The organism is Streptomyces sp. NPDC046859, from assembly GCF_040645135.1.
Taxonomy (GTDB): Bacteria; Actinomycetota; Actinomycetes; order Streptomycetales; family Streptomycetaceae; genus Streptomyces.
Genome location: NZ_JBEYXR010000013.1, coordinates 1 through 56,570, shown reverse-complemented (window position 1 = coordinate 56,570; position 56,570 = coordinate 1). Strand labels below are relative to the sequence as shown.

49 protein-coding genes, 1 tRNA gene, 3 pseudogenes and 1 riboswitch (1 of these 54 running past the window's edge) are annotated in these 56,570 nt (G+C 71.8%); of the genes and pseudogenes, 32 read left to right on the top strand and 21 right to left on the bottom strand.

Features of this window, described 5'->3' with window-relative positions; all coding sequences use genetic code 11:
• Window positions 1-542, bottom strand: partial view of a trypsin-like peptidase domain-containing protein gene (locus tag ABZ899_RS20360; protein WP_361347880.1) — the beginning only. 922 nt of this gene lie to the left of the window's left edge; 542 of the gene's 1,464 nt are visible here — the first part of the coding sequence; the start codon lies at window positions 540-542; its stop codon lies beyond the left edge, outside the window.
• 269 nt (window positions 543-811) lie between these two features.
• On the opposite strand from ABZ899_RS20360, the gene ABZ899_RS20355 reads away from it, so the two are divergent.
• The 3 genes and pseudogenes from ABZ899_RS20355 (at window position 812) to ABZ899_RS20345 (ending at window position 3,537) form a co-directional block, all read left to right on the top strand.
• The gene (locus tag ABZ899_RS20355) at window positions 812-1,639 is read left to right on the top strand and encodes a glycerophosphodiester phosphodiesterase (RefSeq protein WP_361347877.1); all 828 of its coding nucleotides are present in this window, start codon (window positions 812-814) and stop codon (window positions 1,637-1,639) included.
• Between the two features lie 153 nt (window positions 1,640-1,792).
• Window positions 1,793-2,432: pseudogene (locus ABZ899_RS20350) on the top strand (ATP-binding protein).
• Window positions 2,433-2,571: 139 nt separating this feature from the next.
• Window positions 2,572-3,537, top strand: a complete 966-nt coding sequence (locus ABZ899_RS20345; RefSeq protein WP_361347874.1) for a DUF5926 family protein — start codon at window positions 2,572-2,574, stop codon at window positions 3,535-3,537.
• A gap of 242 nt (window positions 3,538-3,779) precedes the next feature.
• Here ABZ899_RS20345 and ABZ899_RS20340 read toward each other — a convergent pair whose 3' ends face one another.
• Together ABZ899_RS20340 and ABZ899_RS20335 are read right to left on the bottom strand one after the other, a co-directional pair.
• Complete coding sequence (locus tag ABZ899_RS20340) at window positions 3,780-4,430, bottom strand: hypothetical protein (RefSeq protein WP_361347872.1); 651 nt, start codon at window positions 4,428-4,430, stop codon at window positions 3,780-3,782.
• Between the two features lie 54 nt (window positions 4,431-4,484).
• Window positions 4,485-5,144 carry a bifunctional DNA primase/polymerase gene (locus tag ABZ899_RS20335; protein WP_361347870.1) on the bottom strand — a complete coding sequence of 220 codons (660 nt, stop codon included), beginning with the start codon at window positions 5,142-5,144 and terminating at the stop codon, window positions 4,485-4,487.
• Between the two features lie 502 nt (window positions 5,145-5,646).
• Between ABZ899_RS20335 and ABZ899_RS20330 the strand changes: the two genes are divergently transcribed.
• The 4 genes from ABZ899_RS20330 to ABZ899_RS20315 all read left to right on the top strand — a co-directional run bounded on the left by ABZ899_RS20330 (window position 5,647) and on the right by ABZ899_RS20315 (window position 11,473).
• The gene (locus tag ABZ899_RS20330; protein ID WP_361348231.1) at window positions 5,647-7,158 is read left to right on the top strand and encodes a PP2C family protein-serine/threonine phosphatase; all 1,512 of its coding nucleotides are present in this window, start codon (window positions 5,647-5,649) and stop codon (window positions 7,156-7,158) included.
• A gap of 146 nt (window positions 7,159-7,304) precedes the next feature.
• Entirely contained in the window at window positions 7,305-8,762 is a 1,458-nt protein-coding gene (locus ABZ899_RS20325) for an aminopeptidase P family protein (RefSeq protein WP_361347867.1), read from the top strand.
• Between the two features lie 77 nt (window positions 8,763-8,839).
• Window positions 8,840-10,183, top strand: a complete 1,344-nt coding sequence (locus tag ABZ899_RS20320) for a PLP-dependent aminotransferase family protein (protein WP_361347865.1) — start codon at window positions 8,840-8,842, stop codon at window positions 10,181-10,183.
• Between the two features lie 54 nt (window positions 10,184-10,237).
• A complete protein-coding gene (locus tag ABZ899_RS20315) occupies window positions 10,238-11,473 on the top strand; it encodes an MFS transporter (protein WP_361347862.1) in 1,236 nt (411 codons plus the stop codon).
• 9 nt (window positions 11,474-11,482) lie between these two features.
• Here the strand turns inward: ABZ899_RS20315 and ABZ899_RS20310 are convergent, their stop codons facing one another.
• Window positions 11,483-11,932 (bottom strand): ATP-binding protein, encoded by a 450-nt coding sequence (locus ABZ899_RS20310; protein WP_361347859.1) that lies wholly within the window; start codon window positions 11,930-11,932, stop codon window positions 11,483-11,485.
• Window positions 11,933-12,154: 222 nt separating this feature from the next.
• Here ABZ899_RS20310 and ABZ899_RS20305 point away from each other — a divergent pair, with 222 nt between their 5' ends.
• The 9 genes from ABZ899_RS20305 (at window position 12,155) to ABZ899_RS20265 (ending at window position 22,180) form a co-directional block, all read left to right on the top strand.
• Window positions 12,155-13,000 carry a hypothetical protein gene (locus ABZ899_RS20305; RefSeq protein WP_361347856.1) on the top strand — a complete coding sequence of 282 codons (846 nt, stop codon included), beginning with the start codon at window positions 12,155-12,157 and terminating at the stop codon, window positions 12,998-13,000.
• Window positions 13,001-13,212: 212 nt separating this feature from the next.
• Entirely contained in the window at window positions 13,213-13,947 is a 735-nt protein-coding gene (locus tag ABZ899_RS20300; RefSeq protein ID WP_361347853.1) for a YcnI family protein, read from the top strand.
• 89 nt (window positions 13,948-14,036) lie between these two features.
• Window positions 14,037-14,690, top strand: coding sequence for an SCO family protein (locus ABZ899_RS20295; RefSeq protein WP_361347850.1), 654 nt, complete (start codon window positions 14,037-14,039; stop codon window positions 14,688-14,690).
• Between the two features lie 38 nt (window positions 14,691-14,728).
• Window positions 14,729-15,133, top strand: a complete 405-nt coding sequence (locus ABZ899_RS20290; RefSeq protein ID WP_361348228.1) for a copper chaperone PCu(A)C — start codon at window positions 14,729-14,731, stop codon at window positions 15,131-15,133.
• A 13-nt stretch (window positions 15,134-15,146) separates the two neighbouring features.
• On the top strand, window positions 15,147-17,111 hold the full coding sequence (locus ABZ899_RS20285) for a copper resistance protein CopC (protein ID WP_361347847.1): 1,965 nt from the start codon (window positions 15,147-15,149) through the stop codon (window positions 17,109-17,111).
• An 8-nt stretch (window positions 17,112-17,119) separates the two neighbouring features.
• The gene (gene efeB / locus ABZ899_RS20280) at window positions 17,120-18,421 is read left to right on the top strand and encodes an iron uptake transporter deferrochelatase/peroxidase subunit (protein ID WP_361347844.1); all 1,302 of its coding nucleotides are present in this window, start codon (window positions 17,120-17,122) and stop codon (window positions 18,419-18,421) included.
• 128 nt (window positions 18,422-18,549) lie between these two features.
• The gene (gene pheA, locus ABZ899_RS20275) at window positions 18,550-19,482 is read left to right on the top strand and encodes a prephenate dehydratase (RefSeq protein ID WP_361347841.1); all 933 of its coding nucleotides are present in this window, start codon (window positions 18,550-18,552) and stop codon (window positions 19,480-19,482) included.
• Between the two features lie 563 nt (window positions 19,483-20,045).
• On the top strand, window positions 20,046-21,323 hold the full coding sequence (gene serS, locus ABZ899_RS20270) for a serine--tRNA ligase (RefSeq protein WP_361347838.1): 1,278 nt from the start codon (window positions 20,046-20,048) through the stop codon (window positions 21,321-21,323).
• Between the two features lie 65 nt (window positions 21,324-21,388).
• Window positions 21,389-22,180 carry an HAD family hydrolase gene (locus tag ABZ899_RS20265; RefSeq protein WP_361348226.1) on the top strand — a complete coding sequence of 264 codons (792 nt, stop codon included), beginning with the start codon at window positions 21,389-21,391 and terminating at the stop codon, window positions 22,178-22,180.
• Between the two features lie 48 nt (window positions 22,181-22,228).
• On the opposite strand, the gene ABZ899_RS20260 is transcribed toward ABZ899_RS20265, so the two are convergent.
• The 5 genes from ABZ899_RS20260 to ABZ899_RS20240 form a co-directional block, all read right to left on the bottom strand.
• A tRNA-Ser gene (locus ABZ899_RS20260) sits at window positions 22,229-22,313 on the bottom strand.
• A 263-nt stretch (window positions 22,314-22,576) separates the two neighbouring features.
• On the bottom strand, window positions 22,577-23,296 hold the full coding sequence (locus tag ABZ899_RS20255) for an ABC transporter permease (protein WP_361347835.1): 720 nt from the start codon (window positions 23,294-23,296) through the stop codon (window positions 22,577-22,579).
• Between the two features lie 9 nt (window positions 23,297-23,305).
• Window positions 23,306-24,217 carry an ABC transporter ATP-binding protein gene (locus ABZ899_RS20250; RefSeq protein WP_361347832.1) on the bottom strand — a complete coding sequence of 304 codons (912 nt, stop codon included), beginning with the start codon at window positions 24,215-24,217 and terminating at the stop codon, window positions 23,306-23,308.
• On the bottom strand, window positions 24,214-25,146 hold the full coding sequence (locus ABZ899_RS20245; protein WP_361347829.1) for an ABC transporter permease: 933 nt from the start codon (window positions 25,144-25,146) through the stop codon (window positions 24,214-24,216). Before ABZ899_RS20245 ends, ABZ899_RS20250 begins: the two co-directional genes overlap by 4 nt.
• Window positions 25,136-26,113, bottom strand: coding sequence for an ABC transporter ATP-binding protein (locus ABZ899_RS20240; protein ID WP_361348224.1), 978 nt, complete (start codon window positions 26,111-26,113; stop codon window positions 25,136-25,138). The genes ABZ899_RS20245 and ABZ899_RS20240 overlap by 11 nt, the downstream gene beginning before the upstream one ends.
• A gap of 269 nt (window positions 26,114-26,382) precedes the next feature.
• On the opposite strand from ABZ899_RS20240, the gene ABZ899_RS20235 reads away from it, so the two are divergent.
• The 5 genes and pseudogenes from ABZ899_RS20235 to ABZ899_RS20215 all read left to right on the top strand — a co-directional run bounded on the left by ABZ899_RS20235 (window position 26,383) and on the right by ABZ899_RS20215 (window position 31,173).
• A complete protein-coding gene (locus tag ABZ899_RS20235; protein WP_361347826.1) occupies window positions 26,383-28,191 on the top strand; it encodes an SDR family oxidoreductase in 1,809 nt (602 codons plus the stop codon).
• Window positions 28,192-28,350: 159 nt separating this feature from the next.
• Window positions 28,351-28,899 (top strand): RNA 2'-phosphotransferase, encoded by a 549-nt coding sequence (locus ABZ899_RS20230; RefSeq protein ID WP_361347823.1) that lies wholly within the window; start codon window positions 28,351-28,353, stop codon window positions 28,897-28,899.
• Between the two features lie 47 nt (window positions 28,900-28,946).
• Window positions 28,947-29,174 (top strand): annotated as a pseudogene (locus tag ABZ899_RS20225) (hypothetical protein); the annotation flags it as partial.
• 41 nt (window positions 29,175-29,215) lie between these two features.
• Entirely contained in the window at window positions 29,216-30,118 is a 903-nt protein-coding gene (locus ABZ899_RS20220) for an LLM class flavin-dependent oxidoreductase (protein ID WP_361347820.1), read from the top strand.
• Window positions 30,119-30,246: 128 nt separating this feature from the next.
• Window positions 30,247-31,173 carry an HAD-IIB family hydrolase gene (locus tag ABZ899_RS20215; protein ID WP_361347817.1) on the top strand — a complete coding sequence of 309 codons (927 nt, stop codon included), beginning with the start codon at window positions 30,247-30,249 and terminating at the stop codon, window positions 31,171-31,173.
• Window positions 31,174-31,177: 4 nt separating this feature from the next.
• Here the strand turns inward: ABZ899_RS20215 and ABZ899_RS20210 are convergent, their stop codons facing one another.
• The 5 genes from ABZ899_RS20210 to hisC all read right to left on the bottom strand — a co-directional run bounded on the left by ABZ899_RS20210 (window position 31,178) and on the right by hisC (window position 39,629).
• Window positions 31,178-32,251, bottom strand: coding sequence for a M23 family metallopeptidase (locus ABZ899_RS20210; RefSeq protein WP_361347814.1), 1,074 nt, complete (start codon window positions 32,249-32,251; stop codon window positions 31,178-31,180).
• A 102-nt stretch (window positions 32,252-32,353) separates the two neighbouring features.
• Complete coding sequence (gene cydD / locus ABZ899_RS20205) at window positions 32,354-35,854, bottom strand: thiol reductant ABC exporter subunit CydD (protein WP_361347811.1); 3,501 nt, start codon at window positions 35,852-35,854, stop codon at window positions 32,354-32,356.
• Between the two features lie 12 nt (window positions 35,855-35,866).
• A complete protein-coding gene (gene cydB, locus ABZ899_RS20200) occupies window positions 35,867-36,871 on the bottom strand; it encodes a cytochrome d ubiquinol oxidase subunit II (RefSeq protein ID WP_361347809.1) in 1,005 nt (334 codons plus the stop codon).
• A gap of 20 nt (window positions 36,872-36,891) precedes the next feature.
• On the bottom strand, window positions 36,892-38,400 hold the full coding sequence (locus ABZ899_RS20195) for a cytochrome ubiquinol oxidase subunit I (RefSeq protein ID WP_361347806.1): 1,509 nt from the start codon (window positions 38,398-38,400) through the stop codon (window positions 36,892-36,894).
• A gap of 149 nt (window positions 38,401-38,549) precedes the next feature.
• Entirely contained in the window at window positions 38,550-39,629 is a 1,080-nt protein-coding gene (gene hisC, locus ABZ899_RS20190; RefSeq protein WP_361347803.1) for a histidinol-phosphate transaminase, read from the bottom strand.
• Between the two features lie 428 nt (window positions 39,630-40,057).
• Here hisC and ABZ899_RS20185 point away from each other — a divergent pair, with 428 nt between their 5' ends.
• The 3 genes from ABZ899_RS20185 to ABZ899_RS20175 all read left to right on the top strand — a co-directional run bounded on the left by ABZ899_RS20185 (window position 40,058) and on the right by ABZ899_RS20175 (window position 43,566).
• Window positions 40,058-41,167 carry a LacI family DNA-binding transcriptional regulator gene (locus tag ABZ899_RS20185; RefSeq protein WP_361347800.1) on the top strand — a complete coding sequence of 370 codons (1,110 nt, stop codon included), beginning with the start codon at window positions 40,058-40,060 and terminating at the stop codon, window positions 41,165-41,167.
• Window positions 41,168-41,413: 246 nt separating this feature from the next.
• Complete coding sequence (locus tag ABZ899_RS20180; protein WP_361347798.1) at window positions 41,414-42,505, top strand: metallophosphoesterase; 1,092 nt, start codon at window positions 41,414-41,416, stop codon at window positions 42,503-42,505.
• A gap of 191 nt (window positions 42,506-42,696) precedes the next feature.
• Complete coding sequence (locus ABZ899_RS20175) at window positions 42,697-43,566, top strand: hypothetical protein (protein WP_361347795.1); 870 nt, start codon at window positions 42,697-42,699, stop codon at window positions 43,564-43,566.
• Between the two features lie 135 nt (window positions 43,567-43,701).
• On the opposite strand, the gene thiC is transcribed toward ABZ899_RS20175, so the two are convergent.
• On the bottom strand, window positions 43,702-45,504 hold the full coding sequence (gene thiC, locus ABZ899_RS20170; RefSeq protein WP_361347792.1) for a phosphomethylpyrimidine synthase ThiC: 1,803 nt from the start codon (window positions 45,502-45,504) through the stop codon (window positions 43,702-43,704).
• Window positions 45,497-45,686: riboswitch (TPP riboswitch) on the bottom strand. Its footprint overlaps the gene before it by 8 nt.
• 71 nt (window positions 45,687-45,757) lie before the next feature.
• Between thiC and ABZ899_RS20165 the strand changes: the two genes are divergently transcribed.
• Complete coding sequence (locus tag ABZ899_RS20165) at window positions 45,758-47,260, top strand: YibE/F family protein (RefSeq protein WP_361347789.1); 1,503 nt, start codon at window positions 45,758-45,760, stop codon at window positions 47,258-47,260.
• Between the two features lie 74 nt (window positions 47,261-47,334).
• Here the strand turns inward: ABZ899_RS20165 and ABZ899_RS20160 are convergent, their stop codons facing one another.
• The 4 genes from ABZ899_RS20160 to ABZ899_RS20145 form a co-directional block, all read right to left on the bottom strand.
• The gene (locus ABZ899_RS20160; RefSeq protein ID WP_361347787.1) at window positions 47,335-47,772 is read right to left on the bottom strand and encodes an SsgA family sporulation/cell division regulator; all 438 of its coding nucleotides are present in this window, start codon (window positions 47,770-47,772) and stop codon (window positions 47,335-47,337) included.
• Between the two features lie 96 nt (window positions 47,773-47,868).
• Window positions 47,869-48,603 carry a helix-turn-helix domain-containing protein gene (locus ABZ899_RS20155; protein ID WP_361348221.1) on the bottom strand — a complete coding sequence of 245 codons (735 nt, stop codon included), beginning with the start codon at window positions 48,601-48,603 and terminating at the stop codon, window positions 47,869-47,871.
• A 338-nt stretch (window positions 48,604-48,941) separates the two neighbouring features.
• Entirely contained in the window at window positions 48,942-49,154 is a 213-nt protein-coding gene (locus ABZ899_RS20150; protein ID WP_030857134.1) for a DUF5326 family protein, read from the bottom strand.
• A 159-nt stretch (window positions 49,155-49,313) separates the two neighbouring features.
• Complete coding sequence (locus tag ABZ899_RS20145) at window positions 49,314-49,631, bottom strand: cupin domain-containing protein (RefSeq protein WP_361348218.1); 318 nt, start codon at window positions 49,629-49,631, stop codon at window positions 49,314-49,316.
• 60 nt (window positions 49,632-49,691) lie between these two features.
• Here ABZ899_RS20145 and ABZ899_RS20140 point away from each other — a divergent pair, with 60 nt between their 5' ends.
• From ABZ899_RS20140 to ABZ899_RS20115, 6 genes are all read left to right on the top strand, one after another.
• A complete protein-coding gene (locus ABZ899_RS20140; protein ID WP_361347783.1) occupies window positions 49,692-50,069 on the top strand; it encodes a phage holin family protein in 378 nt (125 codons plus the stop codon).
• 7 nt (window positions 50,070-50,076) lie between these two features.
• Window positions 50,077-50,568 (top strand): low molecular weight protein-tyrosine-phosphatase, encoded by a 492-nt coding sequence (locus tag ABZ899_RS20135; RefSeq protein WP_361347780.1) that lies wholly within the window; start codon window positions 50,077-50,079, stop codon window positions 50,566-50,568.
• Window positions 50,565-51,719 carry a cystathionine gamma-lyase gene (locus ABZ899_RS20130; RefSeq protein WP_361347777.1) on the top strand — a complete coding sequence of 385 codons (1,155 nt, stop codon included), beginning with the start codon at window positions 50,565-50,567 and terminating at the stop codon, window positions 51,717-51,719. The genes ABZ899_RS20135 and ABZ899_RS20130 overlap by 4 nt, the downstream gene beginning before the upstream one ends.
• Before the next feature lie 218 nt (window positions 51,720-51,937).
• Window positions 51,938-52,843 carry a LysR family transcriptional regulator gene (locus ABZ899_RS20125; RefSeq protein ID WP_361347775.1) on the top strand — a complete coding sequence of 302 codons (906 nt, stop codon included), beginning with the start codon at window positions 51,938-51,940 and terminating at the stop codon, window positions 52,841-52,843.
• Window positions 52,844-52,931: 88 nt separating this feature from the next.
• On the top strand, window positions 52,932-53,414 hold the full coding sequence (locus tag ABZ899_RS20120; RefSeq protein ID WP_361347772.1) for an NUDIX hydrolase: 483 nt from the start codon (window positions 52,932-52,934) through the stop codon (window positions 53,412-53,414).
• 159 nt (window positions 53,415-53,573) lie between these two features.
• Window positions 53,574-54,440, top strand: coding sequence for a GNAT family N-acetyltransferase (locus ABZ899_RS20115; protein ID WP_361347770.1), 867 nt, complete (start codon window positions 53,574-53,576; stop codon window positions 54,438-54,440).
• Between the two features lie 84 nt (window positions 54,441-54,524).
• On the opposite strand, the gene ABZ899_RS20110 is transcribed toward ABZ899_RS20115, so the two are convergent.
• Both ABZ899_RS20110 and ABZ899_RS20105 read right to left on the bottom strand, forming a co-directional pair.
• The gene (locus ABZ899_RS20110) at window positions 54,525-54,947 is read right to left on the bottom strand and encodes a heme-binding protein (RefSeq protein ID WP_361347767.1); all 423 of its coding nucleotides are present in this window, start codon (window positions 54,945-54,947) and stop codon (window positions 54,525-54,527) included.
• 83 nt (window positions 54,948-55,030) lie between these two features.
• The gene (locus ABZ899_RS20105; protein WP_361347765.1) at window positions 55,031-56,245 is read right to left on the bottom strand and encodes an MFS transporter; all 1,215 of its coding nucleotides are present in this window, start codon (window positions 56,243-56,245) and stop codon (window positions 55,031-55,033) included.
• 140 nt (window positions 56,246-56,385) lie between these two features.
• On the opposite strand from ABZ899_RS20105, the pseudogene ABZ899_RS20100 reads away from it, so the two are divergent.
• Window positions 56,386-56,570: pseudogene (locus ABZ899_RS20100) on the top strand (MarR family transcriptional regulator); the annotation flags it as partial.

Sequence of the window (56,570 nt, the reverse complement as noted above, 5' to 3'; positions counted from 1 at the left end):
AGCGCCTTGGCGGCCACGCCCGCGACCGTGCCCGGGTCGCGCTTGACCGAGCCGCCGTCGGGGGCGGAGACGGTCGTGGAGGAGGTGTTGTCGTCGTTCTTGGCCAGGGTGTAGCCGAGGCCACCGCCCAGGCCGCCCGCGACCAGCGCGGCGATGAGGACGGCGGCGAGCATGCCGCCCTTCCCGCGGCCCGGCTTCGGCGCGGGCTGCTGGTACGTGGCACCCCAGCCACCGGCGCCCATGCCGCCGGCTCCTATGCCGCCGCCCGCGCCGTCGCCGTACGGGGACGTGCCCGAGGGCGGCGGGGGTGGCCAGGAGGCGTCCGGGGCGGCGGGCGAGGCGGGGGTGTGGAAGCCGTCGCCACCGCCGTGTGCCTGGGGGCCGGCGGCGTACGGGCTGCCGGCCGCAACCGGCGGGAGCGGCGCCGTCGCGCCCTCGGGAGCGGGGTGCTCCGGGGAGGCCGGAGCAGCGGGAGCATCCACCGGTACGGGGGGTGCGGACGGGGCCGGGGGTACCGCGGCGCCCTCGTTCTCGGTGCTCACAGCTTCTCTCCTCGATCCACGGCAGGTGTCTTCGGTCGCACGCGGGCACGCCCGTCACGCTTGATCCTCGGCGGTCGGTGCGCTCGGCTGTGCATACCTATTTGTATGCGGTCAGCTTTTCCCAACGGCCGTCAGAGCACCATAAGCGGTGCCTGTGGGTCCACGGCCACTCTTTATATAGGTCATTTCTCACTAGACGGGCACAATCCCATCCTTGACGCGACCACCGCGGTCGCACGTGTACCCCCGCGCGGTGGCACCATGACGCGGTGACCCACGCACGGCAGCAGCAGATCCAGGTCGTCGCCCACCGCGGAGCCTCCGAGGACGCCCCCGAGCACACCCTGGCCGCGTACCGGAAGGCGATCGAGGACGGCGCCGACGCCCTCGAGTGCGACGTCCGCCTCACCGCCGACGGCCATCTCGTCTGCGTCCACGACCGCCGCGTCAACCGCACGTCGAACGGCCGCGGTGCGGTGTCCGCCCTGGAGCTCGCCGACCTGGCCGCCCTGGACTTCGGCTCCCGCCGGAACCGCGACTCGTGGAAGAACCGCGCGGAGGAGCCGGACTGGGAGGTCCGGCCCGAGGACCCGGAGGACACCTCCGTCCTCACCCTGGAACGGCTGCTGGAGCTCGTCGCCGACGCGGGACGCCGGGTGGAGCTGGCGATCGAGACCAAGCACCCCACCCGCTGGGCGGGCCAGGTCGAGGAGCGCCTGCTGCACCTGCTGAAACGGTTCGGACTGGACGCGCCCGGCACCCCGGCCGAGTCCCCGGTACGGGTCATGAGCTTCTCGGCACGCTCGCTGCACCGGGTGCGCGCCGCGTCGCCGACCCTGCCGACCGCCTACCTGATGCAGTTCGTCTCGCCCCGGCTGCGGGACGGGCGGCTGCCCGCGGGCGTGCACATCGCCGGGCCCTCGATCCGGATCGTGCGCAGCCACCCCGCGTACGTGCGGCGCCTGAAGGCGGTCGGCCACCAGGTGCACGTGTGGACCGTGAACGACCCCCAGGACGTCGATCTCTGCGTCCAGCTGGGCGTCGACGGCATCATCACCAACCGCCCGCGCGCGGTGCTGGACCAGCTCGGACGCTGAGCCTCCCGCAGGCGCTACGGCGCAATCCCGGTACGACCTCTTGACCCGGTGGGCCCGGCGGCCTCATCCTCCACTCTCAGCCACACCGCCGGATTCCAGCCATCCCGTGACAGGGAGTGCTCCGGCGCGTTCGCTGCGTGTTCGGTCGGGCGAATGCGTCACCGGACCTTGTTTGGCCGGTTTCCGGTCCAGGCCAAGAGGGCATCCACTCCGTGGCGTGGGGGCGAAGGAGGTCTCGGGGGTGGCGTTGGTGGTGGCACAGGAGGTGCCCACGTCGTCGAGCATGGCCGTTCCCCATGGTCCTGCGGGCGTGGGGAAGGCGAGGCACCGGATGCGGGCGCAGCTGCGCAGCGGCGGGGTCCCGGAATCGGTCATCGACGACGCCGTACTGATTCTGTCCGAGCTCTTGAGCAACGCGTGCAAACACGGCCGGCCGCTCGGCGACTCCCTGGCGGGGGACGGCGACGTCCGCGCGGCCTGGCGGGTGGACAGCGGCGGCAGGCTCACCGTGGAGGTGACGGACGGCGGCGGGCCCACCCGCCCCGCTCCGGCGACGCCCTCGGTCACCGCGCACGGCGGCCGCGGGCTGAACATCATCGGGGCCCTGTCCGACGACTGGGGCGTACGCGACGACGTCCACGGCGAGGTCACGGTCTGGGTGGTCGTCCACGACGACGTCCGAGCCGCGCACGCCGGGCACCGGCGCGACGACTTCGCTACGCGCGTCACCGCCCCGGCGGTCAGCGCCATCCCCGGCCTGGGCTTCACGGACGCCTTCGACGACCTGGACTGACGGGCCGTCGGCCCACGGGCCGCGGACCACCCCTCCTCCCGGCACGCGCGCGTCCTCCGTCCCCAGGCTCCCGTCGACCATGGCGGAAACGGCTAGGCTCGCGCCCGTACCAGACAGCCGTAACCGGGAGACACCCACGATGGCCAAGAAGCGACCCCAGACCAAGGCCAAGCGCCCGCAGATCGCCGACGGAGAGGTCCCGGTCGTCGGCGCACGCGAGCCCTGCCCCTGCGGGAGCGGCCGCCGTTACAAGGCCTGTCACGGCCGGGCCGCCGCGCAGGCGGTGACCGAGCTGGTGCAGCGCCCGTTCGAGGGGCTGCCGGGCGAGTGCGACTGGGTCGCCCTGCGCGAGCTGGTGCCCGCCGCCACGGCCGAGCTGCCCCTGAAGGGCGGCCTCCCCGAGGGCGTCCCGTCCGTCACCCTGGCCACCGTGCTCCCGATGGCCTGGCCGGCGCTGCGCCGCGACGACGGCTCGGTCCTCCTCGGCCTGCAGAACGACACGGCCTCCGGCGACATCAGCCGCGACCTCGCCGACACCCTCCAGCAGGCCCTCGCCGCCCAGCCGGGCACCCCGGTCCAGGGCCGCCGCGCCCCAGCCGACGGCCCGCGGCTGCAGGACCTGCTCGACCCCGAAGGCGCGTTCGAGCCAGTTGTGCACTCGGGCTTCGAGTTCTGGGTCCCCGACGCGGAGAACGCCACCGCCGAGGTGACCGCCTCCCTGGAGCGCGCCAACGCCGCGGCCATCCCGACCGTGAAGCTGACCGGCGTGGACTCCGCCTACTGGTGCGAGACCCCGGAGAAGAACCACCTGCGCTGGGTCATGCCGTACCCCGAGGAGCAGCTTCTGGACGCGCTCGCGCGGCTGCACGCGGCGGGCGCGTCGAGCCTCGGCGAAGGCACCCGCCTGGTGGGCTCCTTCCGTGCTCACGGCCTGACCGTGCCCGTCTGGGACCTGCCGAGCGGTGTCGGCGCGGAGGACGTGGAGAAGCCGGCGGCCGAGTTCGCCGAGCGGCTGGCCGGCGCCCTGGCCACCGACGCTCCGCTGACGCCGGACGAGCGACGCGCGCGCGGCGGGCTCACCAACCGGCAGGTCACCCTCAGCTGACCAGGAGGGCGGGCCCGTCCCCGGCTGAACGGCGGTTCAGCGGGACGCGCCCGCCCGCGAGGGATGAATCCGATCACAACTCCCGTGCGGAGCAAGGGAGTCCGTGACTGGAAAGCCCGGATCGAATTTGCGAACCGCCGACTTCTTGTTACCGTTCCAGTAGCCCGGTTGCTGGTGCATCCCCCGTCGCCAGCAACCGGGTCTTTCCATGTGCGCGGCCCTTTACGGAACGCCGCCGGGTGTCAACCGCCCGTGGTCGACCCCGCCGACGCGGGCGCGGAGTTGCTGGCGGAACGCAGCAACAGCGCCCGGCGTCCGGCCCGTTCCGCGAACTCGGTGACCGCCGTGTAGCCGTCGGCTCCCGCGCGGGTGCGCTGCCGGGGCGTCTCGCAGGTCCCCGGCTCGTCCCCGGCGCCCACCGCACAGCGCATCCGGATCGTGCGCCCCTCGGGCCCCATCAGACTGAGCACGGAGTCCAGGACACCCCCGGTGGCGTTGCGGTAGTAGGTGCGCGCCCAGGTCTCCTCGCCCTGCGTGAGGACACAGGTCTGCGCCTCGACGCCCTCGGGCGAGGTGAGTTCGGGTCCGCAGCGCACGGCCGTGGCGACGCCCAGGCCGAGCAGCCCGGACGGCTCGACCGACGGCGCCTTCGCGTCGGCGCGGGGGAACGGGTGTGCGGCACCCTCGCGCGAGGAGCGCGCCGGGGCGTCCTTGGCGGGCACGTCGGCCGTGGACCGGCCGGCCTCGACGACCTGGCCGGCGGCTGCCCAGGCCAGTGGCAGGGCGATCGCGGCCGCCGCGACGGACGCGAGGGCGATCAGACGGACTCTTCGCTGGCGGGGCCCGCGGCGATGCGACGACGGTGCCCTGTTTCCCCTGGAATGACGCGGCATAGGCGGAATCTAACGATCAGTCGCCCGTGCGCGGTCCGCGCGCGCCGGACAGCCCTACAACTCGGGCGCGCTCACACCCGTACGAGTGAGGGCCTCCACGACCGCGTCGACCACGGCCTCCACGTCGGGCACCCACGGCGAGGCGGAGCCGGGCAGGGGGGCGCGCTGCCAGGTGATCGGCCCCTGCCCCGTCTCGGAGGGCGGCAGGGCGAGATAGCCGCCCTCGCCGTGGAAGCGCAGCGAGCCGGGGACGAAGTCCTTGGCGTACAGCAGCTCGCCGAGCTGTTCCATCGAGTACGGCTTCACCAGGATCGACCAGCGGGCCGGCGAGGCGACGACCGGGCCGAGCCGCATGCCCATCCGGTCGAGCGCGGCCAGGGCGTGGGCGGCCGGCAGGGCGGGCAGGCTGACCGCGCAGGGCGCGCTCCCGCCGGTGGCGAGGATGATCGGCGCCGTCGGCCGGTTGGCCCACCACCAGCGCACCATGCGCTCGTCGGTGGTGGCCGCGAGGAGGCCGGGGTCGAAGGGATGGGCTCCGGGGACCGTGCACTCGGGGTCGGGACAGCCGCAGCGGGCACGCCCCTGCGGAGGTGCCGTCACGCCCGGGAGCACGGGCCATCGCCATTGCGTCGCGAAGGTCAGGGCCGCGCTGATCAGCTCAGACTTCCCGTCGCCGCGCAGGAGCCTGCGTCGCCTTCCGAGGATCTCGCGCATGAGCGCTCGTTCCTTTCCGTTGCACCGCTGGCAACACCGAGGACCACATCACACCATGTGTCGATCACTTCACTGTGCGTACCTGTTGGCGCATCACATCCCTGCTCCGGGCAAGGGACACCCCTATGGGCCGAACGTGGACTGCATCCGTGGCGGCCGCGCCCATACTGCGTCTACCAGAAGCATGGGCATGGCGTGGGGTGGCGAAGTCTGGCGTTTTGCGTCGCGCGTATTTCTCTTCGCCTCCGCCACGGGAGGATGGGGCACGATCGTCGGTGGCTAGGACGCTCGGCTCCGTCACCAGGTTCCGGGTGGTCGTCAACCACCCCTGGTCTTCACCGATTACGTACCCATCACGACCGCTGTGACGCTCCGTGGAGTGAAACCAGTCGACCGCAATACCCCGTTCACTGAGGCAGTTTCAAGCCAACTTCGCCTTGGCGCAAGAGGTGTACGCGGAATGCGCACGCTTCCCATGGACACCAGGAATCCCCGCAGGACAATGCTGGACATCCCCTCACGAGTGCGTGTACATGTGGAGACACTGCCGGCGGCGCAGAATGACATGGGGGTTTGCGATGCTTTTGAGCAGTACGCACCGGTCGGAAAGCCGGACGCCATGAACGCCCCTCACCCTCCGAAAGTGGCCGGAATCGATTCAACGGTTCCCTCACCCGCACACACTGTCCCGCCCACACCCGCAGCCCCGGAGGCCACGGCGGTCGCCTCACCGCACGCGCCGGGCACACTGCTCCAGGACCGTCTCGCCGGCTGGGTGTCGGACCTGACCACCCTGCACGAACTCACCGAGCGCCTGGTCAGCACCGGCACGCTCGACGAAGCCCTCCAGGAACTGCTGCGCGCCGGAGCCGCCCTCGTGGGCGCCCGGCGCGGTCTCGTCGTCCTGGAACCGGGTGACGGACAGGGGCCCGACACCACCATCGGCCTGGGTCTCGCCCGCGCCGACCTCGGGCACATCGAGACCGTGCCGCGCAGCGCGACGGCGTACGGGCGGATCCTCGACGGGCTGCCCGGCGGCGACGGCGAGATCACCGAGCCCGACCTGCTCTCCGGGGACGGACTGGACCCGCGCCACCGCGAGGTCGCGGCCCGCCTCGGCTACGCCGCCAGCTACGCCCTGCCGCTGTCGACCGAGGGCGCCGCGCGCCTCGGCGCCGCCGTCTGGCTGTACGACGAGCCCGCCGAACCGGGCGAGCGCCAGCGCCACCTCGTCGGCCTCTACACCCGGTCCGCGGCCGCGCACCTGGCCCGGCTCGTCGAGCTCGAACGCACCCGCGCGGCCATGCGGACCATGACCGAGGAACTGCTGCCCGCCCGGCTGCCCCGGACGGCCGGCGTGCAGCTCGCCGTGCGGCACGGCACCGGGCCGCGTGGCGGCGGTGACTGGTACGACGCGCTGCCGCTGCCGGACGCCGCGCTGGGTCTCGCGGTCGGCTCGGTGACCGGGTCGGGCCCGAGCGCCGTCGCCGCGATGGGCCGGCTCCGGGCCAGCCTGCGGGCGTACGCCGTCATGGAGGGCGAGGACCCGGTGGCGGTCCTGTCCGACCTGGAGCTCCTGCTGCGGCTCACCGAGCCGGCCCGGTCCGCGACCGCGCTGTTCGCCTACTGCGAGCCCGCCCTGCGCAAGATCACGCTGGCCGGCGCGGGCCACAGCCCGCCGCTGCTCATCGGGGAGCGGCGCACGGAGTTCGTGGAGACGTCCGTGTCCGCGCCGCTCGGGATGCTGGCCTGCTGGGAGGCGCCCAGCGTGGAGCTGACCGTGGAGGCCGGGGAGACGGTGCTGCTCTACACCGACGGGCTGCTGCACCGTACCGGCGACCCCACCGACCGCGCCTTCGCCCGGCTGCACTCGGCGGCCGCCAGGGTGCCCAGGGCGATGCGGCAGGACCCGGAGGCGGTCGCCGACCACGTGCTGCAGACCGTGCTGCCCGAGGGGCTGGACCACACCGACAGCGACGAGGACGTCGTCCTGCTGGCCGCTCGCTTCGCGTGACGTCCCGCGGGCCCTCGGTGACCGCCCCATAACAGGCGCGTGGCCTGCGCCATAGCAGCGGCGGACGGCTCGTCCCGCACTCTCCGGACCGGGCGGCCGCGACCGTACGATGGACGGGGTCGAATGCCGTATCGAGGAGGATGACCGTGGCCGACGAGCTCACCCCGGAGACCCCGGAAGAGACGGAAGAGCCGATCAAGCAGCGCAAGAACGGCCTGTACCCGGGCGTGTCCGACGAGCTCGCCGAGAACATGAAGTCCGGCTGGGCCGACACCGAGCTGCACGACCTCGAGCCGATCCCGCAGGCCGCCGAGACCGCCGCCCGCCGCGCGGCGTTGTCCGAGCGGTTCCCCGGCGAGCGCCTGGTGATCCCGGCGGGCAACCTGAAGACGCGCTCCAACGACACGGAGTACCCCTTCCGGGCCTCCGTCGAGTACGCGTACCTCACCGGCAACCAGACCGAGGACGGCGTGCTCGTCCTCGAGCCCGTCACCGACGGCCACGAGGCCACGATCTACCTCCTGCCGCGCTCCGACCGCGAGAACGGCGAGTTCTGGCTCTCCGGCCAGGGCGAGCTGTGGGTCGGCCGGCGGCACTCCCTCACCGAGGCGGAGAAGCTGTACGGCATCCCCGCCTCCGACGTGCGCGAGCTGCCCGAGAAGCTGCGCGAGGCCACCGGCCCGGTCCGGCTCGTGCGCGGGTACGACGCCGGCATCGAGGCCGCGCTGACCGACAAGGTCACCGCCGAGCGGGACGCGGAGCTGCGGGTCTTCCTGTCCGAGGCGCGGCTGGTCAAGGACGACTTCGAGATCGGCGAGCTGCAGAAGGCCGTCGACTCCACCGTGCGCGGCTTCGAGGACGTCGTGAGGGTCCTCGACAAGGCCGAGGCGACCTCCGAGCGCTACATCGAGGGAACGTTCTTCCTCCGCGCGCGCGTCGAGGGCAACGACGTCGGCTACGGCTCCATCTGCGCCGCCGGCCCGCACGCCTGCACACTGCACTGGGTGCGCAACGACGGACCCGTGCGCTCCGGCGACCTGCTGCTGCTGGACGCGGGTGTCGAGACGCACACGTACTACACCGCCGACGTCACGCGGACGCTGCCCGTCGACGGCACGTACACCGAGATCCAGAAGAAGATCTACGACGCCGTGTACGACGCCCAGGAAGCCGGTATCGCGGCCGTGAAGCCGGGCGCGAAGTACCGCGACTTCCACGACGCCGCACAGCGGGTTCTGACCGAGCGGCTGGTCGAGTGGGGGCTCGTCGAGGGCCCGGTCGAGCGGGTGCTCGAGCTCGGGCTGCAGCGCCGCTGGACGCTGCACGGCACCGGGCACATGCTCGGCATGGACGTGCACGACTGCGCCGCCGCGCGCGTGGAGTCGTACGTCGACGGCACGCTGGAGCCCGGCATGGTGCTGACCGTCGAGCCGGGCCTGTACTTCCAGGCCGACGACCTGACCGTGCCGGAGGAGTACCGCGGGATCGGCGTGCGGATCGAGGACGACATCCTCGTCACCGCCGACGGCAACCGGAACCTGAGCGCCGGGCTGCCGCGGCGGTCGGACGAGGTCGAGAGCTGGATGGCCGCGCTCAAGGGCTGAGGTCCGGAGGCGGACGGACACAGGACGGCCGGGTGCCCCGCGGGGTGCCCGGCCGTCGTCGCCGCTGGGGGTGGGGGTTGGACCTGCATCTCGCGTTCGCCGCGGGCGAGGGGCGCCGGGCGGGGCTGGAGCGTGCCCTGCGCGGCGCCGTGCGGGACGGGCGGCTCGCGCCCGGGGAGCGGCTGCCCGCCACCCGGCAGCTCGCCTGGGAGCTCGGTGTCTCGCGGAACACCGTGAAGGCCGCCTACGACCAGCTCGTCGCCGAGGGATATCTGACCGCCCGCCAGGGCTCGGGCACGCGGGTCGCCGCGCTGCCACCCGTCGAGGCGGGGCCTGCCGGGGCCCGCGCGCCGGCGCCCGCGCCGCGGTTCGACCTGCGGCCCGGCAGCCCGGACGTCGGGGCGTTCCCGGCGGCGGCCTGGCTGCGTGCGCTGCGCTCGGCGGTCACGAGGGCGCCCTCCCTCGCCTACGACTACGGCGACCCGCGCGGGCGGATCGAGCTGCGGACCGCGCTGTCGGGCTACCTCGGCCGGGCCCGCGGTGTGGTCGCTCCCCCGGAGCGCATCGTGATCACCTCCGGGTACGTGCAGGGGCTGGCGCTGCTCACCCGGGTGCTCGACGGCGGCCCGGTCGCCCTGGAGGACCCCGGGCTGCCGTTCCACCGGGAGGTCGTGCGGCGGCACGGGGGTGCCGTGGTGCCGCTGGAGGTCGACGGGCGCGGGGCGAGCGTCCCCGGGGAGTGCGCCGCCGTCGTCGTGACGCCCGCGCACCAGTACCCGACCGGGGTGACGCTCCACCCGGAGCGGCGGCGGGCGCTCACCGAGTGGGCCCGTACGCGGGGCGCCCTGATCGTGGAGGACGACTACGACGGGGAGTTCCGCTACGACCGGCAGCCGGTCGGCGCCCTCCAGGGCATGGCGCCGGGCCAGGTGGCGTATCTGGGGACCGCCTCGAAGACGCTCGGGCCCGCGTTACGGCTCGGCTGGATGGTGCTGCCGCCGCACCTCGTGGACGCGGTGGCCGATGCCAAGCTGCACAGCGACCACCACACCGAGTCCCTGGGGCAGTTGGCGCTCGCCGAGCTGATCGACAGCCACGCCTACGACCGGCACGTACGGTCCTGCCGACTGCGTTACCGGCGGCGCCGCGACCAGCTCCTGGACCGGCTGGGGGCGCGCACCCGGGTGCGGGGGATCGCGGCCGGGCTGCACGCCCTCGTGGAGGTCGACGACGAGGAGCGCGTGCTGGCGCGGGCCCGGGCGCACGGACTCGCGGTGGGACGGCTGGGCGACCACTGGCACACACCGGACGCGGACAGGCCGCAGGGGCTGGTCGTCGGGTACGGCACGCCCCGCGAGGGGGCCTACCGGGAAGCGCTGGAGGTGCTGGCGCGGGTTCTGGACGAGGGATTGGGCCCCTGAGAAGCCCCTGGAATGGGCCTCCTGCCGGGCCCACTCCCTCTCTACGGTCGTGTCATGACCACCCGTCTTCTCCCGCCCGCCGGTCCCCGGCGCGTCCTCGCCCTGGCCCAGTTGAGCAACTCGGTCGGCGACGGCGCCTACTACACGACGTCCGCGCTGTACTTCACCCAGATCGTGGGGCTCGGCCCCGCACGCGTGGGCCTCGGGCTGACCGTCGGCTGGGCGGTCGGCTCGCTGGCCGGGGTGCCGCTCGGCCGGCTCGCCGACCGGCGCGGACCGCGCGGGACGGCGGTGCTGCTGGCCCTGGCGACGGGGCTGGCCGTGGCGTCCTTCACGATCGTGCGCGGGTTCCTGCCGTTCGTCCTGGTCGCCTGCGCGTACGCCGCCGCGCAGTCCGGCCTCGCGGCGGCCCGCCAGGCGCTGCTCGCGGGGCTGGTGTCCACCGGGGAGCGCACGGGGCTGCTGGCCCATCTGCAGTCGACGCTCAACGCCGGTCTGGCCGTGGGGGCCGGGCTCGGCGGGCTCGCGCTGCACGCCGGGACGCGGACGGCGTACCTGGCGGTGTTCACGCTGGACGGGCTGAGCTTCCTGCTGTGCGCGGGGCTGCTGCTGCGCCTGCCCGCCGTCCGGGCCGGGTCCGGCCGGCGTCCCGGAGGGCTCGGGGTGCTGCGCGACCGGCCGTACGCGGTGCTCGCGCTGCTCAACACCGTGCTGCTGCTGCGGCTTCCGCTGCTCAGTCTCGTCCTGCCGCTGTGGATCACGCGGCGGACCGACGCCCCCGCCTGGATGGTCTCGGCCCTGTTCGTGCTCAACACCGGTGCCGTGATGGCGCTCCAGGTGCGGGTGGCGCGCGGGGTGACGGGACCGGCCACGGCGACGCGGGCGATCCGGCGGGCCGGCTGGGTGATGCTCGCCGCGTGCGGGGCGTTCGCCCTGAGCGCGGGGGCCCCGCTGTGGATCGGCGCCGGCGTACTGGTGCTGGGGGCGGTGCTCCAGGTGATCGCCGAGATGGGGCAGTCGGCGGGGTCCTGGCAACTGTCGTTCGACCTGGCCCCGCAGGGGCGCACCGGGGAGTACCAGGGCCTGTTCGGGACCGGTGTCACCGTCGCCCGGACCCTCGGCCCGCTCCTGCTGACGTCGCTGCTCGTGGACTGGGGGACCCCGGGCTGGCTGACGCTGGGCGCGGTGATGCTGGCCGCGTCGTACGCGATGGGTCCGGCGACGCGGCACGCCCTCGGCCGGCGCGAGCCCGGGCGGGCGGGGGAGCCGGCGGTCGTGCCGGTGGCGTGACGGGGTGGCTCAGGCGGGCATCAGGGCCGGGTCCTTCTTCCACTTGAGGATCTTCTCGAAGCTGACCACGGCCCCGCCGCGGCCCGGCAGGCTGCCGAACTGAACGTGGTCCGCGAGCTGTTCGATGAGACACAGCCCCCGGCCGTGCTCGGCGTCCGAGGCGACCGGGCGGGCGGCCCGGCGCGGCGGGGTGAAGCCCGGGCCGGAGTCGGCGACCTCGATGTGGCACCGCTCGCCGTCGAGGTAGGCCGTGACGCGGTACGCCTGGGGCGAGCCGTCCGGGGCGGGGGCGCCGCCGTGCTCGACGGCGTTGGCGCAGGCCTCGCTGAGGGCGACGGAGAGGTCGTAGGAGATGTCGGGGTCCACCCCCGCGGTCTCCATGGTGCCCATGAGCAGGCGCCGGGCGAGTGGCACGCTCGCGGCGTCGCGCCGCAGATGGAGTGACCACCAGATGCTCATGCTCCAGCCTCCTGGCTGCGGCTCGACATACCGATACGTATTGCCGCGTGTGACCGCCCGTAAGCACATCCGTGACGTGATGCCGCCCATATGGTCGATGCGCCTATGCATGAATCGGTGTATGTGGTGGCGGGCCACACCAGAACGTGAGCTTCCGGCCGTATGTCATCTTGCGGACCTGCCGTATGGCGGCCGTAGGGCCAATGGGATGATGAGCCCGCCATGTCTGCCCCCCACCCGCGCACAGCGCGCGCCGGAAGCGATCTCCGGGTACTGCGGGCCGCGGTCTTCGCCGCGGTCTGCGTCGTGCTGGCCGGGGTCGGGCACGCGCTCGGCTCGTGCGCCGCGATCCCGCTGTGGACGCTGGGCGCCGGGTTCCTGGGGGTCGTCCTCGTCACGGTGCCGCTCACCGGCCGGGTGCGCTCGCTGCCCGGCACGGCCGCGCTGCTCGCCGCCGGACAGACCGTCCTGCACACGCTGTTCGGGCTCGGACAGCACGGGGCGGTGACGGCCGGGGCGTCCTCCGCGGCCTCCGGTTCCGGACCGGTGCCCGACGCGGCGCTCGTCGAGCAGGCGGCGCGGCTCGTGTGCGGCACCGCCGCCGCTGCGATCAGTCCCGTCCAGGCCGAGCGGATCCTCACCGACGCCCGGATCGGCCCGGGGGCCGGGGCGCGGGCCGCACACGTCCACGCGGACTCCGTGGCGTCGGCCGTGGACGCGACGTCCTTCTCGCTGCTGCCGTCCCTGCCGATGCTGCTCGGCCACCTGCTCGCGGCGCTCGTCGCGGGATGGCTGCTGCGGCGCGGGGACCTGGCGGTGCTGCGGATCGCCGAGATGTCCGCGCTGTCGGCGCACGCGGTTGCCGAAGGCGCACTCGTACGTTCCCTGCGCGGGGCGCTCGCGCTGGTGCGCGCCCTGCGGGCCGGGCTGCCGGGAGCGCCCGTGGCGGGCCCGCGCCCTCCGCGGGCCGAGGGACACGCTCTGCCCACCCCGCGCACCGTCGTCCTCCAGCACACCGTGATCAGGCGCGGCCCGCCGGCCGCCGCCGCGCTCTGCCTCGCCGCCTGACACGACGCGACCACTACTCCACCCACGGGTGCGAAGAGGCCGCCGTCGTGCGGCACGCGCGCGTGCGCCCGTCTCCCGGCCGTGGGGCGGTCCGGCACGCCGGTCCCGGTGACCGGTTTCGCGCCGATCCCCCGTGATCGGGCACCTCCGCGCACGCGTACTCCTCTTCACCCCCGGAAATCCCGTATCTCACTCACAGTGGAGTGCTCCGAATGAAGGCCTCTCGTCTCGCCGCCGCCGGCACCCTCGCCGGCACCGCCGTGCTCGCCCTGTCCGCGCCCGCGTTCGCCCATGTCAGCGTGCAGCCGGAGGGCGAGGCCGCCAAGGGCGGTTACGCGGTCGTCGACTTCAAGGTGCCCAACGAGCGCGACAACGCCTCGACCACCAAGCTCGAGGTCACCTTCCCGACCGACCACCCGCTGGCGTCCGTGATGCCGCAGCCCGTCCCCGGCTGGAAGGCCGAGGTCACCAAGTCCACCCTGGACAAGCCGCTGGAGCTGCACGGCCGGAAGATCACCGAGGCCGTCAGCAAGGTCACCTGGACCGCGGACGGCAAGGGCGTCGAGCCCGGCTTCTTCCAGAAGTTCCCCCTGTCCGTCGGCACCCTCCCCGAGGACACCGACCAGCTCGTCTTCAAGGCGGTGCAGACGTACTCCGACAAGGAGGTCGTCCGCTGGATCGAGGTGCCGCAGGAGGGCCAGGAGGAGCCCGAGAACCCGGCGCCCGTGCTCCAGCTGTCCGCCGCCGAGGAGGGCGGCCACCACGGCTCGGCCTCCGCCGGCAAGAGCTCCCACGACGCCGAGGCCGCCTCCGCCAAGACGTCCGCCGCCGAGCCCGCCGACAGCAGCGACACCACCGCCCGCGTCCTGGGCGTGGTCGGCATCGTCGTCGGCGCGCTGGGCGTGGCCTACGGCGTGCTCGCCGGCCGGCGGCGCACCACCGCCTGACCCACCCCGAACCCATACCTCGGGTCGTCCCCGGGTCCCCGTCCGCACACGCCGGCCGGGGCCCGGGGGCGTCCCCCGGGAGACTGCACATGCGTAAGAAGACCTTCGCGGCGGCGGCCCTGCTCGCCGCCGCCACCCTGACCCTGACCGCCTGCGGCGGCGGTGACGACGGCGCCTCGCCGGTGACCGTGGTCTCCGAGGAGGCCGGCTCCGACAAGGCCGCCATCGTCCTCGACAAGCCGTTCGAGAAGCCGGACCTGGTCCTCACCGACACCCACGGCGAGAAGTACGACCTGCGCAAGGAGACGGCGGGCAGGCCGACGCTGATCTACTTCGGCTACACCAACTGCCCCGACGTCTGCCCGACCACCATGAGCAACATCGCCGTGGCCAAGAAGCAGCTGCCCAAGGCCCAGCAGGACGAACTGCGCGTCGTCTTCGTCACGACCGACCCCGAGCGGGACACCGCCGCCGCGCTCGGCACCTGGCTCAAGGGCATCGACCCGCAGGTCGTCGGCCTGACCGGCGACTTCGACACCATCCAGGCCGGCGCCCGCACCCTGGGCATCTCCATCGAGGCGCCGCACAAGGACAAGAACGGCAAGGTCGTCTCCACCCACGGCACCCAGGTCGTCGCGTTCTCCCCGAAGACCGACGCCGGGTACGTCCTCTACACCGAGGACGCCTCGGTGGACGACTACACCAAGGACCTCCCCGTGCTCATCAAGGGGGCCCGGCCGTGAGCCGTCGCGGCGCACCCGTCGCGATCCTGGCCGGGGCGATGCTCCTCGCGGGCTGCGGCTCCGGGGACTCGGCGGCCGACCTGTCCGTCAGCGGCTCCTACATGCCGCAGCCGGTGTCCGGCTCGATGGCGGCCGGCTTCCTGACGGTGACCAACTCGGGCGGTACGGAGGACAAGCTGACCTCCGTGACCAGCGACATCGGCGAGGTGACCGCCCACGTGACGGTCGACTCCGCGATGCAGGAGGCCGAGGACCTCACGGTCCCCGCGCACGGGACCCTCGTGTTCCGCAGCGGCGGCAACCACCTGATGTTCGAAAAGCTGAAGCGGAAGCCCCAGCAGGGCGAGAAGGTGACCGTGAAGCTCCACTTCGCGGACTCGGGCACCGTCACGGTCGGAATTCCGGTGAAGTCCGCGACGTACAACCCGAAGACCGGACACTGAGGGAGAGATCGCCTTGACGTCAACCATCGCCCCCCGGGTCCGGACGCTGGTGCTGCTGCTCCTGGCCGCCACCGGTCTGCTCCTCGCCGGCGCCGGCCCGGTCTCCGCGCACGCCGCGCTGACCGGCAGCGACCCCCGGCAGGGGGCGGTGGTGGACAAGGCCCCGCAGCAGGTCTCGCTGACCTTCTCCGAGAAGGTCGCCCTGTCCGACGACTCCTTGCGCGTCCTCGACCCCAAGGGAAGGCGCGTGGACCGCGGCGACCCCGTCGGCACCGGCGGGACGACCTACGCCGTGAAGCTGCACGGCGGCCTGCCCGACGGCACGTACACCGTCACCTACCAGGTGGTGTCCGAGGACAGCCACCCCGTCGCCGGGGCCTACACCTTCTCGATCGGCGCGCCCTCGAAGACCTCCGTCGCCGTCGACGGGCGGGGCGCGGGCGGCGGAGTCGTCGGCGTGCTCTACGGCTTCGGCCGGTACGTGTCGTACGCCGGGTTCATCGTCCTGGCCGGCGGCGCGGCGTTCGTGCTCGGCTGCTGGCGGCGCGGGACGGCCGTGCGGTCGATGCAGCGGCTCGTGGTGTCCGGCTGGCTCGCGCTGACGGCTGCCACGCTCGGGCTGCTGCTCATGCGGGGCTCCTACACCCGTAGCGGGAAGGTCGGTGACATCTTCGACCTGGATCTGCTCGGGCAGGTCCTCCAGACCAAGACCGGCGCGGCCCTCGTCTCGCGGCTGCTGCTGCTCGCCGCGGCGGCGCTGTTCATCGCGGTGCTGTTCGGGGCGTACGACAAGCGGGACGACGAGGAGAAGCGGGACCTCACCTTCGGGCTCGCGATCGGCGGGACCGTCGTGGCGGCGGGGCTCGCGGCGAGCTGGGCGATGTCCGAGCACGCCTCGACCGGGCTCCAGCCGGGGCTGGCCATGCCGGTCGACGTCCTGCACCTGCTGGCCGTCGCGGGCTGGCTGGGCGGGCTGACCGCGCTGCTGGTGGCCCTGTACCGGGCGCCCGCGGAGACGCCCGTCGACGGGGCGGCCGTACGGCGGTTCTCGCAGCTGGCGTTCGGCAGCGTGCTGACGCTCGTCGCGACCGGCATCTACCAGTCGTGGCGCCAGCTCGGATCGTGGTCGGCGTTCACCGGCACCCGGTACGGGCAACTGCTGCTCATCAAGATCGGGCTCGTGGTGCTGCTGGTCGGCATCGCGTGGATCTCGCGCCGGTGGACGGCACGGCTGGCGGAGTCCGGCGTGGCGGAAGCGGATGCCGGGAAGGTGACGGCGGACGAGGCCGAGAAGGAGCACGTCACCACCGGTGCCGGTACGTCCGCCGCGGTGAAGGGCGCGTCCGGGACCGGGGCGGGCGATGCCTGCGGAGCCGGTTCCGCCGACGTCGGCGGCGACCCCGAACGGGCCACGCAACTCGCCCGGCAGCGGGCCGCCGTCGACACCGCCCGGCGCAAGCGGGAGCGCGACGCCGACCCGAACCGCTCCGGGCTGCGCCGCTCGGTGCTCGCCGAGGCGGGTGTCGCCGTCGCGTTGCTCGCCGTCACGACGATGCTGACGTCGACCGAGCCCGGCCGTACCGAGGAGCAGGCCGCGGCGGCCTCCTCGTCCGCGACCGCCGAGGCGAACGCCGCCGGGGCGCTCACCCTGGACATGTCCTTCGACACCGGCGGCGAGGACGGCAAGGGCGTCGTGCGGATCGACCTCGATCCCGCGCGCGCCGGCTCCAACGAGATGCACGTCTACGTGCAGCGGTCCAACGGACGCGCCTTCGACGTCCCCGAGGTGAAGGTCGCCTTCACCCTGGAGTCGCAGGACATCGGGCCGTTGCCCGTCGTCCCCGACCACATCTCCACCGGACACTGGTCGGCGAGCGGGGTGCAGATCCCCATGGCCGGCGAATGGAAGGTCGCCGTGACCGTGCGCACCTCCGACATCGACCAGGCGACCGTCTCCAAGAACGCGCAGATCGGCTGAACCCCACCATGACCGACCAGTCCCTCCCCCAGGCCCGCACGCAGGCGGGCGCCGCCGCCCCTGACGCGGGCGCCACCGGGAGCCCGGCCACGGGCGGGCTCTCGCGACGCCGGCTGCTCGGGACCGCCGGGGCGACCGGTCTGGTGCTCGGCGCGGCCGGCGGGGCGACCGGATACGCCGCCCGTCCGGCCGGGGCGGCCCCGCTCAGTTCGCTCGGGGCGGGGGAGGTGATGTTTCACGGGAAACATCAGCCCGGCATCGTGCAGCGACTCCAGGCGCGCGGTCACCTCGTCGCCTTCGACCTGGTGGCGGGCGCCGGGCGCAAGGAGGCGGCGGCGCTGCTGCGCCGCTGGTCGGAGACGGCCCGGCGGCTGATGGCGGGTGAGGCCGCCCGGCAGGACGACACGGGGGTCGCCCTGGACGCCGGACCGTCCTCCCTGACGATCACCTTCGGTTTCGGGCACAGCTTCTTCGCCCGGACCGGACTCGAGAAGCAGCGCCCGGTCGCGCTTGATCCGCTGCCCGAGTTCTCCTCCGACCGACTGGACAAGGCACGCGGCAACGGCGACCTGTGGGTGCAGATCGGCGCCGACGACGCGCTGGTCGCCTTCCACGCGCTGCGGGCCGTCCAGAAGGACGCGGGCCGGGCCGCACGGGTCCGCTGGCAGATGAACGGCTTCAACCGGTCTCCCGGCGCCACCGCACACCCCATGACGGCACGCAACCTCATGGGCCAGGTGGACGGCACCCGCAACCCGAAGCCGGCGGACGCCGACTTCGACCGGCGGATCTTCGTCCCGGAGTCCGGCTCGCAGGACCCGGCGTGGATGGCGAACGGCTCCTACGCCGTCGTACGCCGCATCCGGATGCTGCTCGACGACTGGGAACAGCTCTCCGTCAAGGAGCAGGAGGACGTCATCGGGCGCCGCAAGGCCGACGGTGCCCCGCTGACCGGCGGCACCGAGACGACCGAGATGGACCTGGAGAAGACGGACCGGGCGGGGAACCTGGTCGTGCCGCTCAACGCCCACGCGCGCATCACCCGGCCCGACCAGAACGGCGGGGCCGCGATCCTGCGCCGGCCGTTCTCCTACCACGACGGCATCGACGCGGACGGGGTGCCGGACGCCGGTCTGCTCTTCATCTGCTGGCAGGCCGACCCGCTGCGCGGCTTCGTCCCCCTCCAGCGCAAGCTCGACCGGGGCGACGCGCTGTCGCGGTACGTCCGGCACGAGGCGAGCGGACTGTTCGCGGTGCCGGGCGGGGCGGCCGAGGGGGAGTACGTGGGGCAGCGGCTGCTGGAGGGGTGAGGACGAGCCGGAGGCCGGGTCGCCCCCGGCGGCCGGGGGCGGCGACCGGCGGTGCGCGCGTCGCCCGCGCGGGTGGCCGGGGCCGGAAGGCGCACGCCCCGTTTCGCCAGGCCCATTAGGGTGATGTCATGCCAGCGAGCTATGCCTATCTGGGCCCCGAGGGCACCTTCACCGAGGTCGCCCTGCGCACGCTTCCCGAGGCCGCGACCCGGGAGCTGATCCCGTACGTGTCCGTGCAGTCCGCGCTCGACGCCGTGCGCGCCGGCGAGGCGGAGGCCGCGTTCGTGCCGATCGAGAACTCCGTGGAAGGCGGCATCACGACCACGCTCGACGAGCTGGTCGCGGGCGCACCGCTGACGATCTACCGCGAGGTGCTGCTGTCGATCACCTTCGCGCTGCTGGTCAGGCCGGGCACCGAGCTGTCGGACATCAAGACGGTCTCCGCTCATCCGGCGGCGCAGCCCCAGGTGCGCAACTGGCTGAGGAACAACCTCCCGGACGCCCACTGGGAGTCCGCCGCGTCGAACGCGGACGCCGCGCGTCTGGTCCAGGAGGGCCAGTACGACGCCGCCTTCGCCGGTGAGTTCGCCGCCGCCCGGTACGGCCTGGTGGCGCTGGAGACGGAGATCCACGACGCGGAGAACGCGCAGACCCGATTCGTGCTGGTCGGCCGGCCCGCCCGGCCCGCCGCGCCGACCGGAGCGGACAAGACGTCGGTGGTGCTGTGGCAGCGGGACGACCATCCCGGTGGGCTGCGGGACCTGCTCGGCGAGTTCGCCACCCGCGGGATCAACCTGATGCTGCTCCAGTCCCGTCCGACGGGCGCGGGCATCGGCAACTACTGCTTCTGCATCGACGCCGAGGGGCACATCTCCGACCGCCGGGTCGCGGAGGCCCTGATGGGGCTGAAGCGGATCTGTCTGCAGGTGCGGTTCCTGGGCTCGTATCCGCGGGCGGACCTGCGGCCCTCGGACGTGGAGCCGCCGCGCCTGGGGACATCGGACGAGGAGTTCGTGGCGGCGGCGGACTGGGTGGCGCGCTGCCAGGACGGGCGGTTCTGAGCGGCGCCGGTCCTGAGCCGGCCGCAGGCCCCCGTCTGCTCTCGGCCGGTCCTACCTGCTGATCGTCGTTATCCACAGAAGTTTTCCACAGGTCCGCATCTCGACCTGGGGACAAGTCGACAGGCAAGGGTGAGTCTGTCGACAAATCGGTCCTCAGCGCCCTTCTGCGTCCACCTTCGCGCACATCACCCTTCGTCCACCCCTTCCCCTTGCGCCACCCTTTGGGGCGACCACTATCCCCCCAAAGGTGCGGGTGGGGCGGGTTTGTCCTGGGAATCCTCAATAAGATCACCATCTTACGGAGTGATCAATTCCGGCATCCACAGTTCTTCCACACACCCTGTGGATAACTTTTCGGAGCCTGGCGGTCCCTGTGGACAAGAACCCTCCAAGTCCCGCTGCCCGCAAGGGAATCCGGTCAACGGACCGCCCCGCAAGTGCTTCTTCCAGGGAGCCGGGCGCACTTCATTGACACGGCTCGCAATCCCCTCATAACGCGACGTAAGACGTGTATCGGAATAGTGAGTCGTGGGCGCGTACCGTGCCCCGGTAGCCTGGGGCACGTGATTGACCTTCGCCTGCTCCGTGAGGACCCCGACCGAGTGCGCGCCTCGCAGCGCGCCCGTGGAGAGGACGTCGCGCTCGTCGACTCCCTCCTGTCCGCCGACGAGCGGCGCAGGTCGTCCGGCGTCCGCTTCGACGAACTCCGCGCCGAGCAGAAGCAGCTCGGCAAGCTCATCCCCAAGGCGTCCGGGGACGAGAAGGCGGAGCTGCTGAAGAAGGCCGGCCAGCTGGCCGCCGACGTCAAGGCCGCCGACGCCGAGCGCGACGCCGCCGACGCCGAGACCCAGGAGCTGCTGGCCCGGCTCAGCAACCTGGTGCACCCCGACGTCCCGGTCGGTGGCGAGGAGGACTTCGTCACGCTGGAGACCCACGGCGAGATCCGCGACTTCGCCGCCGAGGGCTTCGAGCCGAAGGACCACCTGGAGCTCGGCTCCCTGCTCGGCGCGATCGACGTCGAGCGCGGCGCCAAGGTCTCCGGCTCCCGCTTCTACTTCCTCACCGGCGTCGGCGCCCTCCTGGAGTTCGCCCTGGTGAACGCGGCGATCGCCCAGGCCACGGCGGCCGGCTTCACGCCGATGGTGACGCCCGCGCTGGTGCGTCCCGAGTCCATGGCCGGCACCGGCTACCTGGGGCAGGACGCCGAAGGCGTCTACTACCTGGAGAAGGACAACCTCTACCTGGTGGGCACCTCCGAGGTCTCCATCGCCTCCTACCACCGCGACGAGATCCTCGACGCCGACAAGCTGCCCCTGCGCTACGCGGGCTTCTCGCCCTGCTTCCGCCGCGAGGCCGGTTCGCACGGCAAGGACACCCGGGGCATCTTCCGCGTGCACCAGTTCGACAAGGTGGAGATGTTCTCCTTCGTCGACCCGGCGGACAGCCAGGCCGAGCACCGGCGCCTGCTGGAGTGGGAGAAGCAGTGGCTGACGTCGCTGGAGCTGCCGTTCCGCGTCATCGACGTCGCCTCGGGCGACCTGGGCTCCTCGGCGGCCCGCAAGTTCGACTGCGAGGCGTGGATCCCGACGCAGGGCAAGTACCGCGAGCTGACGTCCACCTCGGACTGCGGCGAGTTCCAGTCCCGCCGCCTGTCGATCCGGCTCCGTGACGGCAAGCAGATCAGGCCGCTGGCCACGCTCAACGGCACCCTGTGCGCCGTCCCGCGCACGATCGTGGCCCTGCTGGAGAACCACCAGCAGGCCGACGGCTCCGTCCGGGTCCCCGAGATCCTGCGCCCCTACCTGGGCGGCCGCGAGGTCCTGGAGCCGGTGGCCAAGTGAGCGGCACCGCCTGCGCCGACGACACCGAGGGCGTCGCGGCCGGTCTCCGGGCCGGCCGCGACGGTCTGCCGTACAAGCTGATCGCCACCGATCTGGACGGGACGCTGCTGCGCTCCGACGAATCGGTCTCGCGGCGCACCCGCGACGCGCTCGCCGCGGCCACCGAGGCGGGCGCCGCGCACCTCGTCGTCACCGGCCGCGCGGTCCCCTGGACCCGGCACATCCTGGATGACCTGGGGTACCAGGGCCTCGCGGTGTGCGGGCAGGGCGCGCAGGTGTACCACGCCGGAGAGCACCGCCTGCTGACGTCCGTGACGCTGGACCGGCAGCTCGGGGGTGTCGCGCTGGCCAAGATCGAGGCCGAGGTCGGCCCGCTGTACCTGGCGGCGAGCCGCGACGGCCTGGACGGGGAGGTGCTGGTCGGCCCGGGCTACGCGCTGACGGGCGCGCTGCCCTCGACGCCGCTCACGGACGCGTCCGACCTGTGGAGCGCCCCGCTGAACAAGATCTACATACAGCACCCCGAGCTGTCGGACGACGAGTTGGCCGAGGCGGCCCGCCGGGCGGCGGGCGGCTTCGTCACGGTGGCGATGGCCGGTGAGGGCATCGTGGAGCTGCTGCCCCTGGGGCTGTCCAAGGCGACCGGGCTGTCCCTGGCGGCCCGTCGGCTGGGTGTGAAGGCCGCGGACACCATCGCCTTCGGCGACATGCCGAACGACATCCCGATGTTCGCGTGGGCCGCGCACGGCGTGGCCATGGCCAACGCCCATGCGGAGCTCAAGGCGGTCGCGGACGAGGTGACGGCCTCCAACGAGGAGGACGGCATCGCGGTCGTCCTGGAGCGTCTGCTGGGCTGAGCCCGGTACCGGATCCTGCCGGGCACCGGTGGCCCGTAGCGGTTCCTGCGGAGGATGCACGGATCGAACGTGCGCGGGGTCTCCCCCGACCACGGCTCAGCGAGCCGGTGCCTTGCCACTCGGCCAATCCTCCGGGTGGGCGGCCCACGCGAGAGCGACATCGCGTGCTCGAAGCGGCCGCCCCGGGCGGCTCCCGTACGGAAGCGGGCTCGACGGTGGGGTGACTACACCGGAACCCGCCGCGGGCCGCCCTGACGGGAGCTGAACGGACTGTCGTGCAGGGACATCGCTCAGCTCCTCTCCCGGACGGTGGCGCCGGACCCGGCCGGCGTCCTCGGCACGACCATGGTGCCGGGACGCCGACCAGGGCGCCACCGAATAAGCCGCGGGATGCGCTCACTCCTCGCCGGCGAGGGTCAGGGAGCGCAGCTTCTGGCCCGCGTACCAGGTGGCCAGCACGGTCACCAGCGCCAGCAGCACCGTGGCCGTCGTCAGGCCGACGTCCGAGGTGACCATCTCGCCGCCGGCGACCTTCTCCGCCACCGCCAATGACCACTGCTGGACGCTCAGGGTGCGCGCGCCCGGCACCAGGGAACCGAACAGCGCCTCCCAGACGAGCGCGTACACGAGGCCGAAGACCACGGCGTGCCGGGAGACCGTGCCGAGGAGCAGGAACAGCGCGGCGTAGGCGATGGAGGCGACGAGCGCGGCCACCGTGTACGCGACGGCGATCTGCTGGCCGTTGCCGTTGAGGATGAAGCCCGCGATGAACGTCGGCAGGGCCGAGAACACCATCGTCACGGCGATCGCCACGATCAGCTTGGTGAAGATGATCGTGGGCCGCTTCACCGGCTTGGACAGCAGGTACACCACCGAGCCGTCGTCGATCTCCGGGCCGATGGCGCCGGTGCCGGCGATCACGCCGATGATCGGCACCATGGTGGCGAGCGCGAGCCCGCCCAGCAGGTCGGACGCGGTCTGGTCGTCCGCTCCCGCGAGACCGCGGACGGCCACGGCGATCACGATGAGCAGGAGCGGCAGCGCACCCAGGATGAGGGCCCGGCGCCGGCCGAGCAGGGCTCGATAGGTGAGCCGGGCGACTGTGGGGTCGTACATCTTGGCCTCCTACGCCGCGACCAGATACGAGAAGACGGACTCGAGGGACTCGTCGGACGGCGAGACCGTGAGCAGGCGGATGCCGTGGTCGCGCGCCACCCTGGGCAGCAGGGCGGTGAACCGGCCGAAGTCGACGGCCTGGATGTGCAGCGCGCCCTCGGTCAGATCCACCTCGATACCGGACGTCGACGGGTCGGCGATCAGCGCGGCCGCGAGGGTGCGGTCGTCGCTGGAGCGCACCAGGTAGCGGTGCGGGCGGTCGGTCATCAGGCGGCGGATCTTGCGGAAGTCGCCGCTCGCGGCGTGCCGTCCGGCCACCACGACCTCGATGTGCCAGGCGAGCTGCTCGACCTCTTCGAGGATGTGGGAGGAGAACAGCACGGTGCGGCCCTCGTCGCCCATGCGGCGCAGCAGGTCCATCAGCTGCATGCGCTGTCGGGGGTCCATGCCGTTGAACGGCTCGTCGAGCAGCAGCAGCGAGGGGTCGTGGACGAGGGCGCTCGCCATCTTCACGCGCTGGCGCATGCCCTTGGAGTACGTCTGGATCTTGCGGTCCTGCGCGTACTCCATCTCGACCGTGGCGAGCGCCTTCTGGGCGGCCTTGGCGCCCAGCCCGTGCAGTTCGGCGTTGGCGACGACGAACTCGCGGCCGGTGAGGAAGTCGTACATCGCCTCGCGTTCGGGGACGATGCCGATGTGCCGGTAGATGGCCTCGTTGCGCCAGACCGGCTGCCCGTCGAGGATGACGGTGCCGTTGGAGGGGGCGAGGAAGCCGCCCATCATGTTGATGAGGGTGGACTTTCCGGCGCCGTTCGGGCCGAGGAGGCCGGTGACGCCGGGGCCGATCGTCATGGTGATGTCGTTGACGGCGACCACGTTGCCGAACCAGCGGGAGACGTGGTCGATCTGGAGCGTGGTCACAGTCCCACCTTCTTGTAGCGGCGCAACAGGAGGCCGTAGCTGGCGGCGATCAGGCCGAGGACGACGACGACGTAGACGACGCCCTCCCCGGTGCCGGGGCCGACCCCGCCCGGGAACGCCGAGCTCGCGCCCAGGAAGGCGGACTGCACGCCGTCGATGAGCGTGACGGGCGAGAACAGCCCGATCCAGGCGATGGCCCCGCTCTTGCCGCCCTCGCCGAGGCTCTGGGCGTCGGCGATGGCCTGGAGCGTGGAGACCGCGCCGTAGGAGATGGTCATGACGGCGATCACGGCGGCGATGCCGAAGCCGCGGCGCGGGGTGACCGACGCGATGACCAGGCCGATGCCGGCGAACAGCAGCGAGAGCAGTGCCACGGAGACCAGCCCCTGCGCGAATCCCTTGGTCTGGTCGGCGAAGTCGAGCTTGGCCAGGAGCGCGCCCGCATAGAGCACGATCAGCGGGGCGCCGGTCAGCAGGAACAGCGCGGAGGCCAGCGCCGCGAACTTGGCCCGGACGTAGTCGGCGGTCTCGATGGGCCGCGAGAAGTACAGCGGCACGGTCTTGAAGCGCAGGTCGCGGGAGACGGACTGGGGTGCCTGCGAGGCGACGTACAGGCTGATCACGGCCTGCATGATGATCGCGTAGCGCGTGTAGTCGACCGGCAGGTCCTTGGCCTTGGTGGCGACCGCGACGGCGACCATGATGGCCGCGGGCACGCACATCACCACGAACAGCAGCATCGGCAGCACCTTGGACTTCACCGAGCGGCCGAGGCCGTAGGCGCCGCGCAGGGACTGCGAGTACAGCGAGCGGGTGGCGTACGAGCGGCCGAGGCGCGGGCCGTCGTAGCTGCGGTAGCCGATGTTGTGGATCCGGGTCTGGTCACCCGGCTGCGGGGCCGGTGTCCGCATGGGCTGCTCAACCGCCATGGCCGACCGCCTCCTTCCGCTGTGCGCCGGCGCCCTGGTCGCCGTCCTGGAAGACCTCGGAGATGTGGTGCCGGCGCTGCTCCATGCGGACCAGGCCGAGACCGAGGTCGGCGACCACGTCACGCACCAGGTCGTACGTCTCCTCGCCCGCCGCGGTGAGCAGCAGGATGTGCCCGGCGCCGGGGAGGCCGCCGCTGCCGTCGAGGACGTCGACCCCGCGCGCGTGGAGCGCGTCGCGCACCGCGCGGGTGCCGTCGGGGTGCTCGTCGCTGTCGGTGACCTCGATGGCGAGGGTGGTGGTGGTCTGGGTGAAGTCGGTGGTGGAGCTGGAGCGCAGGAGCTTGCCGCCGTCGATGACGACGACGTGGTCGCAGGTGCGTTCCAGCTCGCCCAGCAGGTGGGACGTGACCAGGACCGAGATGCCGAAGTCGGTGTGGATGCGCCGGATCAGCCCGAGCATCTCGTCGCGGCCGACCGGGTCGAGGCCGTTGGTCGGCTCGTCGAGGAAGACCAGCTGCGGGTCGTGCACGAGTGCCTGTGCGAGCTTGACGCGCTGCTTCATGCCCGTCGAGTAGCCGCCGATGGGGCGGTAGCGCTCCTCGTACAGGCCGACGTGGCGCAGGGTGTCGGCGGTGCGCTCGCGCGCGGCGGTCGGCGGCAGGCCGGACATGCGGGCCATGTGCACGACGAACTCGGTGGCCGACACATCGGGCGGCAGGCAGTCGTGCTCGGGCATGTAGCCGACACGCTCGCGGATGGCGGCGCCCTTGGTCGCGACGTCGAGTCCGAGCACTTCGGCACGGCCCTCGGTCGCGGGGGACAGACCCAGCAGGATCTTGATCATGGTGGACTTGCCGGCTCCATTGGCCCCGACGAGTCCGGTCACCCCGGGCCCGATGTCCATGGTCAGCCGGTCAAGCGCGGTCACCCGGGGGAACCGCTTGCTCAGGCTTTCGGTCGCGATCACTGTCACACCACGAAGGTAGTGACCCGCACCACGCCGGTCGTCACCCCGCAGAGCTGTTTCGGGGTCAGACTCCAGGACTACGCGGCCCTGGGGATCACCCTGAGGTCGAATGCCCCGAGCCCTGATTTTCCCCAAGGCGCGGCTTTTCCACAGGCTCGGGCGGCGCTATTGACGCGATCTCCAACAGGTGTCAGATTCGCGGGTGTCACGTTACGGGCACGTACGGCGACCGGGACCACCGTGTGCGTTCCCGCCGGGCTCGCGGGGGCATGCGGACCGGAGGACGATCTGCCGCGGGTGCGGCGCGGGGCGGAGGAGAAGTGACCCTTCAGGACGCGCGTGAGCGCCGGGTGGCGACCGGCGGGGTCGAGCTGTGCGTCGCCGAGCTCGGCGACCCCGCCCGGCCGACGGTGGTCCTCGTGCACGGCTACCCGGACAGCAAGGAGGTGTGGTCCGAGGTCGCCGTGCGGCTCGCCGAGCGCTTCCACGTCGTGCTGTACGACGTCCGGGGCCACGGCCGGTCCACGGCGCCGCGTCCGCTGCGCGGCGGGTTCACGCTGGAGAAGCTGACGGACGACTTCCTGGCCGTCGTGGACGCGGTGAGCCCGGACCGGCCCGTGCATCTGGTGGGGCACGACTGGGGCTCGGTGCAGGGCTGGGAGTTCGCCACCGTCGGGCGCACCGAGGGCCGCATCGCGTCGTTCACCTCGATGTCGGGGCCGTCCCTGGACCACTTCGGCCACTGGATCGACCGGCGTCTGCGCCGTCCCACCCCGCGCCGGCTCGCGCAGCTGCTCGGGCAGGGCGCCAAGTCCTGGTACGTGTACGCGCTGCACACACCGGTGCTGCCCGAGCTGGCCTGGCGCGGTCCCCTCGGCAGGCGCTGGCCGCGCATGCTGGAGCGCTTGGAGAAGGTCTCCGGCGACGGCTACCCGACCCCGTCGCTGCCGTCCGACGCGGCCCACGGGGCGTGGCTGTACCGGGACAACGTACGGGCGCGGCTGCGCCGCCCGCGCGAGGACGCCTACGCGCACGTGCCCGTGCAGCTCATCACGCCCCTCGGGGACGCCTTCCTGTCGGAGCGGCTGTACGACGGCCTCGAGGAGTGGGTGCCGCGGCTGACCCGGCGCACCCTGGACGCCCGGCACTGGATACCGCGCACCCGCCCCGACCGGCTGGCCGGCTGGATCACGGAGTTCGTGACGTCGGTGGAGGACGGACGGCCCAAGGAGGTGCCGGCGACCGGCCGGCACGCCGACCGCTTCGGCGGGCAGCTCGTGCTGGTCACCGGCGCGGGCAGCGGCATCGGGCGGGCGACGGCGCTCGCGTTCGCCGAGGCCGGCGCGCGCGTGGTGGCCGTGGACCGGGACGCCGAGTCCGCCGCGGCGACCGCCGAGACGGCCCGGCTGATGGGCGCGCCCGCGTCCTGGGCGGAGACGGCCGACGTCTCCGACGGGCCGGCCATGGAGAAGCTGGCCGCGAAGGTCGCCGCCGAGTACGGCGTGGTGGACATCCTGGTGAACAACGCCGGGATCGGGCTGGCGGGCTCCTTCTTCGACACGACCCCCGAGGACTGGAAGCGAGTCCTGGACGTCAATCTGTGGGGCGTCATCCACGGCTGCCGGCTGTTCGGGAAGCAGATGGCCGAGCGGGGGCAGGGCGGCCACATCGTCAACGTCGCCTCCGCCGCCGCCTACCAGCCGTCGGGGGCGCTGCCCGCCTACAGCACCTCCAAGGCGGCCGTGCTGATGCTCAGCGAGTGCCTGCGCGCGGAGCTGTCGGGACAGGACATCGGCGTGACGGCGATCTGCCCGGGGTTCGTGAACACGCCGATCACCTCGACCGCGCGCTTCGCCGGGGTGGACGCCGAGGAGGAGCAGCGCCTCCGGAAGAGATCGGCGCGCTGGTACGGCCTGCGCAACTACCCGGCGGAGAAGGTCGCGGACGCGATCCTGCGGGCGGTGGTGCGGGGTGACGCGGTGGTCCCGGTGACGCCGAAGGCCCGAGGGGCGTATCTGCTGGCGCGGTTCGCCCCGAGGGCGCTGCGCAGGATCGCGCGTGTGAAACCGCGGCTGTAGGCGGGTGGCCGGTTCCGCTTCCCGGCACCCGCGGGCCGGGCGGCTGTTTCTCCACAGCTTCGTTCAATTCCGCTGTGGATAACCGCACTTGGTTGTGGACCAAACCTCCTGCGCGAAATCGTTCGCGTGATTCGTCTCGTTCCCGGCACGCTGGTGGGCATGGACGAAAGACGCACCGTGAAGGTGTCCAAGTATCTGTCGAAGCATCTGCGCCACCAGCCGCAGCGGATCGGCCTCACGCTGGACGAGGGCGGCTGGGTGGAGATCGACACGCTGATCGCCGCCGCGAGGGCGCACGGCTTCCCCTTCACCCGCGAAGAGCTGGACCACGTCGTGGCGGCCAACGACAAGAAGCGCTTCGCCGTGGACGGCACCCGCATCCGCGCCAGCCAGGGACACAGCGTCGAGGTCGACCTGGGACTGCCCGCGGCGACTCCGCCGCCGTACCTCTACCACGGCACCGTGGCCGCCCATCTGGACGCGATCCGCGCCGAGGGGCTGCGGCCCATGAACCGGCACGACGTCCACCTGTCGCCCGACCGCGACACCGCGACCCGCGTCGGCGCCCGGCGCGGCCGCCCGGTCGTGCTCTCCGTGGACACCGGCGCGATGCACCGCGATGGGCACGTCTTCCACGTCAGCGCCAACGGGGTCTGGCTGACGAAGGCCGTGCCGCCGGAGTACCTGCGGTTCCCCGAGGCACACTGACCCTGACCAGCCTCCGCGCGACCGGCGTGAGCGTGTGGCGCTGTCTGGACGACGACGCGCTGGTCACCGTCGAGGGCGTCGACTGCCCGGACGTCGGCCCGCGACGACGTGCCCGCCATCGTGCCGTCCCTCTACGACGGCCTCGCCCAGGTCCGGGCCCGCCGCTTCCCGCCCCCGACCGCTTCCTGATCGTGGCCCTGCCCGGCGACCGACCGCACCGGGAGCTCAGGCCGCCGTTCGACCGCACTCCGTGGCTGAGCGCGCGCGTGCGGTGACCGTTTCACGTGAAATCGGTGCGGCCGCATACGCTCGACGCATGAGTCTGCGCCTGAGCACCGTGATCCTCCCGTACCGCCGCTGGTCCGAGGGGGGCCGCGAGGCATGGCAGCGGGCGGAGCAGCTCGGCTTCCACGCGGCCTACACCTACGACCATCTGTCCTGGCGCAGCTTCCGGGACGGGCCGTGGTTCGGCGCCGTGCCCACGCTGACCGCCGCCGCGGCCGTCACCGACCGGCTCCGGCTGGGCACGCTGGTGACCTCGCCGAACTTCCGGCACCCGGTGACCCTCGCCAAGGAGCTGATCTCCCTCGACGACCTCTCGGGCGGCCGGGTCACCCTCGGGGTGGGCGCCGGCGGCACCGGCTTCGACGCCACCGCGCTGGGCCAGGACCCTTGGACCCCGCGTGAGCGCGCCGACCGGTTCGCCGAGTTCGTCGGGCTGCTGGACCGGCTGCTCACCGAGGACTCGGTGTCGTACCGGGGCGAGTTCTACTCGGCGCACGAGGCCCGCAACATCCCCGGTTGTGTGCAGCGCCCCCGGCTGCCCTTCGCGGTGGCCGCGACCGGGCCGCGCGGACTGAAGCTGGCGGCGCGGTACGGGCAGGCGTGGGTCACCACGGGCGATCCGAAGCTTTACGAGCACGGCACTCCCGAACAGTCGGTTCAGGCCATTCGCCGGCAGATCGAGAAGCTGGGCGACGCGTGCGCGGAGGCCGGCCGGGACCCGGGCGGGCTCGACAAGGTGCTGCTGACCGGGTTCACCCCTGACCGGGCACGTCCGCTGGAGTCGCTGGACGCGTTCGTGGACTTCGCGGGCCGCCACCAGGAGCTGGGATTCACGGAGATCGTGGTGCACTGGCCGATCCCGGACTCGGACTTCGCGGCCGACGTGAAGGTCTTCGAGCAGATCGCCATGGAGGCGGAGGCCCAGCTCCGGTGAGGCCGGGCGACCAGGGCGGACGGCCGGGCGACGGTGCGGGTGCGGGCGGTCCAGCCGGTGCCCGCGGGGACGGTATCTCCTCAGGTACCGCATCAGATGTGCGGACTCCTGCACGGGCGTGCAGGCATATGCGGGAGGATGACCAGGTGACCTCAGCGACTCGGCAGCCCCAGAACCCGGCGTCCCCCGCGCTCTCGACCCCGCTCGGGCAGGACGGCAGGCCCGTCGTCCGCCCGCGGCTCATCGCCACCGATCTGGACGGCACGCTGCTGCGGGACGACAAGTCGGTCTCCCCGCGCACGGTCGCCGCGCTGGCCGCCGCCGAGAAGGCGGGCGTCGAGGTGTTCTTCGTGACCGGCCGCCCCGCGCGCTGGATGGACGTCGTCAGCGACCACGTCCACGGTCACGGCCTGGCGATCTGCGGTAACGGCGCCGCCGTGGTCGACCTGCACGGCGGTCCCGGCACCCACCGGTTCGTGAAGGTCCGCGAGCTGGCCCGGGAGAACGCGCTGGACGCCGTACGGCTGCTGCGGGACGCGGCGCCGGGCACGGTCTACGCGGTCGAGCAGACGTACGGCTTCCACCAGGAGCCGGACTACCCCAAGCTGCACATGGAGACCCCGGACGAGCTGGCCCCGGCCGAGGACATCCTGGCGCCGGACGGGCCCGGTGCCGCCGAGCCGGTGCTGAAGATCCTCGCCTACCACCCCACGCTGGACCCCGACGCCTTCCTGACCCTCGCCCGGGTCGCGATCGGGGACCGGGCCCGTGTCACCCGCTCCAGCCCCAGCGCCCTGCTGGAGATCAGCGGCCCCGACGTCTCCAAGGCCAGCACCCTCGCGCTGTGCTGCGCCGAGCGCGGTATCTCGCACGAGGAGGTCGTCGCCTTCGGGGACATGCCGAACGACGTCGAGATGCTGACCTGGGCGGGCCGCTCCTACGCGATGGGCAACGCGCACCCGGACGTGATCGCCGCCGCCTCCGGCCGGACCGTCGCCAACAACGAGGACGGCGTCGCCGTCGTCATCGAGCAGCTGCTGGCGGAACACGCCTGACGCGCTAGCCGAGCCGCACGCCCCGTTCCCGCAGCCAGGGCACCGGGTCCACCGCCGACCCCAGCTCCGGGGTGATCCGCACCTCGAAGTGCAGGTGCGGTCCAGTGGAGTTGCCGGTGGTGCCCGACTGCCCGATCCACTGGCCCGCGTCGACGCGTTCGCCCTGGTCGACCGCGACGGAGGCCAGGTGCGCGTACTGCGTGTAGTAGCCGTCGGTGTGCAGGACGACGACCTCCATGCCGAAGGCCCCGCCGCACGACACCTTGACCACCCGGCCGTCCGCGACCGACCGGACGGAGGTGCCGATCGGCACGGCGAAGTCCTGCCCGGTGTGCCGGTGGGCCCACCGCTGCCCGCCGCTGCCGAAGGACGCCGACAGGGCGTAGGACTCGACTGGGGTGACCCACGCGGTGGAGAGCTTCTTCCGCTTCTGGTCGAGCCGCACGGCGCCGGGGCAGGACCCGGCCGCCACGGCGGCGTCCGCCTGCCCCTGCAACTCCCACCGCGCCTCGTCCAGGGTGCGCTCCACCGTCTTCTTCAGCTCGGCGAGTTCGGTGTTGCGCTTCTCCAGCCCCTCCCACGCGGCGGCGGCCCTGGCCGCGTCCTTCATCAGCCGGTGCTCGGCGCGCCGGCTCTTCTCGATGGCGTTGTTCACGGCCAGGTTGGTCTGCGAGAACACGTGCTGACCGCGCATCAGCTCCTCGGGGCTCGACGCGAGGACGATCTGCGCCGTCAGCGACATCCCGCCGCTGGTGCGGTACTGGGCCCGAGCGATCCGCCCCAGGTCCTGGCGCAGGACACCGAGCTCCCGCCGCTCACGGTCGAGCAGTTTCTCGATCCGCAGGGCCTGGGCGCGGTGTGCCTCGGCCTCCTGCCGTCCGCGTTCGTACCGCTGTGTCGCCAGCGCCGCGTCCTCGTACAGCCGCACCACCTGGGCGCTCAGCCCGAGCGCGCCGGGGCCGTCACCACCCGGGGAGTCCTTGTCGTCGGCGACGGAGACGGCGGGCCGGGACATCAGCAGGACGAGCGCGCACAGCAGCACCGGAACGACCCGGGCACGACGGCGATGTGAACGCATGTCAGCGATCCTGGACCCGCAGCCGCAGCCCGGTCCTGTTCAGGTCCGCCGGCCGGGGGATCCGTTGCTGCGTACGGGGCAGTTCGGACGCCGCCCCCGGCGCTACACCGCTCCCACGAGCAGGTCGGCCGCCGCCTCCCGCTCGGCCAACGCCCGCAGCGGCCCGTCCACGGCCGCCAACTCCGCGTACGGGCCCCGCTGCACCACCCGTCCCGCGTCCAGGACGACGACCTCGTCGACGGCGTCGAGCCCGGCCAGCCGGTGGGTGATGAGCACGGTCGTGCGGCCCCGGGTGGCGGCGAGCAGGTCCTCGGTCAGGGCGTCGGCGGTGGGCAGATCGAGGTGTTCGGCGGGCTCGTCCAGGACGAGGACGGGGAAGTCGGCGAGGAGCGCGCGGGCCAGCGCGAGCCGCTGCCGCTGGCCGCCCGACAGCCGCGCCCCGTGCTCGCCGACGAGCGTGTCCAGGCCGTCGGGCAGCCCGTCGGCCCAGTCGAGCAGCCGGGCCCGCTCCAGCGCGTCCCGCAGGTCGGCCTCCGTGGCGTCCTTCCGGGCCAGCAGCAGGTTCTCCCGCACGGAGCTGTCGAAGAGGTGCGCGTCCTGGGCGCACAGACCGACGAGCCGGCGTACGGCGTCCCCGTCCAGCGCGGCCGCGTCGGCGCCGCCCAGCGTGTACGCGCCGGCGTTCGCGTCCAGGAAGCGCAGCAGCACCTGCGCCAGCGTCGTCTTGCCGGAGCCGGACGGGCCGACGACGGCGACGCGGCGCCCTTCCTCGAGCACGAGGTCGAAGCCGGTGAGCGCGTCCCGTTCCTGGCCCGCGTGGCGTGCGCCGAGGCCGCTGAGCGCGACCGGGAAGGGCGTGGCGGGCGCCTGCCGCGGGGCCCGCGGTTCCCGTACCGGCTCCGGGGCGTCCAGCACCTCGAGGACACGCTCGGCGCTCCTGCCCACCCGCTGCCGGTACTGCACGGCGAGCGGCAGCCCGAGGACGGCCTCGAAGGCGGCCAGCGGTGTGAGGACGACGACGGCCATCGTCACTCCGCCCAGCCGTCCGGCGGCGACCGCCTGGGCGCCCACGAGCGCGGTGGCGGCGACGGTGAGACCGGAGACCAGCGCGGTGAGCCCGTCGCCGAGGGCGGTCGCGGTGGCGGCCCGCGAGGCGATCCGGGTGAGCACGCCGTCCGCCCGGCGGGCCTCGGCGGTACGGCCGGGCAGCGCCCCGGCGACGGTCAGTTCGGCGGTGCCGGTGAGCAGGTCCGTGACGCGGGTGGCGAACACGCCCCGGGCCGGGGCCAGCCGGTGCTCGGCGCGGCGGGCCACGGCGCCCGTGACGAGCGGGACGCCCACACCGGCCGCGAGCAGCCCGGCCGCGAGCACGGCACCGGCCTCGGGCAGCAGCCACGCCGTGAAGCCGACGGCTCCGGCGGAGACGATCACGGCCGCGTCCGCGGGCAGCAGCCAGCGCAGCCAGTAGTCCTGCAGCGCGTCCACGTCCGCCACCAGGCGGGAGAGCAGATCACCGCGCCGGGTGCGGCGCAGCCCGGCGGGCGCCAGGCGCTCCAGCCGTCGGTACACGGCGACCCGGGTGTCGGCGAGCATCCGCAGCACCGCGTCGTGCGACACCAGCCGCTCCGCGTAGCGGAACACGGCCCGTCCGATGCCGAAGGCACGCGTCGCCGTCACCGCCACCATCAGATACAGCACGGGCGGCTGCTGCGAGGCGCGTGAGATGAGCCAGCCGGAGGTGGCCATGAGCCCGACGGCGCTGCCGAGCGCCAGGCTGCCCAGCAGCAGGGCGAGGGCCAGCCGGCCGCGCCGGGGTCCGGACATCGCACGCACCCGGCCGAGGACGCCCCGCCTGAAGGCGGTGTCCCGGGGGGCTTCGGGGGCGGCGGCCCGGGCGGTGGCCGCCGGCAGGGACTGCTCGGCCGGACGGCCGACGGCCGCCTGGTGCGGGCCGCCCGTCCGGGGGGACGTCTCGGGCTCCGCCAGCCGCACGACCCGGTCGGCCACGCCGAGCAGCGCCGGGCGGTGCACCACGAGGAGGACCGTCCGGCCCACGGCGAGCCGGCGCACGGCCTCCACGATCCCGGCCTCGGTGGCCCCGTCCAGAGCCGCCGTGGGCTCGTCGAGCAGCAGCACCGGCCGGTCCGCGAGGAAGGCCCGCGCCAGCGCGAGCCGCTGCCGCTGCCCGGCGGACAGCCCCGCCCCGTCCTCTCCGAGGAGGGTCGCGGCGCCCTGGGGGAGCGCGTCGACGAACTCCAGCGCCCCGGCGTCCCGCAGGGCCTGCCGTACGGCGTCGTCGTCGGCGTCGGGACGGGCCAGCCGGACGTTCTCGGCGACGGTTCCGGCGTACAGGTGCGGGCGCTGCGGCACCCAGGCGACGTGTGCGTGCCACTGCGCCAGGTCGAGTCCTGCGAGGTCGGCTCCCCCGACCAGGACGTGGCCCTCGGTGGGCCGTACGAAGCCCAGCAGGACGTTCAGCAGCGTCGACTTGCCCGCGCCGCTCGGCCCGACCAGGGCCACCGTCTCACCGGGCGCGATCGTGAAGGACGCGCCCGACACGGCGTCCGCGGACCGGCCGGGGTAGCGGACACGGACGCCGTCGAAGGTCACCGCGCCCGACGGGACCTCGGCTCCGCCCGTGGCCGGCGCGGGGGTCTCCAGGACCTCGAAGATCTCCTCGGCGGCGGACAGCCCCTCGGCCGCCGCGTGGTACTGCGTACCCACCTGACGCAGCGGCAGATAGGCCTCGGGGGCCAGCACCAGGACGACCAGGCCGTCGTACAGGTCCATCTCGCCGTGCACGAGCCGCATGCCGATGGTCACGGCGACCAGGGCCACCGACAGCGTCGACAGCAGCTCCAGGGCGAAGGAGGAGATGAAGGCGATCCGCAGCGTCCGCATCGTGGCACGGCGGTACTCGCCGGTGATCCGCTGGATCGACTCGGCCTGTGCCTTGGCCCGGCCGAACACCTTCAGGGTGGGCAGACCCGCGACGACGTCCAGGAAGTGGCCGGACAGCCGCGACAGCAGCTGCCACTGACGGTCCATCCGGGACTGTGTCGCCCAGCCGATCAGCATCATGAAGACGGGGATGAGCGGCAGGGTGCCGACGATGATCGCCGCCGACACCCAGTCCTCGGTCACGATCCGCGCCAGCACCGCCACCGGGACGACGACCGCCAGCCCGAGCTGGGGGAGGTAGCGGGAGAAGTAGTCGTCGAGGGCGTCGACCCCACGGGTGGCCAGGGCGACCAGCGAACCGGTCCGCTGTCCGCCCAGCCAGCCGGGTCCCAGCGCGGTCGCCCGCTCCAGCAGCCGCCCCCGCAGCTCCGACTTCACCGCCGCGCTCGCCCGGTGAGCGGCGAGCTCGGTGAGCCAGGCCACCACCGCACGACCGGCGGCGACCGCCACCAGCAGCGCCAGGGGAATGCGCAGTTCGGCGGCCGGGAGGCCGTGCTGGAAGGCGCCCACCACGATCTCGGCGATGAGCATCGCCTGGGCGATCACCAGACCCGCTCCCACGGCACCGAGCGCGACGACCGCGATCAGGAACAGACGGGTGGCGCGTGCGTACCGCAGGAGACGTGGGTCGATTGGTTTCACGTGAAACACACCTCAGTGCACGGGTTCAGCGATGTGCTGCGTACCGATCCGCTTGCGGAAGACCCAGTAGGTCCAGCCCTGGTAGAGCATGACGAGCGGCGTGGCGATCACCGCGCACCAGGTCATGATCTTCAGGGTGTAGGGGCTCGACGAGGCGTTGGTGACCGTGAGGCTCCACTCGCCGTTCAGCGACGACGGCATGACGTTCGGGAAGAGCGTCAGGAAGAGCATCGCCACGGCGGCCACGATCGTGACGCCGGAGAGGGCGAACGACCACCCCTCGCGCCCCGCCTGGTTGGCCACGAGCGCGGCGACCAGGGAGGCGACGGCCACGACCAGCGCGACCAGGCTCCGCCCGTCCCCGTTCTCGAACTGCGTCCACAGCAGGAAGACCAGGGCCAGCGCGGCGGTCACGAGACCGACCCGCAGGGCCAGGGCACGTGCCCGCTCCCGGATCTCGCCCACGGTCTTGAGGGCCGTGAACACGGCACCGTGGAAGGTGAACAGGGTCAGCGTCACCAGACCGCCGAGCAGGGCGTACGGGTTGAGCAGGTCCAGGACGTCACCGACGTACTCATGCCCTTGGTCGATCTTCACGCCGCGCACGATGTTGCCGAACGCCACGCCCCAGAGGAACGCCGGGAGCAGGGAGCACCAGAAGATCGCCTGCTCCCAGTTGCGCTGCCAGTTCTCCTCGGGCCGCTTTGCCCGGTACTCGAAGGCGACACCCCGGACGATCAGGCAGACCAGGATCAGCAGCAGCGGCAGATAGAAGCCGGAGAAGAGCGTGGCGTACCACTCGGGGAAGGCGGCGAAGGTGGCGCCGCCCGCCGAGAGCAGCCAGACCTCGTTGCCGTCCCAGACGGGACCGATCGTGTTGATCAGCACCCGTCGTTCGGGCCGGTTGCGGGCGAGCAGCTTGGTGAGGACTCCGACCCCGAAGTCGAAGCCCTCCAGGAAGAAGTAGCCGATCCACAGGACGGCGATCAGGACGAACCAGACGTCGTGCAGTTCCATGACTGTGCAGCTCCCTCGGCCTAGTACGAGAAGGCCATCGGCTTGTCGGCGTCCCGGGAGTCGCCGCCGATCTTCGTGGGCGGGTTCAGGTCGGCCTCGGTCAGCTCCGGCGGGCCGGCCTTGATGTACTTGGCGAGGAGCTTGACCTCGACGACCGCGAGGACCGCGTAGAGGGCGGTGAAGACGATCATCGAGGTGAGGACCTCGCCCTGGGAGACACCGGGGGAGACCGCGTCACGGGTGCGCAGGACGCCGTAGACCACCCACGGCTGGCGGCCCATCTCGGTGAAGATCCAGCCCCAGGAGTTGGCGATCAGCGGGAACGCCAGCGTCCAGACCGCGATGCGCCAGTACCAGGTGGCCAGCTTCGGGCTGAGCGCCTTGTGGGGCAGCAGCACCAGAGGGGGCACCTCGTCGTCACCGACCCGCAGGTGCTGCGGCAGCAGGAACTTCTTCCGGGTCAGCCAGAGACCGGCCAGGCCGATCGTGAACGAGGCCATGCCGAAGCCGATCATCCAGCGGAAGCCCCAGTAGGCGACCGGGATGTTGGGCCGGTAGTCGCCCGGCCCGTACTTCTCCTGCTCGGCCTTGTTGATGTCGTTGATGCCCGGGACGTACGAGGTGAAGTCGTCCTTGGCCAGGAAGGACAGCAGGCCCGGGATCTCCACGGCGACCTTGTTGTGGCCCTTGTCGACGTCACCGACGGCGAAGACCGAGAAGGGCGCCGGCCGCTCGCCGTCCCACAGGGCCTCGGCCGCGGCCATCTTCATCGGCTGCTGCTCGTACATGATCTTGCCGAGCACGTCTCCGCTGACGGCGGTCAGCAGACCGCCGATCGCGACGGTGACCAGGCCGAGCCGCAGCGAGGTCTTCATCTCGCGGATGTGCTTCTTGCGCAGGAGATGGAAGGCGGAGATGCCGACCATGAACGCGCCACCGGTGAGGAACGCCGCCGCCAGGGTGTGGAAGGCCTGGGCGAGTGCGGTGTTCTGGGTCAGCACGAGCCAGAAGTCGGTGAGCTCGGCCCGGCCCTTCGCCTCGTTGATCTTGTAGCCGACGGGGTGCTGCATCCAGGAGTTGGCGGCCAGGATGAAGTACGCCGACAGGATGGTGCCGATCGAGACCATCCATATGCAGGCCAGGTGGATCCTCTTCGGCAGCTTGTCCCAGCCGAAGATCCACAGCCCGATGAAGGTGGACTCGAAGAAGAAGGCGATCAGGGCCTCGAACGCGAGGGGAGCGCCGAAGACGTCACCGACGAAGCGTGAGTAGTCGGACCAGTTCATGCCGAACTGGAACTCCTGCACGATGCCCGTGACGACGCCCATCGCGATGTTGATCAGGAAGAGCTTGCCCCAGAACTTCGTCGCCCTGAGGTACTTCTCCTTCTCCGTGCGCACCCAGGCGGTCTGCAGTCCGGCCGTGAGAGCGGCCAGCGAGATCGTCAGCGGGACGAACAGAAAGTGGTAGACGGTGGTGATGCCGAACTGCCATCGCGCCAGCGTCTCCGGCGCCAGAGCCAGGTTCACGTCGCCGCTCCTTACCTACGCTTGTGAAAGCGTTCACATTCACAAGCCATTATGCAGCACGCGTGTTCCCTTTCGTCGGGGGGTCCTGTTACCCGCGGTCAACCCGTGGGCCTGGCCAGGCGCAGCCGCCCGGCCAAGCCCTCCGGCCGCTACTTCTCCTTGCGGAAGCCTTCCGCCACCTTCAGGAAGATGTCGTTCGCCTCGGTCTCCCCGACCGTCACCCGCACACCCTCGCCCGGGAACGGCCGGACCACCACGCCCGCCTGCTCACACGCCTGCGCGAACGCGACCGTGCGCTCCCCCAGCCGCAGCCAGACGAAGTTGGCCTGGGTCTCGGGCACCGTCCAGCCCTGCCCGCGCAGACCGTCGACGACGCGGTTGCGCTCGCACACCAACGAGCCCACGCGGCCGATCAGCGCGTCCTCCGCGCGCAGCGAGGCGATGGCGGCCTCCTGCGCGATCTGGCTGACGCCGAACGGGACCGCCGTCTTGCGCAGGGCGGCCGCGACCGGCTCACGGGCGATGGCGAAGCCGACGCGCAGACCGGCGAGGCCGTACGCCTTGGAGAAGGTCCGCAGGACGCAGACGTTCGGGCGGTCGCGGTAGATCTCCACGCCGTCCGGGACCTCGGGGTCGCGGATGAACTCGCGGTACGCCTCGTCCAGTACCACCAGGACGTCCCGGGGCACCCGGTCGAGGAACCGCTCGAGTTCGGCCCGCTTCACGACCGTGCCGGTCGGGTTGTTCGGGTTGCACACGAAGATCAGCCGGGTGCGGTCGGTGACGGCGTCGGCCATCGCGTCCAGGTCGTGCACGTCGCCCGGCGTCAGCGGCACCTGGACGGGCGTGGCGCCGCTGATCCGCGTGATGATCGGGTACGCCTCGAAGGACCGCCAGGCGTAGACGACCTCGTCGCCGGGTCCCGAGGTGGCCTGGAGGAGCTGCTGGGCGACACCGACCGAGCCCGTGCCGGTGGCCAGGTGCGACACCGGCACCGCGAAGCGCTCGGACAGTTCGTCCATGAGCCCGGTGCACATCATGTCCGGGTAGCGGTTGAACGACGCGGCGCAGGCCGCCACCGTCTCCATCACACCGGGCAGCGGCGGATAAGGGTTCTCGTTGGAGGACAGCTTGTAGGCCACCGGGCCACCGGCCGCGGCGGGCTTGCCCGGCTTGTAGGTGGGGATCCCCTCCAGCTCGGCGCGCAGCTTGGGGCTCGTCTCGCTCACCGCAGTCCTCCTCGCGACCACCGGCGGCCCATCACCACCGCCGGCTCCAATACTCCTCACCTTATGAGGATTCGGCTCCGATGCGTACAGGTGAGACGGTCCGGCTGCCCGACCACCGCGTCGGCATCTCCATCCAGGGCATCGTCGTACGAAGGCGTACGAAACCAGGGGCGCGCCGCACATATATCTATGCGCCGGTAGCTCGCGCCGTGGCGCGCATCCCTCGTGCAGGTGAGTTGAGACCTCTTCGAAACATCGGGCATGGGGCAGGCCCACACCCGCAGACACGTCACGTCCTACTATTGGATCGTTCAACTCTCTTGTTTTCCAAGGGATTTGACCCCGGATGACCATGCAGAAACGTGTCTGTCAACGCGCGCATATGCGTCCGCCCTACCCCACCCGATGAGCCCTACTATCGGCTCGCCATGACAGCAGCAGGGAAGCACCAGGTGAGCCGCGCGGAAACCTCTCGCCGGGGCGGCCGGTCCAGCCGGGCGGGCATCAGAGACGTGGCCGCCGCCGCCGGGGTGTCCATCACGACCGTCTCCGACGCCCTCAACGGCAAGGGCCGGCTCCCCGACGCCACCCGACGCCATGTCCGCGAGGTCGCCGACCGGCTGGGCTACCGCCCGTCGGCCGCCGCCCGCACCCTCCGTACCGGCAAGTCGGGCCTCATCGGCCTGACCGTGACCACATACGGGGATGAACCTTTCACCTTCACGGAGTTCGCGTACTTCGCCGAGATGGCCCGAGCCGCCACCTCGGCCGCGCTCGCCCGCGGCTACGCCCTCGTGATCCTCCCGGCGACCTCGCGCCACGACGTGTGGTCGAACGTCGCCCTGGACGGCACCGTCGTCATCGACCCGTCCGACCAGGACCCGGTCGTCAGCGAGCTGGTGCGGCAGGGACTGCCCGTCGTCTCCGACGGCCGTCCGGCCGGTTCGCTGCCGGTCACCGCCTGGGTCGACAACGACCACGAGGCCGCCGTCCTCGGCATCCTCGACCACCTGGCCGAAGCCGGCGCCCGCCGCATCGGCCTGCTCACCGGCACGACCACGGACACGTACACCCATCTGTCGACCACCGCGTACCTGCGCTGGTGCGAGCGGGTCGGCCAGGACCCCGTGTACGAGGCCTACCCGGCCCACGACCCGTGCGCGGGCGCCGTCGCCGCCGACCGGCTGCTCGCCCGGCCGGACCGGCCCGACGCGGTCTACGGGCTGTTCGACCCGAACGGCACGGATCTGCTCGCCGCCGCCCGTCGCTACGGCCTGCGCGTACCGGACGACCTGCTTCTGGTGTGCTGCAGCGAATCAACGGTGTACGCGAACACCGAGCCGCCCATCACCACGCTCTCCCTCAAGCCGCGCCGCATCGGCACGGCCGTCGTGCAGCTCCTCATCGACGCCATCGAGGGAGTCGACTCGGAGCAGCCGGTCGAGCAGGTGATACCGACGGAGCTGATCGTGCGCACCTCGTCCCAGCGACGCCCGCCGCGCACGACGGTCAGCGCGCCGAGGTCCCCCGAGAACTGATAGAAACACGCCCCAGGCCACGTCGCACACAGGTCCGGGGGCGCGTTCGGGGCGGTTCGTCGAGTAGGCGTTTTCCTGCCCAATCGGGGCGAAAGCCGCACCGGACGGGAGTCCTGTTCCGATTCACCACCCCTGGGTCATCACATGGCGCGAACGGCATTCCTATGATGGGCCCACGACACCGCGGGCCGCTGCGACCAGGCAGTCCGAAGCGGTGCAGCTGCGGCGCGATGGTGGAGGGGTCTGATGACTCAGGGGGCCGGTCAGGGACCCGAGGTGGAGCGGACGGCGACGTTGCGCGACTTCCGGGTGCCCGCTTACGTACACGAGACCGGTCCGTACGCCCACAGCACGCACCCCGGCGAGGTGGTGCCGCCGCCTCCCGCCGAGACCTACCCGGAGACCTACCCCGAGGGTTACACGCCCACCGAGCGGGACCTGCCGGTCATCCAGCGCGGCGACACGGTCCAGGTGCAGGTCGAGCCCGCCTCCGTCCCGGTCCAGCAGTCCGCCGACGGTCCCGGGCCGCTGTTCGTCGTCGGTGACGTGCACGGCTACCTGGACGAGCTGACGGCCGCCCTCCAGGAGAAGGGCCTCGTCGACTCGGCAGGCAGCTGGTGCGCGGGCACCGCCCGGCTGTGGTTCCTCGGCGACTTCACCGACCGCGGCCCCGACGGCATCGGCGTCATCGACCTGGTGATGCGGCTGTCCGCGGAGGCCGCCGCCTCCGGCGGCTACTGCAAGGCCCTCATGGGCAACCACGAGCTGCTGCTGCTCGGCGCCAAGCGGTTCGGCGACACTCCCGTCAACTCGGGCGCGGGCACCGCCACCTTCCAGGCGGCCTGGCTGCTCAACGGCGGGCAGAAGACCGACATGGACCGCCTCCAGGACCACCACCTGCAGTGGATGTCCCGGCTCGACGCCGTCGAGGAGGTGGACGGGCATCTGCTGGTGCACTCCGACACCACCGCCTATCTCGACTACGGCCGGTCCATCGAGGAGGTCAACGACACCGTCCGCGAGACGCTGACCCGCAACGACGCCGACGAGGTCTGGGACCTGTTCCGCAAGTTCACCAAGCGGTTCTCCTTCCGTGACGAGGGCGGCGCACAGGCCGTGCGCTCCCTGCTCGATACGTACGGCGGCACCCGCATCGTTCACGGCCACAGCCCGATTCCGTATCTGCTCGGCGAGGTCGGCTCCGAGGACGGCGAGGACAACTCCGGGCCGCTGGTCGAGGGCCCGCACGTCTACGCGGACGGGCTCGCGATCGCGATGGACGGCGGCGTGACCATGGCCGGAAAGCTGTTGGTCCAGCAACTCCCCCTGGACATCTGACCGTTCTCCGGTGCGCGTCCCCCGGTCACGGGGGGCGCGAAGAGGCGTGGGCCGGGGCCCAATTTTGGCAAACCCCCTGTCACCGTGTGCCGTCGCCGCTCTACCATCGCCTTATCCGTAGCAGGCTCCCCTCCGTTTCTGCCCGACGGCTCGTTGGCATGCGAGCCCCAAGCCCTACGGAGCATCGGGGGATGCACATGAACAGCGTTCCGCAGCACCTGCTCAGCGAGGACCGCCAGGAGTACGAGCGGATCCTCAACGAGGCGCTGCGCTCCGCCCCACACCGCCCGGAACTGGCCGCTGTCGGACAGCGGCTCAACCCCGAACAACTGCGCACCATGGCGCTGAACGCCACCGCGCTCATCACGGCGGCCGCAGCGACCGAGTACCAGCACTACGTGAAGGTCCGTGAGGAACTGCGCCAGCCGGCGCCGTCCAGCCCGTCGTCGTCCCGTGAGACCGGCTCCAGCGAGCCGGGCGGGGGCGCGATGGGACTCGCCACCACCGTCGGAGAGGTCGCCGAGACCGCGGGACCCGGCCTCGTCGCCGTCCTCGCGGTCCTGGCACCCGTCCTCGCCGGCACCGCCGCGGCGATATTCCTGCTCGTGGGATACGTCCTGAAGATGTTCAATCCCGAGCGAGCCTTCGCCCAGACCATGCTCACCACCGGATGGGTGTTCGGTGCCATCGCGGCGGCGGCCATCCTGGTCGCCGCCGTCGGGCTCCTGCTGACCGCCCTGCGCAACCGACCCACCCTCGACGGCGCGCCCTACGGCGCGCTGAGCGAGGAAGTGATCCTGGCCAGGCAGGCCTGGCGGGAGGCCCTGCTGGAACGCGGCATCCTGCCCTTCCTGCGGGAAGCGCTGGCCGACCCCGGCACGACCGCCGCCCTGCACCCCACCTCACCGTCGACTCCGGCGGGCCGGATGCCGAACCTCGGCTACGGCCGCCCCGGGTTCAGCAGCCCGGACGACGGCCCCGCCGGGGGCCACCGCCCGCGCTTCTCGAGCCCGGACTACACCAGCCCGGACTTCGGAGGCCCGGAACACCAGCCGGAGTGACCCCCGGCTTGCGCCCCGCCACACGAGGCCCTCGCAGGGACCTCCTGCGACGGCCCCCGAGGCAGCCTCCTCGGGGGCGGCGCAAGCCGAGCAGCCTGCAGGGGCCGGGTGATCTGTGCTTCGAGAAGGTACCGATCAGTCCGCCAGCGGCAGGTACACCCTGTTGCCCGCCGCCGCGAACTCCTTGGACTTCTGGGCCATGCCCTCCTCGATCTCCTCCTGCGAGCCGCCGTGCCGCCGGCGGATGTCCTGGGAGATCTTCATGGAGCAGAACTTCGGCCCGCACATGGAGCAGAAGTGGGCCGTCTTGGCGGGCTCGGCCGGCAGGGTCTCGTCGTGGAACTCGCGGGCCGTGTCCGGGTCGAGCGCCAGGTTGAACTGGTCCTCCCAGCGGAACTCGAAGCGGGCGTCGGACAGCGCGTCGTCCCACTCCTGCGCCCCGGGGTGGCCCTTGGCGAGGTCCGCGGCGTGCGCGGCGATCTTGTAGGTGATGACGCCGGTCTTGACGTCGTCACGGTTGGGCAGGCCCAGGTGCTCCTTGGGCGTCACGTAGCAGAGCATGGCGGTGCCCCACCAGGCGATCATCGCGGCACCGATGCCGGACGTGATGTGGTCGTACGCCGGCGCGACGTCCGTGGTCAGCGGGCCGAGCGTATAGAACGGAGCTTCATCGCAGATCTCCTGCTGAAGGTCGATGTTCTCCTTGATCTTGTGCATCGGGACGTGACCCGGGCCCTCGATCATGGTCTGTACGTTGAAACGCTTGGCGATGGTGTTGAGTTCCCCGAGCGTCCGCAACTCCGCGAACTGCGCCTCGTCGTTGGCGTCCGCGATCGACCCCGGCCTGAGGCCGTCGCCCAGCGAGTAGGTGACGTCGTAGGCGGCGAGGATCTCGCAGAGCTCCTCGAAGTTCTCGTACAGGAAGCTCTCCTTGTGGTGCGCCAGGCACCACGCGGCCATGATCGAGCCGCCGCGGGAGACGATGCCCGTCTTGCGGTTCGCCGTGAGCGGCACGTACGGCAGGCGCACGCCCGCGTGGACCGTCATGTAGTCCACGCCCTGCTCGGCCTGCTCGACGACCGTGTCCTTGTAGATCTCCCAGGTCAGTTCCTCGGCCTTGCCGTCGACCTTCTCCAGCGCCTGGTAGAGCGGCACCGTGCCGATGGGGACGGGGGAGTTGCGCAGCACCCACTCGCGCGTGGTGTGGATGTTGCGGCCGGTGGAGAGGTCCATGACCGTGTCGGCGCCCCAGCGGGTCGCCCAGGTCATCTTCTCGACCTCCTCCTCGATGGAGGAGGTCACGGCGGAGTTGCCGATGTTGGCGTTGACCTTCACCAGGAACCGCTTGCCGATGATCATCGGCTCGATCTCCGGGTGGTTGACGTTGGCGGGCAGCACCGCCCGGCCCGCGGCGATCTCCGCACGGACCACCTCGGGGTCGACGTTCTCCCGGATCGCCACGAACTCCATCTCGGGGGTGATCTCCCCGCGGCGGGCGTAAGCGAGCTGGGTGACGGCCTGTCCGTCGCGGCTGCGCCGGGGCTGGCGCGGCCGTCCCGGGAACACCGCGTCGAGGTTGCGCAGTCCCCCTCGCGGCGCTGTGTGCTTGATGCCGTCGTCCTCGGGCCGGACGGGCCGGCCCGCGTACTCCTCGGTGTCCCCGCGGGTGACGATCCAGTTCTCCCGCAGCGGGGGCAGCCCGCGGCGGACGTCGGTCTCGGCGGCTGGATCGGTGTACGGGCCCGACGTGTCGTACAGCGTGACCGACTGCCCGTTGGTGAGGTGCACCTGGCGGACCGGCACCCGCAGATCGGGGCGTGAGCCCTCGATGTACGCCTTGTGCCAGCCGATGGACTTTTCGGCCTCCGCGGAGACTTCGCCCTGCAAGGGCGATTCGTCCTGGTTCGAGGCAGGCGTGCGTGCGTCCTTGATGGTCATGAGACCTACTCCCTACGCCGGCATTACCCGGTAACAGGTTCGGCGGTCGACGCAGCGGTATCCGTCTGCCGACGTCTCGTGTGAAACGTCACTCGTGACGAGTGATGTTTCATGTGAAACATCGCTGGGACGGAGGTCAGCGCCCTCTCAGCCCGGTGCTCCGAGCTCCCGCGTGTACAAAGGTGGTTCCACGCTAGCGCCAGTTCGGGCGCGCTGAACAGAGGGCCCTCTCCGTTCTTGCGATGATCGATCGGTGACCACGATGCATGAACCTCCGTACCCGCCGCACGAACCGCGCCGCGGCCAAGGCCCGGGAAACGGCCCCGCGCGGCACAACGACCGTGACGAGCAGCGGGGTTCGGGAGCGCCCGGGGGCGGGCCCGACAGCGGGCACGAACACGGGCAGGGATCCGGGCACGGGCACTCCCACAGCCACTCCCACGGTCCGGCCGCTCCTGTCTCCCGGCATCTGCGCAAGGTCATCGCGGCCGTCCTGATCCCGTTCGCCGCGGCCGTGGTGGTCGGCCTCACGGTGCTCTGGCCGGGCGGTGCCCCGGCGCACGAGCGCACCGGGGTCGGCTTCGACCGACAGACCCAGCAGGCCACGGTCACGAAGGTGGTCGAGCTGAGCTGCAAGGAGGTGGGCGCCGGCGGAGCTCCGCCGGCCGGGGACACCTCCGCCGCGGAAGGCTCCTCCACCGGCGAGGGCTCCTCCGCGGCGCGGGAGGAGAGCGGTACCTGCAAGAAGGCGACGATCCGCGTCGACACGGGGAAGGACAAGGGCCGTACGTTCACGGAGATCGTCCAGCCCGACCAGTCACGGCAGTTGAGCGAAGGTCAGGAGGTCGTGGTCGCCTACGAGCCCTCTGCCCCCAAGGACCTCCAGTACGCCGTCGCCGACGTCAACCGGCGCGTCCCGCTCTCGGTGCTCGCCGGGATCTTCGCCGTCGCCGTCGTGCTCGTCGGACGGCTGCGGGGCGTCATGGCCCTGGTCTCGCTGGCGATCAGCTTCCTGCTGCTCAACTTCTTCATCCTGCCGGCGATCCTGCAGGGCTCGAACCCGCTGGTCGTCGCGGTGGTGGGGGCGAGCGCCATCATGCTGATCGCGCTCTACCTGTGTCACGGCCCGTCGGCGCGTACATCGGTCGCGGTCCTCGGCACCCTCATCTCGCTCCTGCTGATCGGGGTCCTGGGCTCGGTGTTCATCGACTGGGCAGCGCTCACCGGCAACACCGACGACAACACGGGCCTCATCCACGGCCTGTACCCGTCGATCGACATGAGCGGTCTGCTGCTGGCCGGGATCATCATCGGCTCGCTCGGTGTGCTCGACGACGTGACGGTCACCCAGACGTCCGCGGTCTGGGAGCTGCACGAGGCCAATCCGACGATGGGCTGGCGCGGGCTGTACCGGGCGGGCATCCGCATCGGGCGCGACCACATCGCGTCGGTCGTCAACACGCTCGTCCTCGCCTACGCGGGCGCCGCGCTGCCCCTGCTGCTGCTCTTCTCCATCGCCCAGAGCGGCGTCGGCACGGTCGCCAACAGCGAGCTGGTGGCGGAGGAGATCGTGCGGACGCTGGTGGGCTCCATCGGCCTCGTCGCCTCCGTGCCGGTGACGACGGCCCTGGCTGCGCTGGTGGTCTCGGCCGACCGGCCCGAGCCCGGCACGGCGCCCGTGGGGGCCCGGCCGGCCGTGGCGGGCGCCGCACCGGCCGCGGGGCGGGGTGGGCGGGGGCGGCGGCGCAAGCGGTGAGGCAGGACCTCCGAGTCGCCCCCGACCTCCGCTGAAGCGTTACGCCACTGCCGCCCCCAGCTTGTTGTGACGCCTCAGCCCGCGCTCTGCTCCTCCGCGAGGATGCGGTCCAGGGCCTCGTCGAGATACGCGTCGAAGTCGGCGAGCGCCCCCTCCTGCCCGAGCGGCACCAGCTTGTCGGTGCGGTCCAGGAATGCCACGAGCGGTGCGACGGAGGAGCGGAACAGCGCCTGATCCGGGCCGACCTGGAGCCGGATCAGCACGTCGCCCAAGGTGTCGGAGCCGGCCGGCGAGACCCGTACATCGCCCTCGCCGCAGGGCGTGCCCACGCCGTCGACCAGCAGCTCGCGACCGAAGGCCCAGGTGACCGGGGCATCACCGGGCAGATGGAACGTGAGCCGCACGGCATAGGGATCACAGGTCTCGTAGCGCAGTTCCACCGGGATGCGGAAGGAGAGCTCCTCCGAGACGAGAAAGCTCATCATGACCTCTGCCTGTACGGACTCGCGCATCGCCTACCCCGCCGGTTGCCTTCGACTGGCCGGGACGGACCCCGACACTGGTGGAATCTTGCTGAACGTACACGAGAGATCACAAGGAGTGAGTTTTCAGATGCTGATAGAGAGTGCGAGTGACCCCAGGAGCCGGCCGATCTCGACCTGAAGCTGGTGCACCGTCGAGTGCAGCCGGTCGGCCTGGTGGAGGGGGAGGGACAGGGCCATCGTCGCGGCCGTCGTGCCCACCGTGATCGGGATGGCCGCGCACACCGTGCCCAGCGCGTACTCCTGACGTTCGGTCACGGGGGCCATGCGCCCGACCTGGTCCAGACGTCGTAGCAGGCTATGGCTGTCCGCGACCGTGTAGGGCGTGAGGGCACGCACGGGATACCGGTCCAGATGGTCCCGGCGGGCCTCCTCGTCCAGTTGGGAGAGCAGGCACTTGCCGATGGCGTGGGCATGGCCGGTCTCACGGAAGTCGGCCCACTCGTGCACCGCCGGACTGCCCGGGCTGTCGGAGACGCACATGACCTCGATCTCGCCGTCGCGGTACTGGGCGTAGTAAACCGGGGCACCCACCGCGTCACGCCATCGAGCGAGTGCGTCGACCATGGTGCTGCGACGTTTCTGCTGGGCGCTGCTGCTGCTCAGCCGCACGGCGGCGTCACCGAGGAAGAACAGCCCCTTGTCGCGGCGGAGATAGCCCTCGTGCACCAGCGTGCGCAGCAGGTGGTAGGCCGTGGGCAGCGCGAGCCCCGTCTCCCGGGCCAGTTGCTTGGCGGGAGCGCCGTACGCGTGACCCGCGACGCACTCCAGCAGCCGCATGGCGCGCTGTACCGATCCGATGAGGGTCGCGGACGGCGGCTGCTCCGGGGAGGCCGGGGCCGCCTCGGACGCCGGTGACGTCTGCCGTGGGACCTGGGGCACGGAGGAGCGCGGTTGCTCCAGGGGGTGGTGGGTCGGTGAGGGTGGTGCGGTGTCAACCGTGGCCAAGGTCACTCCCGAGGGGCGAGGGGAAGCCCGTGCGGGGGAACACGGGAGGGGTGCACGCCGCTCGCGGGGGCGACCCCGCGATTCACGGAGCCTATTGGCCCGTCACCCCTGACGGCCGCACGGCCGGGAAAACTTCCCTCGCCCGAGGGAACCGGTGGTTCCTGTTACCGCCCACCGGTCCCCCGTGAACGTCACCAGTCGCTGCGCGACGACGAGCTCGACGTGAACTTCCTGACGACATAGATCAGTCCGCCGACCAGGGCCACGAAGACCAGCAGCTTGAAGAGCAGTCCGATCACGAAGCCGACGACGCTGGCTATCAGCCCACCGAACACCACCAGGGCGATGACCGGCACCGCGATCCACTTCACCCACCACGGCAGTCCCGCGAAGATCTCACGCATCGCCCTCGTCCTTACCTCTCCGCCCGTCCAGTGCGGGTCCTGACTGTCGAATCTGCTGATTCCCTGCACTCGATGCTAGGACCGGCAGGTGGTCCGGCGGGGACCTCGCAGCCCTTGTCCTCCCCTGATCGAACCCCTAGGGAACCCCGAGACGCGAGGTCAGCTCTCCGGGGGAGAGAACACCACGAGCACCCTCAGGTCCTCGCTGATGTGGTGGAACTTGTGGGCCACCCCGGCCGGGACGTAGACGACGCTTCCCCGTGCCACGTGGGTGGTCTCCAGGCCGACGGTGATCTGTGCGCGGCCGCTCACGACGAAGTAGACCTCGTCCTGGTTGTGCGGCTGTTGTGGATCGTGCGCGCCCGCGTCGATCGCGTACAGCCCCACCGACATGTTCCGCTCGCGCAGAAACTGCAGGTAGGCACCGTCGTTGGCGGCACGCTCCGCTTCCAGTTCGTCCAGCCGGAAGGCCTTCATCGCAGTCATCCGCCCTTGTCACAGTGCTTTTCGCCGATCTCGTCTGCCACGATCAGACACATGAAGAATTTCGTAGTCAAGACGATCGCCAACGCGGGCGCCCTGGCGGTCGCGGTCTGGCTGATAGATGACATCACCCTGACCGGCGACAGCACGGGCAAGGAGATCGCCACCCTGCTGCTCGTCGCGCTGCTCTTCGGCCTGGTCAACGTCGTCGTGAAGCCGGTCGTGAAGCTGCTCAGCCTGCCGCTTCTCATCCTGACGCTGGGCCTGTTCACCCTCGTCGTCAACGCCCTGATGCTGCTGCTGACCTCGTGGCTCGCCGACAAGGTCGACCTGAGCTTCCACGTCGAGGGCTTCTGGACCGCTGTCCTGGGCGGCCTGATCATCTCGATCGTCTCCTGGGCGCTGAACGTCGTCCTGCCCGACGGTGACTGAGCGCCCCATGACCTACCGCGTCTGCTTCGTCTGCACCGGCAACATCTGCCGCTCCCCGATGGCCGCGTCCGTCTTCCGGGCCCGGATCGAAGAGGCCGGGCTGGACGGCCTGGTCGAGGTCGACAGTGCCGGCACCGGCGGCTGGCACGAGGGCGACCCGGCCGACCCGCGCACCGTCTCCGTCCTCGAGGAGCACGGCTACGACAGCGAGCACACCGCCCGGCAGTTCCGGACCTCCTGGTTCGAACGCGTCGACCTCGTGGTCGCCCTCGACGCCGGTCACAGGAAAGCGCTGCGCCGACTCGCCCCGACGGCGGACGACGCGGCGAAGGTCCGGCTGCTGCGTTCCTACGACCCCGCCGCCGGCGAGGACCTCGACGTGCCCGACCCCTACTACGGTGACCGGGACGGCTTCGAGGAATGCCTCACCATGGTGGAGTCGGCGAGTACGGGCCTGCTCACAGCGGTCCGCGAAGAGGTGGAGGGCAGGACGGCATGAGCGGTACGCAGGGGCAGGCACCGGTTCCCGGAGCGGGAGACGGCACGCGCGCGGTGCGGGCCGGGCTGCCGGAGCCGGTCAAGTACGAGCCGACCCTGCCGGGACCGGTCTTCGCCGCCCACTTCCATCTGCCGGGCGAGCCCACGGGTCCGTACACCTACGGCCGGGACGAGAACCCGACCTGGACGCACCTGGAGCGGGCCATCGGCGGCCTGGAGGCGCCGGGGGAGAGCGACGTCGAGACGCTCGTGTTCGCGTCCGGCATGGCCGCCATCTCCTCGGTGCTCTTCTCCCAGCTGCGGTCCGGCGAAGCGGTCGTCCTGCCCAGCGACGGCTACCAGGCGCTCCCCCTGGTGCGCGAGCAACTGGAGGCGTACGGCATCGAGGTGCGCACGGCGCCGACCGGCGGCGACGCCCAGCTCGGTGTCCTCGACGGCGCCAGGCTGCTGTGGATCGAGACGCCTTCCAACCCCGGTCTCGACGTGTGCGACGTCCGGCGCCTCGCCGAGGAGGCGCACGCGCGCGGGGCGCTCGTCGCCGTCGACAACACCCTCGCCACACCGCTCGGGCAGCGGCCGCTGGAGCTGGGCGCCGACTTCTCGGTGGCCAGCGGCACCAAGCAGCTGACCGGCCACGGTGATGTGCTGCTCGGCTATGTCACCGGCCGCGACCCGGAGGCCATGGCGGCCGTACGGCGCTGGCGCAAGATCGTCGGCGCGATCCCGGGTCCGATGGAGGCGTGGCTCGCGCATCGCTCCCTGGCCACGCTCCAGTTGCGGGTGGAGCGGCAGAACGCCGGCGCCCTGGCCGTCGCCGAGGCCCTGCAGAACTGGCCGGAGGATCTCGCGGTGCGGTACCCGGGACTGCCCAAGGACCCGTCGCACGCCGTCGCCGCCCGGCAGATGCGGCGCTTCGGCTGCGTCGTGTCCTTCACGCTGCCCACGCGCACGCGTGCCGAGCGTTTTCTGGAGGCGCTGCGGCTCGTCGACGACGCCACCAGCTTCGGCGGGGTGCGCTCCACGGCCGAGCGGCGCGGCCGCTGGGGCGGGGACGACGTGCCGGAGGGCTTCATCCGGATGTCGGTCGGCGCCGAGGACGCGGAGGACCTGGTGGCGGATGTGCTGCGAGCCCTGGACGAATCGGCGCGGTGACCGGCGCCGGGAGCCGTCGGAAAGGGATGGGGCGGTCCGAGCCTCCCCCCTCGTGGCTCGGACCGCCCCCGGTTCTGCGCGCGAAGAACCGCGCGAACAAGGCTAGTTGACTCTCTGTCAGTGTCCAATCACAGTAGCGACAGCGACCTATCGACATATTTATAGTGGGGCCCTGCCCTGGGGGTGGGGAGAAGGGCGGGGAAGGGGAGGACGGTGGCATGGATCTGGCCTTGCTGCGCACTTTTGTGACCGTGCACCGGGCCGGTTCCTTCACCCGGGCCGCGGCGCTGCTGGGCCTCTCCCAGCCGGCCGTGACCTCGCAGATACGGACACTGGAACGGCAGTTGGGACGCCCCCTGTTCCTCCGGCAGGCGCGAGGCGTCACCCCGACGACCATCGGCGACGAGCTCGCCCACAAGGCCGCCCCCCATCTCGACGCCCTGGTCGAGATCACCGAGACCGGTCTCGACGACGAGTCCTCCTTACGCTCGCTGCATCTCGCCGGGCCTCCCGAGTTCACCGCCGAGCGCGCGCTGCCCGCACTCACCGGTCTGACGGGCGAGGACACCCAGGGCTTCGCGCTGCGCGCCTCCTTCGGCACCGCGGAGGAGACCCTCGAAGGGCTCGCCGCCGGACATCATGATCTGGCCATCACCACGGCCCGTCCGCGGGGCGCTCTGCTGACGGCCACTGCGCTCTGCGACGAGGAGCACGTCCTGGTCGCGGCTCCCCACTGGATCGAGCGGATCGGCGCGGGCCATCTCCAGCACAAGGGGGCGCACGCCCTGGAGGACGTCCCGGTGGTGGAGGTGCACGAGTCCCTGCCGTTCGTCTCCCGCTACTGGGCCTCCGTGTTCGACTCCCGCCCCGCCGCACCCGGCACCGTGATCGTCCCCGATCTGCGCGCGGTCCTCGCCTGTGCGGTCGCGGGGGCGGGGCTGGCGGTGCTCCCGCGCTATCTGTGCGTGGACGCCCTCGACCATGGCGAGGTCGTCGCCCTGCACGATCCGCCGGTTCCACCCCTGCGGACGTACTTCCTGGCGGTCCGAACCGGGACCCTGGCGATGCCGCATATCGCACGGGCTCACGAGTGGCTGCTGCGAGCGGCGGCGGACTGGGCCTGAGCAGGGATTTTGCGACCGTCACCCGATGGGCTCGCGCGGTGACGGGATGCGATGTTTCACGTGGAACCAGCCGGGCCACATTCCCTCCATGACCGTCCGACCCGTGGTCAAGCGCACCGCACGCGCCGTCCTCCTGGACGGCGACGATCTGGTGCTGATCAAGCGCACCAAGCCGGGCATGGATCCCTACTGGCTCACGCCCGGCGGCGGTGTCGAACCGACGGACTCCACCGTCGTCGACGCGCTGCACCGCGAGGTGTACGAGGAACTGGGCGCCAAGATCATCGATGTGGTCCCCTGCTTCGTCGACACCGTCGAGCACATCGGCCAGGACGAGGCGTCGACCGGGGTGAAGGTCCAGCACTTCTTCGTCTGCCATCTGGAGTCCATGGACCCGTCCCTGCGGCACGGTCCCGAGATGGACGAGCCCATCGGCGAGTACGAGATCGTCCGGGTGCCGTTCAACCGGGTCGGGATCGCGTCCGTGCACCTGGTACCGCTGTCGCTGCGGCACTACCTCGACGGGAACATCGAGGGCGTGCGCGCGCTGCACGCTCCTGATCTGGGCTGACGCACTCCGGTCGATCAGCCGCCGTTCGTCCGCGTTTCACGTGAAACCCCCTGCGCCGTCACCCCTGTCATGCCGATCCTCTAAGGCATGGCCGGAAGCGCGTTCGTCTCCCCTGAAACAGGTGGACGACCAGGGCACTCGTCAGACAGCCTGACCTGCGTGCCGACACCTACCCTCGCCGCTCTCCCCATCCGCCGTCTCACCCACCGCGATCTGGCCGCCTGTGCCGACCTGTCCCAGGACCGGGGCTGGCCCCGCGAGGAACACAAGTGGGGGCTGCTGCTGACCGCCGGCCGTGGATACGGCATCGACGCACCCGACGGCGGACTCGTCAGCGCCTGCGTCGTCACCGAGTACGGGCCCCGGGAGCGGCCCGGCCTGGGGGCCATCGGCATGGTGCTGGTCGCCGAGCGGTACGCCCGCCGGGGCGTCGGCCGGCGCCTGATGCGTCACGTCGTCTCCGCGATGGGCACGACGCCGCTGACTTTGCACGCCACCCCGAACGGCCGGCCCCTGTACGAGGAGCTCGGCTTCAAGACCACCGCCAGGGCGGAGATGGTGAGCGGGCACTTCGTCCCGGGCGGATTCCGGCCCTCGGTCTCCACCCGTGCGGCGACCGCCGAGGACCTTCCGGCGATCGTCCGCCTGGACGAGGAGGTGTTCGGGATGGATCGCACCCACATCATCACGCGGTTGCCCGCCTTCACCGACCAGCTGCGGGTCGCCGAGGACGGCGGCCGGATCATCGGGTACGCGGGCGCTTGGCCGAACATGGCCACACACGTGGTGGGCCCTCTGATCGCCCGGGACACGGAGACGGCCCAGGCACTGGTCGCGTCCCTCGCCGCCCACACCGACCGGCCCCTGCGTACCGACATCGACGTGCGCCATGAGGAGCTGCTGGCCTGGCTGAAGCGGCGGGGTCTGGGCTCCGTGGCCTTCAACGCGGTCATGACGTATGGCATCCCGGAGCTGCCGGGCGACTGGAGCCGGCGGTTCGCCCCGCTGACGGTGGCCGCCGGCTGAGGCGTCACCGCCGCGTCCGCACGCCGAAGCGCCGATCCCCCGTCGGGAACCAGCGCTTCGTCCGTTCGTGTGGCGGGTGTGCCGTCAGAGGACGGACTCGACGGCCGTGGCCGCGAACCCGTGGTCCTGCTCGGGCGCACCGCCGCCGACACCGATCGCACCGATCAGCCGGCCGTCACGGTGGATCGGCAGGCCGCCCGCGATGAACAGCAGCGGCCGGTCCAGGGCGGTCGGCAGCGTGTGGAAGAGACCGCCGGGCTGGACGGCGTCCACGAGATCGGCGGTGGGGGTGCCCAGCTGAAGCGCCGTGTAGGCCTTGCGGGTGCTGGTCTCGCCGGAGATCAGCACGGCCCGGTCGTCGCGGCGGAAAGCGAGCAGGTGCCCTCCAGCGTCAAGGACGGTGACGCTGACCGGCACTCCGGCGGCCTCGGCGGCGCGCTGGGCGGCGAGGACGAGGGCGTCGGCGTCCTGACTGGTCAGGGGGGTGACTGCGGTCGCGGTGGTCATGGGTTCTCCTTGTGGTGCGGTACTGGGAGGGGAGTCGGTGGCCGGGTGCGCGGGGGCGGCCCTGACCCCGCGCACGGATCGGCTCAGGGGTGGGCGACGGCTTCGGCCTCGACGGGAGCAGGGCGGCTCGTGACGACGGTGCCCGTGGGCGTCCCGCCGCGGCGCTCCAGCGCCGCGGAGACGAACGCGAGCAGCAGCGCGGCCGCGGCGAGGACGGCGCCGACCCAGTTCGGGGCCGTGTAGCCGAAGCCGGCGGCGATCACGATGCCGCCGAGCCAGGCGGAGAGGGCGTTGCCGAGGTTGAAGGCGCCGATGTTCACGGCCGAGGCTAGTGTCGGGGCGCCGTGCGCCTGGTCGAGGACGCGCTTCTGCAGCGGGGGCACGGTGGCGAAGCCCAGGGCGCCGATCAGCGCGATGCTGATGGCCGCGAGGATCTTGTTGTGGGCGGTGACCGTGAAGAGGGCGAGCACGACGGCGAGCGCGCCCAGGGACACGTACAGCAGCGGCATCAGCGCACGGTCGGCGTACTTGCCGCCGATCAGGTTGCCGCCGACCATGCCGAGCCCGAACAGGACCAGCAGCCAGGTCACGGAGCCGTCGGCGAAGCCGGCGACATGGGTCATCATCGGCGCGATGTAGGTGATGGCCGCGAAGACGCCGCCGAAGCCGAGCACCGTCATCGCCATGGCGAGCAGCACCTGGGCGTTCTTGAAGGCGGCCAGCTCGTGGCGCAGCCGTACGCCCTGCGCCTTGGGCATGTCGGGGACCAGCTTGGCGATACCGGCGAGGCCGATCAGCCCGAGTGCGGCCACGATGGTGAAGGTGATCCGCCAGCCCGCGGCCTGTCCGACGAACGTGCCGAGCGGGACGCCGACGACATTGGCGACCGTCAGACCGGTGAACATCATCGCGATGGCACCGGCCTTCTTGTCGGGGGCGACCAGATCGGCAGCGACGACCGAGCCGATGCCGAAGAAGGCGCCATGGGCGAGCGAGGCGACCACGCGGCCGATCAGCATGACCGAGAAGGACGGTGCGACGGCGGAGAGCAGGTTGCCGAGGACGAACAGTCCCATCAGCAGCATCAGCATCCGCTTGCGGGAGACCTTGGTGCCGAGCACGGTCATCAGCGGGGCGCCGAGGACCACGCCCAGGGCGTAGCCGGTCACCAGCAGCCCGGCCGTGGGGATGGAGACCCCGAAGTCGCCCGCGACCTCGGGAAGCAAGCCCATGATCACGAATTCGGTCGTCCCGATGCCGAAGGCCCCGATCGCGAGGGCCAGAAGCGCGAGAGGCATGAAGGGGTACCTTCCCAAACGATTGCAGGTGCGCTTTACGAGTGAGGACAATACTTGCAGACGCGCCTTACTTGCAAGCGCGGACTATTGCGCTCTTGCTCTACTCTGGTTGCAGCCCACCCCGGGACAGAGGACATGCCATGACAGCGACGGATCCCGCACTCACCGCCCTCACACAGGGCTGGGACGCCCTCTCCCTGCTGCACGGCAGGATCGAGGCCCATATCGAACGCGCCCTGCAGAGCCACCACGACCTCAGCGTCCGCGAGTACTCCCTGCTCGACGTCCTCAGCCGCCAGCACAGCGGCGAAGGCGGCCACCTGCA

What these genes read in the sequence shown, in the direction of transcription:
- ABZ899_RS20345 (WP_361347874.1), top strand. Translation starts at nt 2,572, where the DNA reads ATGGCCAAGAAGCGACCCCAGACCAAGGCCAAGCGCCCGCAGATCGCC.
- ABZ899_RS20340 (WP_361347872.1), bottom strand. Translation starts at nt 4,430, where the DNA reads ATGCCGCGTCATTCCAGGGGAAACAGGGCACCGTCGTCGCATCGCCGC.
- ABZ899_RS20335 (WP_361347870.1), bottom strand. Translation starts at nt 5,144, where the DNA reads ATGCGCGAGATCCTCGGAAGGCGACGCAGGCTCCTGCGCGGCGACGGG.
- ABZ899_RS20330 (WP_361348231.1), top strand. Translation starts at nt 5,647, where the DNA reads ATGCTGGACATCCCCTCACGAGTGCGTGTACATGTGGAGACACTGCCG.
- ABZ899_RS20315 (WP_361347862.1), top strand. Translation starts at nt 10,238, where the DNA reads ATGACCACCCGTCTTCTCCCGCCCGCCGGTCCCCGGCGCGTCCTCGCC.
- ABZ899_RS20310 (WP_361347859.1), bottom strand. Translation starts at nt 11,932, where the DNA reads ATGAGCATCTGGTGGTCACTCCATCTGCGGCGCGACGCCGCGAGCGTG.
- ABZ899_RS20305 (WP_361347856.1), top strand. Translation starts at nt 12,155, where the DNA reads ATGTCTGCCCCCCACCCGCGCACAGCGCGCGCCGGAAGCGATCTCCGG.
- ABZ899_RS20300 (WP_361347853.1), top strand. Translation starts at nt 13,213, where the DNA reads ATGAAGGCCTCTCGTCTCGCCGCCGCCGGCACCCTCGCCGGCACCGCC.
- ABZ899_RS20295 (WP_361347850.1), top strand. Translation starts at nt 14,037, where the DNA reads ATGCGTAAGAAGACCTTCGCGGCGGCGGCCCTGCTCGCCGCCGCCACC.
- ABZ899_RS20290 (WP_361348228.1), top strand. Translation starts at nt 14,729, where the DNA reads ATGCTCCTCGCGGGCTGCGGCTCCGGGGACTCGGCGGCCGACCTGTCC.
- efeB (WP_361347844.1), top strand. Translation starts at nt 17,120, where the DNA reads ATGACCGACCAGTCCCTCCCCCAGGCCCGCACGCAGGCGGGCGCCGCC.
- pheA (WP_361347841.1), top strand. Translation starts at nt 18,550, where the DNA reads ATGCCAGCGAGCTATGCCTATCTGGGCCCCGAGGGCACCTTCACCGAG.
- ABZ899_RS20255 (WP_361347835.1), bottom strand. Translation starts at nt 23,296, where the DNA reads ATGTACGACCCCACAGTCGCCCGGCTCACCTATCGAGCCCTGCTCGGC.
- ABZ899_RS20245 (WP_361347829.1), bottom strand. Translation starts at nt 25,146, where the DNA reads ATGGCGGTTGAGCAGCCCATGCGGACACCGGCCCCGCAGCCGGGTGAC.
- ABZ899_RS20235 (WP_361347826.1), top strand. Translation starts at nt 26,383, where the DNA reads ATGCGGACCGGAGGACGATCTGCCGCGGGTGCGGCGCGGGGCGGAGGA.
- ABZ899_RS20230 (WP_361347823.1), top strand. Translation starts at nt 28,351, where the DNA reads ATGGACGAAAGACGCACCGTGAAGGTGTCCAAGTATCTGTCGAAGCAT.
- ABZ899_RS20220 (WP_361347820.1), top strand. Translation starts at nt 29,216, where the DNA reads ATGAGTCTGCGCCTGAGCACCGTGATCCTCCCGTACCGCCGCTGGTCC.
- ABZ899_RS20215 (WP_361347817.1), top strand. Translation starts at nt 30,247, where the DNA reads ATGCGGGAGGATGACCAGGTGACCTCAGCGACTCGGCAGCCCCAGAAC.
- ABZ899_RS20210 (WP_361347814.1), bottom strand. Translation starts at nt 32,251, where the DNA reads ATGCGTTCACATCGCCGTCGTGCCCGGGTCGTTCCGGTGCTGCTGTGC.
- cydB (WP_361347809.1), bottom strand. Translation starts at nt 36,871, where the DNA reads ATGGAACTGCACGACGTCTGGTTCGTCCTGATCGCCGTCCTGTGGATC.
- ABZ899_RS20185 (WP_361347800.1), top strand. Translation starts at nt 40,058, where the DNA reads ATGACAGCAGCAGGGAAGCACCAGGTGAGCCGCGCGGAAACCTCTCGC.
- ABZ899_RS20180 (WP_361347798.1), top strand. Translation starts at nt 41,414, where the DNA reads ATGACTCAGGGGGCCGGTCAGGGACCCGAGGTGGAGCGGACGGCGACG.
- ABZ899_RS20175 (WP_361347795.1), top strand. Translation starts at nt 42,697, where the DNA reads ATGCACATGAACAGCGTTCCGCAGCACCTGCTCAGCGAGGACCGCCAG.
- thiC (WP_361347792.1), bottom strand. Translation starts at nt 45,504, where the DNA reads ATGACCATCAAGGACGCACGCACGCCTGCCTCGAACCAGGACGAATCG.
- ABZ899_RS20160 (WP_361347787.1), bottom strand. Translation starts at nt 47,772, where the DNA reads ATGCGCGAGTCCGTACAGGCAGAGGTCATGATGAGCTTTCTCGTCTCG.
- ABZ899_RS20150 (WP_030857134.1), bottom strand. Translation starts at nt 49,154, where the DNA reads ATGCGTGAGATCTTCGCGGGACTGCCGTGGTGGGTGAAGTGGATCGCG.
- ABZ899_RS20145 (WP_361348218.1), bottom strand. Translation starts at nt 49,631, where the DNA reads ATGAAGGCCTTCCGGCTGGACGAACTGGAAGCGGAGCGTGCCGCCAAC.
- ABZ899_RS20140 (WP_361347783.1), top strand. Translation starts at nt 49,692, where the DNA reads ATGAAGAATTTCGTAGTCAAGACGATCGCCAACGCGGGCGCCCTGGCG.
- ABZ899_RS20135 (WP_361347780.1), top strand. Translation starts at nt 50,077, where the DNA reads ATGACCTACCGCGTCTGCTTCGTCTGCACCGGCAACATCTGCCGCTCC.
- ABZ899_RS20130 (WP_361347777.1), top strand. Translation starts at nt 50,565, where the DNA reads ATGAGCGGTACGCAGGGGCAGGCACCGGTTCCCGGAGCGGGAGACGGC.
- ABZ899_RS20125 (WP_361347775.1), top strand. Translation starts at nt 51,938, where the DNA reads ATGGATCTGGCCTTGCTGCGCACTTTTGTGACCGTGCACCGGGCCGGT.
- ABZ899_RS20120 (WP_361347772.1), top strand. Translation starts at nt 52,932, where the DNA reads ATGACCGTCCGACCCGTGGTCAAGCGCACCGCACGCGCCGTCCTCCTG.
- ABZ899_RS20110 (WP_361347767.1), bottom strand. Translation starts at nt 54,947, where the DNA reads ATGACCACCGCGACCGCAGTCACCCCCCTGACCAGTCAGGACGCCGAC.
- ABZ899_RS20105 (WP_361347765.1), bottom strand. Translation starts at nt 56,245, where the DNA reads ATGCCTCTCGCGCTTCTGGCCCTCGCGATCGGGGCCTTCGGCATCGGG.